This window comes from Roseivirga sp. E12 (genome assembly GCF_017592825.1).
In the GTDB taxonomy this organism is placed as follows: domain Bacteria; phylum Bacteroidota; class Bacteroidia; order Cytophagales; family Cyclobacteriaceae; genus Roseivirga.
In genome coordinates, this window is sequence record NZ_JAGFMD010000006.1 from 173,015 (window position 1) to 230,685 (window position 57,671).

Genomic DNA, 57,671 nt, shown 5'->3' on the forward strand with positions numbered 1-57,671 from the left:
GAATCCGGATGTGAAACTCGTCACGATTCAGGGTGTTGCGGGTACTGGTAAAACATTGCTCACCCTGGCAGGAGCTCTTGAGCAACGTAGAGACTTCAAACAAATATATCTAGCCAGACCGATCGTTCCCTTGAGTAATAAGGACATCGGATACTTACCTGGTGATATTAAATCCAAGCTGAACCCCTATATGGAGCCCCTTTGGGATAACCTGAAGTTTATCCAAAATCAGTACAAGGAGACTGACAAAGAGTTTAAGGCCATTACCGAAATGGTGAACAAGGAGAAACTATTAATCACACCTCTGGCCTATATAAGGGGTAGAAGTTTGTCGAATATCTACTTTATAGTGGATGAAGCACAGAACTTGACTCCACATGAGATCAAGACTGTCATTACTCGAGCTGGTGAGAATACCAAGATCGTCTTTACGGGTGATGTCAATCAGATTGATACGCCTTATCTAGATTCGCAATCGAATGGACTTTCCTACTTGATAGATCGTGTAAAAGATCATCCGCTTTATGCCCATATCACGCTAGAGAAAGGTGAGCGTTCAGAATTAGCCAACTTGGCTAATGAGATGCTATAATAGATAGAGGTAGCTTACTTCTAAGACCCTTCGTTCCTCAGGGAAAGAAGAGTATTCAACATAGTTACCTCTAAAATTTCAAACTGAAGACTGTCCCTTGGGAATCGGTTGAAAGTGTAATATCTCCCTTATGAGCCTTCATTATTTGTTTTGAAAGGCTCAAGCCAATGCCGTTACCTTGCTTTTTTGTAGTAAAGAAGGGCACAAAAATCTCGTTGATAATTTCGTCAGGTATTCCAGGACCATTATCCGCCACCTGTATGTAAGTGTTCCCTCCTTCTTGTTCTGTAGTGATATCTATCTGAGCATCCGGTTGACCTTCCATTGCTTCGGCCGCATTCTTTATCAGATTAATTAGTACCTGACTGATAAGCTTCTCATCTGCTTGTACAAAGGCATCTTCTAGAAGATGCGGTAAAAGATTAAGCTTGACCGAACCAAGTTCCGATTTAGAAATTTGGACGGTGTCATGTATCAGGGAGAAGAGGTTAACTCTGGAAATTTCTGGCACCGGTGGTTTTGTATAGTCACGATACGCCTGAACGAATCCAAGAAGCCCTCGCCCTCTCTTTTCTATAGCCACTATGCTCTTGAAGACATCTTCAAGGTCATCTTTCTCAAACTGATCTGCCTTTAGCCTACCCTCATCATCTTGCATAATCATCTTTATGGCAGTAGTGAGGGATACAACAGGCGTAACTGAGTTCATGATTTCATGGGTCAGCACCCTGATCAACTTTTGCCATGCGTCCATTTCACGCTCTTCCAATTCTGCTGAAATATCTTGAAGTGAGATGAGCGTGTAATCTTCTTCTGCCAGCTTAAACGATCGGCTAACTACGGCCAGCTTTGATTTTGACGCATTGGGTGAAAGTACCATGCTATCTCCTGCTTTAAGGGCCTTCAATTTATCCCAAGTACCCTCATCATGATTCGCTAATTGATCAATCTTTCCTAAAGCCGGCACTCCAAGCAAATCTTGTGCAGCAGAGTTCATCAGGTCGACTCTACCATCAGCCTTGAAGCTGATCAACCCAACTGAGACATGCTCATTGACCATTTGCAAGTACTGATACTGCTCTTCTCGTTCTAGTGTAAGCTTTTTGAAAGTTCTCAAAACATTATTGAAAGCTACCTTGAGCTCATCTTTACTCTGGCCCCAGGCAAACTCGTTGTAGACTTTATTGAAGTCACGGTTGTCAAAGGACTTAAAGAAGACTAGTAGTTCATCTCTCGTTCTGTTAATGTAGTAGAACAGCATGACCATTTGAGCAATGGTGAGCAACCCAAAACCGAGTGGAGACATAATGATTTCTGTCTGAAAGAATGACCAAATCGCGGCAAACATTGTGACAGCAATCAGCAAGAGCCGAACAGCAACTTGGATTGTAAACCTATTGAAGACCATACTTTTCAAGTTTTCTGTAAAGTGTAGTTCGTCCAATACCAAGTTCTTGAGCCACCTTGCTCATATTACCTTCATTTTTCTTGATCACTTTTTCGATGGTAATCCGTTCAAGTTCTTCCAGATTTGTAGTAGTCATGAAACCATCTGACTTCATCTGCTTTCTCAGGTTAAAGTCGTCAGGGATCAACTTAACACCATCACTAAGAATAACTGCCCGTTCCACTGCATGCTCCAGCTCCCTGATATTTCCTGGCCAGTGGTACTTCTTTAACTTATCAAGTGTTTCATTGGCCATCTTTGGTTGATCTTGAGCATATTTCTTACAGAACTTCGCAATGAAGTGTTCCACCATTGGGCCTATATCTGTCAAACGATCCCTTAATGGCGGAAGGTCCAATTCTATGGTGTTCAGTCTAAAGAAAAGGTCTTCTCGAAACTCACCACTTTCAATCATTTCCTCCAACTTAGCATTTGTGGCAGCAATAATTCGGACATCAAACTGTCTCGATTTGTTTTCCCCTACTCTAGTCAGTTCTCTATTCTGAATAATCGTCAATAGCTTTGACTGCATTTGTGGTGTGAGGTTCCCGATCTCATCTAGAAAAATAGTCCCGCCATCAGCAGCCTCAAATCGACCCATTCGATCTTCTCTCGCGTCAGTAAAGGCTCCTTTCTGATGCCCAAAGAGCTCCGACTCGAATAAGGACTCGGTGATCGAGCCCAAATCTACAGACATGAAGACTTCATCCGCTCGAGGCGACATTTCGTGAATAAGCTTTGCCATCAGGCCTTTACCCGTACCATTTTCACCAAGCAATAACACATTGGCATCGGTACGGCTCACTTTCTCAGCCATCTTCAAAACTTGCTGCATTTCAGTTGACTCTGCGATAACCTGATCTGATTTGGCTACCAAGTGCTGCTTTAGGCCTTGCTGTTTTGTCTCCAGCCTTTGAATCTCCTTCTCCGATCTGGCAAGCTTGAGCGCATTACTTACTGAAACCTGAATCTTTTCATACTCCCAAGGCTTGGTCACAAAATCAATGGCACCTCGCTTCATTGCTTCCACGGCCAGTGTGACCTCTCCATAAGCGGTAATAATGATAATCTTCACTTCAGGGTGAGCACTGTTCAGTTTTGTAATCCATTCCAGACCTTCTTTTCCATCATTGGCACCGGGTGAATAGTTCATATCCAATAGAAGAACTTCTACTTCGCCTGACTTTAAAATCTCGCCTGCTTTCTTTGGGTGGTCAACACAAGAGACTTTGCTGAACCTTTGCTTTAAGACGATCTCTCCAGTCAGCAAGACATCAGAGTCATCATCAATGATAAGGATATGGGCGTTTTCCTTCTGCTTCATGATCTCAAGTTTAAAAAATGTTCCTGAGCGGAACAGAAATCTGTTTCATATCGGAACAACATTTAGGGAAGTTAGTTTATGAAAAATCTTAACTAATTGATTAAAAGACATTTACATCGATGGCACATGAATTGGAAAAAGAGGTGGAAGGGTCAGTATACCTATTTAAAACATTATTCACAGTTAACGATTAAATTGATATCGCCATGAACAAGATATTCTTCAAAACGGCTTTTAGAAACCTGCTCAGAAACAGAGCAAATACAGGAATCAACCTCCTAAGTCTTACGATCGGTATGACTGTGAGCATAGTGATCTTTACGTTGATCAAGTATCAGTATACTTTTGACCACTACCATACAAATGCTGATCGAGTCTATCGGGTGAACTTTGTTGAAAAAACACAATGGGGTGCCAACTATGGTAGCCAAACTCCAGAGCCTCTTCATAAAGTACTAAGAACAGATTACCCTCAAATTGAAGCTGTTTCGCGCACCATTGGTCCTATTGAAACAAGAGTCTTCATTGAGGAGGAAAAGTTCGATGAAAGCAAAGCACTCTTTGTTGATGAGAATTATTTCCAAATGTTCGACCAAGAGTGGCTTAGAGGTAATCCTGAGGAAGCATTTTCTGACCCTCAAGCAGTGATACTAACTGAGAGCACTGCCAAAAGGTATTTCGGAGATGAAGATCCGATGGGTCAAACCATAGATTTCGCAAGAAGAGCTAAGGGTGTTGTAAGAGGTATAATTGTCGACCCTAGGTTGAACACCAACTTGCCCTATACCATGCTGGCCAATGTAGCCATGATGCCTAAGGTGCAAGAGTTTTATGTTAGAAATACTTGGAGCATTACGAGTATGGGCACCACATGGGTTCTATTGCCAGAAAATGTTGACCCAGTAAACTTAGCCAGTCAATTCAATGACATTGTTGTTAACAACCTAGGTGATGAAGCTGCTGAAACAATTTCTTTTGAACTGGGAGCATTGAAGTCTTTGCACACAGACGATCGATATAGCGGCCTCAACTATACCATCCCCAATGATACCATTTATGGTTTACTCATTATCGCGTTTATCGTTTTAGCTACTTGCACCATCAACTTTGTGAACCTATCCACTGCTCAGGTTTTAAAAAGAAGTCAGGAGGTCGGGATTAAGAAAATCATTGGTTGTGCGAAAAGCCAATTGGCCAACCAGTTCTTTCTAGAACTATCGATTGTTACTTCAATAGCCACATTCTTTTCCATTTGGATAGCTGAGGTTCTTTTGAATGAAATCAATGAAGCAATGTCTGTGATTAGCATTGACTTGAAATTGGAAATGGCATCAATTCTATTTGCGATAGGCCTTGGTCTTATCCTCACATTCTTAGCGGGCCTCTATCCTGTGGGAATGCTCGTGAACTTCAAACCACTCGAAGTAATACGAAGCAAGTTCACGCAAGTAAGAGGTCGCAAGGCGGTAGTGCGGAACACACTCTTAACTGTACAGTTTGTTGTCGCTCAAATCCTCGTAATCTCCGTTCTGATATTCAATAGTCAATTTTCCTTCATCAAAAACAAGGATTTGGGTTATGACACAAAGAACATCATTGGCATGGGCAACTTTGTTCCAGGTGGATATAGAGTAGATGCAGCACTTCTAAATAGTGCTAAAAGTCAATTAATGGAGAGTCCATTTATCGAGAACGTGACTTTTGGGACAGGAGGCCCCAATGCTATTAACCCTTGGAATACGACCCTAGTCGATCCTGAAAGCACTGAAAGAATCGAGGTAAATTGTGACTTCAAACATGTTGATGTCAACTATGCCGAACTCTTCAATTTAAAAGTGATTGCAGGTAAATGGTTCTCTGCGGCCAACTACCAAAGTGAGAATAGAGAGATTGTTGTAACAGAATTGGCACTTCAGAAGCTTGGTTGGGACGATCCTCAAAGTGCCATTGGACGAAGAGTCAACATCAATGGTTACTCGGATAATGCTACTATTGTCGGTGTGCTAGCCGATTTCCATACGGATAACCTGCGAAACGAAATTAAGCCTTCTGTTTTCGAAGGGGATTATTCGGGTTACAATCAAGCTTTTGTGAAGGTAAAGGAGGGTTATTACTCGGAAGTAGCCAAGCATATTGATAAAGTGTCGGCTTCCATGAACCCAGACTTTGTAGCTAACTACAAAAGTTTCACTGATGAAATAGCGATTGACTATGAAATTGACCGAACGCTTTTTGGTTTTATCAACGCTACAGCCATCTTGGCAATTGCAATAGGATGTCTTGGGCTCTATAGCCTGATCGCTTTCGTGGTACAGCAAAAGACCAAGGAACTAGGCATTCGTAAAGTTGTAGGTGCCAATACAAACAGCCTTGTACTCTTACTTTCGAGCAAATACATTTGGTTGATAGCCATTGCCACAGTGATTGCGGTACCCTTTGGCTTCTATGGTACACGAGAATGGCTCAATTCCTTTGTGTATCAGGTTGAAGTAAGTCCGCTTGTCTTTGTAAGTGCTTTCTTGCTCACTATTCTGATTGCACTCCTATCAATTGGCTACAGAGCATTCAAAGCAGCAACGGCCAACCCAGTAAAAGCGCTTCGTTACGAGTAAAAGTGTTCTAAAACTAGGCAAGAGGTGTACGAAAATCGTACACCTTTTTTTGTACATAATCGGTCACCTTATTTTATTATACTGATTGTCAGTTAGTTATAGTTTTTGGCACAGGCATTGAATATAGAATGGCAGGTCAGTTAAATAAGGTCATAACTCAAAACAACAACAAAATGAAAAGCCCGAAAGTCAATACAAAAAACAACAACAGCCCAAAGGTTAGAAACTTAAGCGCTATTATCGCTATCATGCTTGCAGTGGTCACTTTATTTCAGGCAGGTACGGTCAAGTCAAATGATCTGAATCGCGAAGTTTCAGTTATGGAAGCTCAACTTATTGCTGAAATTGAGCAGTTCTTAGAAGAGGAAGAAGAAATGGGGATCGAAGAAGAGATCTACATGGAAATGGAAACAGAAGCAATCGAAGACGTAAATGTTTTTGACAGCAACGATAACCTAATCGCTTCTGGAAACCCAGCTAATGACAAAGAATTAAGAAAGTTAGTAAACCAAGCAGATTACTTAAGCAGCTTGGGTAGCAACAAATACTACAGACTTTCTAAGTAAGAAAAAACTATAGTACATAGTTAGGGTTAATTTTGGTTGTAAAGCCGGTCACACGATCGGCTTTCTTTTTTGCCTAGTCTGAAACCTCGAAAAGGTCTTGCGATGGCCATGACCTGACCCTTTTGATTCCCTCCCTAATCGCCCATCGGCTTGTACCAGGAAAGCTTCCTCTGCGAGGAGTTGTATTTGAAATAACGACCCAAGAATAGCCATTCAGATCGCGCGTCAACAAAGCGGAAGTTCCAGAAAGTGTTCCAGTCCTCCACCAGTGCTGTCCTTTGACACTTCTCCAACCTAAGGGCCTTTGCACTCCACCTACTCCCTTGACCATCTTGTTGATCAGGTCTGTACTCAAAATGTCTTCGTATCTTTTTGAATAGCCATCGACCAATACCAAAACGCGCATGAGGTCAACACCTGTGGCTAGCCAACCACCAGCTGGACCTAGCATTTCTATATCGTCCGCGCCATAAGGTTTATAAACTTTCTTCCCAGAACCGTTGAAGGCCAACTGCTCATTATCGGCACTATAGTCATAGTACTTTACCTCATTTTTGACCCTGTCTTTCTCGAAACTCCCCGCGATCCTCATTTTATGAATGTCATTAGGCTCTAAAATCTCATTCTGAACCCAATCTTCATAATCGTCACCCGTGACCTCCTCTACCACTCTACCAAGCAAGCTATAACCGAAATTGGAGTAGTTGAACCTTGTACCTGGTCTATAGGGCAAATGTCTTTTGAGCACAAACTTGATCACATCGTCAAATTCGATAGGGTAGCTCACCTTGTCCATATTATGGATTTTATGAGGAATGAACATGGGGTCACCATAAGTGATTAAACTCCACCCTGCCGTATGGTTCAATAAATGCTTAACCTTAATCCGATAAACATTCCTATTAGAAATGTTGCTATAGGTTCTTCCCTTTAAAATTCCATTTTCTCCAAAAACATAATCATCCAAGCCGATTTTACCATCATCCACCAACTTTAAAACAGCAATAGCGGTAATAAGCTTAGAAACAGATCCAATGCGAAACAAGTGATATGGTTGTACTTCCTCCTTTTTCTCTTTATCAGCATAGCCAAAGCCTTTGGCATATACAAGCTTCTCATTTTTTACTATAGCTACACTAGCCCCTGTAAGTCGAAGACTTCGCATGGCACGATTAATCATGGAGTCGATGGGCTGGAAATCAGCCAAGTCAGACATTTTATTGATCAGAGGCTGTCTATCGACAGTAGCCTCTTCGATCCTTAACTCCTCATTAATCGCTTCACCCTTATCTATTCCGGTAAAAGAAATGAGAATTACTAAGAAGCATAAGACCGCGAATGGTCTTGTCCGAATCTGCATTGTAATATTTTGACCTTATAATTGAGATTACAATTATAAGAAATAGATAACAAAAAGCCGTCCCAATAATTGGGACGGCTTTTGGGGTTTATTTACACTCTACTATTTAACGTCATTCAAATTCCAGTCATAGCTTGCAAAACGCACTTTTGCCTTTTCTTCAATTTGAACCTCTGAGTATTTGTTCAAAAATTGGATCAGAGACTGGCCTTTTTTGAAATCTCCTCCAAACCATGAAAAGATTTTCGACACCTCAACTCGTTGTGGTGTGATTTTGTTTCGAGAGGTATCATTTAAAAATTTTCTAGCTTGCTCATCTAATTGAGCATCTAATTTTTCGGCAGTGTAGGCCTCATTTCTAAGTACAGGGCAAGATATTGATGCACAATTGACGGCAAAATGAATCCTTGGCTCTTCGAAGTCTTTTCTTAGAATCTTGTGTTCAATACGATCGAGGCTAAAGTCTTCTCCACCAATTTGAAACCATTCCTTTGTCCAAATGCTACGTACCGTGGGAATGGAGAGTCTAGGATTGAGGTCCTTAATACTTTCAACCGGGTAGTTATCAACGATTAGCTTAACTGTAAAGACATTATAGGCATTAATCCAGTAAGCAATCTTTTCATTATCCGACCAATTCTCTGCAGGAGGATTTTCACTCAAAAAGTCAGCATAGGCATTGAGATCTGACTTATCAGCGATAAACCCCTTGTAATCGACAAGTCCATTTGATCGCACATGCTTTGCTAATAGCTTAGTCCAATTGTCATGGCTAGGGGCATCAGTTACACTACCTGCAAAAGTATTTTTGGAGTTAGAGCAGCCGAATACCAACAACATGGCAAGGACAACTATACTATTTATTCTTGTTCTCATGGTTTCAACGTTTGCTCCAAGTAAACTTCGGCATGGTAGAAAAAGTTGCAATGGAATATTAGGCTACACCTCAAAGGTCGGCTCGTTGACTTAGTTTTAGTCTGGCAATAAGTCTTGAAACCAATATGTGACACTATCATAATCATTTTGTGATAGACTGTACGACTTGGCCACCACTTCACCTCTTTTAAAATCAATAGGTTGCTTAAAAATAGGTCCATCAAACACGAAGGTGTGAAATTCTCCATTCTCTCCACATGGGTCAATCCCTTGCGGTAAGTCTGCCACAAAGTCATCGGTCAACTCTCTACCAACAAAAGATTTATCAAGCTTACTCCCATCTACAGCCACAACGATTGTTCTAAAACCAAGGCTTAGAAATTCTCCAATCAACTCTTTGGTGTTTCTTTTCCAAAGTGGAAAAATGGCTTTCAGGCCCACCTCCGATAGTCTTTCCTCACGGTACTTCTTTAGGTCTTCTAGGAAAATGTCTCCAAAGACCGAATACTCGATACCGCTTTCTAAAACACCTTCCAACTTCGACCTCATTAATTGATCATATTCAGCCATTGAGGGTGCCTTCGGCAACTCAAGTAAATTAAGCGGCAGACCGACCGCTTCGGCCTGCCGCTCAAGCATATCTAACCGAACACCATGCATTGATATTCGGTTGGTATGGGTATTTACACTCGTCAGCAGTTGTTTAACTTCAAACTCAGAACTATTCAAGATATGATAGAGCGCCAATGCGCTGTCTTTACCTCCGCTCCAATTGAAAACTGCCTTATTCATAAAATGACTAGAAGTCGAAGTTTAACCCTATGGTGTAGTTTCTACCCATGGTAGTAAAGCCCACGACACCTACAAACTCCTCATCAAAAATATTGTTTATAGCGCCATAGGCAGTCAACTTTTTAGACAAGAACTGCTTCCGCAAAGCGATATCAACCAAACTATAGCTATCCAACAGATTGTCTGAAAAAGGTGACACTCGTCTTTCTCCAGTATAGTTATACCTGATATTAACAGAAGATGCCTCAATCGGTGTGAAAAGTAACCCCACACCATATTTCTCCTTTGGTATTCTTGAGAACAAGGCGTCATTGTTGGTTGCAAGTTTGGAGTAGTTGGCGGTCAAGGTCACCTTGGAGTTAATCTCCCAGGTTACATCTGTTTCAATACCTTGAACCTCTCTTCGTGAATCGAGATTGATATAATTACCTCCAATAAAGTTACCCCCGTTGTCAAAAATTGATAGAAAGTCAATTGCATTGTCTTCATCGCGTCTGAAGAAAGCAAAGTTGTATGTCAAGCCACTTTTAGCATAAAGTGCCGTACCAAACTCATAGCTGTTCGTACTTTCTGGTGATAGATCACTATTTCCGAAAAATGGAGAGTTGATCTGAAATAACGAAGGCGTATTGTAGGCATTGGAAATAGACATGAATGGTTTTATCGAAATGTCATTGCTGACATCTATTAACCAAGAGGGGTTGACTGTTGTCATCAATTGGTTATCGTAATCGCTATGGGTGTTTAGCCTTAATCCAAAGTGAAAATTCAAACCATGATCGCTCTCCAAAACGATCGAGGCATACGGATCTACAATGGTAAAATCACCTTCCTGGTTCTCAGAATTATTCTTTAACCTTTGCACATTAACTCCAAAAAGAGCTTTAGCATACTCTGAAATCTCAAACTCGTTGGTTTGATCAAGCTGAAAATTCACTCCTTCGAAAGTTGACGGAAAGGCGTTTTGAAAAATACGCTCATTGTTTATGTAGCTGATATTTAAAGCTGATCTACCATTTTTGAAGCTCAACCGAGGTCTAATACCAAACCTAAATTGTTGATAATCCGCAAAAGCATTTAGTTCGTCAGTAAAGGAAAAGGCATCGATATCGGCCTTGAAATCATCATAAGCTACAGTGAAATCAATATCAAACTGATCGCTTGCCTGATATCCTCCTTTGAACAGAACATTAGTTTTTTCGAAACCATCGTCATCAAAACTAGCAGTTGGATCATTTTGGGCTGCGGCACTAAATCCATCGAAAGAAGTTCTATTGAATGAAACACCATAGTTGAAATCATTTCGTGTCCCATTCACATTGGCATTGATACCGAGAGCACCAAAAGAACCTCCATTGACATCAACACTCCCTCGAATTGGTTCTTGGGCATTATCTCTCAACGTAATATTTATAACCCCAGCAGCGGCATTGCTACCATAAAGCGCACTTAGTCCACCTTTTAAAATCTCAATGGATTCGACTTGGTTCGCGGGCAAATATCTTAGATCATAGAATAAGCTAATACCGGTAGGATCATTCATAGGTACACCATCGATAAGCACTAAGGTGTACTTGCTACGAGCGCCTCTCACATAATACTCTATGTTAGTACCCGGTGTGCCGAAGTTTCCATCGGTTTGCACTGCTGGAACTTCATTGAGTAAATCGGCCACAGTTTTACCAGGTGACTTATCAATGAAAGCTCGTGTCAACTTGTAGATCGTCTTTCCTGACTTTTCTACCGGAGTCCTGAACCGTGTTCCTGTTACTACAAACTCACCTAAGTCAGTTGTGTCATTTCTTTCTTGTGCATAAGAAAGAAACCCCATACTCAACAACACTAAAAGTATTGCTCCCCTCATTCTAATTTTCGTCATTTTGTTTTAAGTAGTTAATAAGTTGTGAAAGTGAATTAAATGTTTTGTCCGTGCCTGAAATATGCCAAAGGGGGGCGTCTCGGCCACCCGTTATTTCTATTTTAATTTCCTCATTATTCGAGACCTGACTTCGCTCTAGCGCCTGTCTTGTCCATTTTGTCAGTATAGGATCGCCCGCGATTTCTAAACTTAGGTTGGTATGCTCATCACTTTTACCAAATCGACCTTTGAGATAATCGAAGGTCAATTCTTCAGAGCCGAAAGCCGATTCTAGCGAACCGTTTAGTACCAATTCTTCTGGAATTCCCGTCTCTATATGTTTGCCAGGCATGACCAACCACATGCTGTCACAGTTTTCAATTGCCATGTCTATTTCGTGCGTTGAAATAAGAATAGTCTTATTCGTTTTTTGGGTGAGTTCCTTGAGCAAGTGGAAGATCTCAATTCGGTTGGGTGAATCTAAGTGAGCCGTGGGCTCATCTAGGATTATGATGTCCGTGTCTTGAACCAAGGCTCTGGCTATCATTACCTTTTGCTTTTCGCCATCACTAAGCTCACCAACATGGCGATCGGCAAAGTGTAATGTTCCAGTAACTTCTAGTGCCCATTGAATAAGTTCCTTATCCTTACCATTCAACGAGCCCATCCAACTGGTGTATGGAAATCTGCCCAGTGACACCAAAGCGAATACCGTCAGATTACCTGGCGTTACACGATCGGTGAGGACGAGGCTCAAGGTCTTCGCCATTTCCTTAGGAGTAATCTCAGAAAGTGACCTTTCCTGAATAAGTACCTTACCTGACAATGGCTTTTGTATACCCGTTATGGATCTGATAAGGGTTGACTTTCCGGAACCGTTAGGCCCGAGTAGACAAGTCAATTCACCTTCGTTCAGAACCAGATTGAGTCCTGACAGAACTTCCTTTTCCTTATAGCCAACTGCTAGATCAATAGCCCTCAATATGGTTTTTCCATTACCCATCAAAATGAGGACTTAAGATTTCTACGTTTAACAATAATCCATATCACAATTGGAGAACCAATCATTGCAGTGATGGCATTCACTGGTAAAACAGTGTTACTGCCTGGTACTTGAGAAATGATGTCACACACCAACATGAGGATGGCACCCACCAAAACACAACTCGGAATGAGCACCTTATGGTCGGAGGTGTTGAGCAAGCTGCGGGTTAAATGCGGCACAGCAATTCCTACAAATCCTATGGGTCCACAGAATCCTGTGATAGCTCCTGCTAGAATACTTGTCACTCCAATTATGGCAATTCGGGATTTTCGAATATTCAGTCCCATGCTCTGCGCATAGTCTTCACCGAGTAATAACACATTCAATGTTTTACTCAGGGCAAAAGTCATAATGACTCCAAAACCAACAATTAATCCTAAGACTTGCAGCTGACTTGTGGTTACTCCTCCCAAGCTTCCGAAGGTCCACAGGATGTATTCTTGAATTTGCTCTGGATTGCTGAAATATTGCCAAATACTGACAATGGCTATGGTAATGTTTGCTACCATAATGCCCACGATGAGCATAACAACATTGTCTCTAATCCGATAAGAGATAGCGAGAATAGCCAATAACACCAGTGCCGCACCAATGGATGCTGCAATTACGATTAACCAACTACCTCCTAATCCTAGTGAACGGATGGTGAAGGCAGTGGTGGCACTGCCAGCGGCCAACATAACTGCTGCTACACCCAAGCTTGCTCCTGCTGTGATTCCTAATACAGATGGTCCTGCCAATGGATTCCTAAAGAGTGTCTGCATTTGAAGGCCGCCAACAGACAAAGCTGCACCTGCCAACACTGCGGTGATCGTTCTTGGTAGTCTGATCTTTAAGACAATCGCTTGCCATGCCTCATTTTCGACTGCACTTCCAGTAAGGATTTTTGCTACTTCCGTGATGGGTATGCGAACTGAACCTAGGCCTAAATCGAGCAAAATCAATAGAATGACTGCCACGATCAGAATGACCATGAGCCTCAAATTCGTCAAGCCTTTGCCTGATTGATTCAATATAGTCTGGGAACTGGACAAGGGTTTATTTCAATCGGTTATAGTAAACCAACTCATGATTGGGCAATAACTCAGGATGAAAGACCTTGATGTTGTCTTTGAGCACCAAATGCGGATTGACCACTGCTGATTCGTAGTAATCGTTGCCTCCACCTTCGGTATACCTACCATAGATATTATAGATATTTCTACTTTTAAAGGACTTGAAATCCGCGTATCGGCTATCGGCTTGAATAATCTCGTCCAATGTCTTCGCAGTACTCGGTACCATCCAAAAATCGGCTTTTAGTCCTTCGGCATAAACAGTCTCAAAATCGAGTCTAAGACTTCCGGTATTCTCGCTGTTCTTCCAGGGGTATTCTACCTTGGCCAAATCGAGAATGTAATAGGCAAAGCTTTTGCCCCCGGCTACAAACCAGGCATCTCCCTGGGCGATACCCGTAATAGTAGATGGCCCTTTCTTTACACTTGCCTCTACTAGTTGCAACACTTCATTGAACTCCTTTTCAATAGCCCCAAACCGCTCATTGACGAGTTCTTCTTTATTGACAAGGGCTGCCAATAATTTCATCCACTCGGCTCTACCTAAAAGTGTTTTCTCCTGCCAATCGGCATTGAGAAGGACGGGTATCCCAGCATTTTCTAATTCTTGATAGCTGTCGTTTTGTGAATTGGGATATCCAACACCCAGCAATAGCTCTATACCCTCATTCACCGCCAACTCCGTGTTCAGGGTTCCGGAAGGCTCTAATTCCGTGATTTTTCCTTCCTCCACCAAAGCTCTTACATTCGGACTCGAAACGTATTCTGCTCGTTCAATACCTTTCAGTACATCCAAAGCATCTAGTTTCTCAAACATGCCTAAGTGGGTGGTTGACATCGAGGCCAAACGCTGTGAAGGAATTGTAACAATTCGGTTTTCGGAGAACCCATCGGGAGAGGGAGTTCCTCTTTGCACCAGAGCAAACCTTACTGTATCTACAAAATCATTATAGTGCCTAAAAAGCTGGACTTCTTTCCAGTTTTTATGATAGATCAGATCAAAGCCGATGGCATGATCGATTGACGTTTTCTCTGAGAAATAGTCTTTGCTCGGGTCGAAACCTTCGTCAACAGCGTTTTTATTTTTGGAATCTTGACACCCCAGAAGAAGGGCGATCAGTAATGCGGGAAACCATGTCAGGGTGTAATCCGCCCTGCGATGGGTAATATTGTTTCTCAGTCTTTTCATACCAGTAGCTTTTCCTCAGAAAGCGTCATAGTGATCAAAAACAAAGGCAGGTCTTCTGACTTTCCCGGTTTTACTGAGCCTTCCCATCCCGACATAATTCGGGGCAGTGGCAAAATTCAGCAAACCTAAAAATGGGTTTACAGCAGCTGGGACTGTTCAGGATTTACACCTGATTCCCTATTAATCTCAGGGTTTTTACACCAAGAGAACCTTTGAACTGCCGGTAAAGGTATGAAAAGTTTGTGGATTGCATGCAGCCTCCCGACCTGATCGGCTTGGTTATGCCTAATAACTTATGGTTGCTCCGAGTGCATAAACCAGAGAGGTTATTCCTCTTTCTTTCCGGGGTACCCAGTCTCCATAACTGCCAAACCTAATAAATTGTACTCTTTTCAACCCTGACGGCTTACTTTGTCTAGCGTAGATCGTGAAGTTATTTGATTTACTTTTCAAGCTCACATCTAAAAACTCAATTGAAATAAAAAAATCACCTTCAATCATTACACCCTGATCCTGAAGATCAATTTTTACAAAACCAGTTTTCCGACCTATGTTTTCAACAACATTTCTTTTAAGTAGCTCTTCTCCCGGTTCTCCACTCCTTTCGTTTATATCAAAGACTCTGACCCTAACGAACAAAGAATCTACATCATTTATGTAGATACCTATCTGTACACTTGCCAAAGCAGCAGGATAATCTTTCAAGCTAATTCTCCTCGCAATTTGTGCTCCTTTATAGAACTTTGGCGTATGCATCCTTATGTTAGTTTTTTTTCGATCACCATAAGTTTTGTATTTCCGTTTTCCGTCAGCCATCACAACGAAATCATCCAGTTGAATAACTTCTTGAGAAAGTCTCACCTCTAGTTCTTCATCGAAACTAATATCACTTATACTCAACCCTTCTTCCAGATAGCCTACTGAGGAAAAGAACAGGGTGTCACTTCTAAGGCTCGAGGGTACAGTCAGCTTGAAAAAACCGTTCCGGTCTGAGACTGTCCCAATGTTCTTACCTTTTAATCCAATATTGACATAGGACAATGGTTCTTCACTGGAATCATCGAATACACGCCCCATAATTAATATATCCTGAGCTTGACTCAGATGACAGACAAAGAATAGAGAAAATGTTGTGAGCATTCGAAAAGTATGGCTGATTGAAATTGACATACTTCCACAACGTATAACTTCCGCATCACATCTGCCTGCCAAAAAAATTCACATATTCATGTGATGACGTCACTTTAAGTTCCTTAGAAACGCATTAATGGCATTCCAATACTCTTCACCACCTTCTTGACCTTCCCATAAGGCTCGTGAGCCATGGTATCCATCTCCTTTTGGCACAAATTGGCTTTGTGCATTGGAGAGTTTACCTGCATCAACTAGTCCAGCTAACACTTCGGCCTCTTCCTTGGAAGACGTTACTAAGAATGGCTTTCTTAATGACTTAAATACCGTTGAGAGTGACGGTTTCCTTTCTCCGAAGTAATCACCAGGGCTGAATGAAATGATAGCACTGACTTTGTCACTTTTGTCTCCAATGAATAACGCTAGGCTAGATGAATAGGAGCTGCCCCAAAGGATCACTTCTCTACCATACTTCTCGTAAAGAAAATCAACTGCCGCCTGAATGTCTTGTTCGGCATCCAAGAATCCGGTTTCGAGACCATCGGCTTTTGCTCTTTCGAAAGTGGCGTTATTTTGGCCTCCAAAACTACCTCCAGATCGCTGGTCCAAAGCCATGACATTGAAGCCCATTTCATTCAATTTAGGAGCTATATCGGCATACTCATATTTATTATACCCTGCCTGATGACAAAGTAATATCACGGGTCTATCAGAGCCTACGTCATACAGATTAGCATCAATTTCCAAGCCGTCATTAGCTTTGAAGCCCACTTGTTTGTAAGTGTACTTTTCTGCGAGTGGGCCAGGAGTCGGTGTCTGCTTTTGTCGGGCAAGGGCGGCTTGAGCTTCGGCCTGTTCTCTTAAGAGGTTATCTATTAATTCAAGTTTAGTGATCTTACCTTCCTGATCAAAAAGTAACTTAGATGAGCGATCACCGAGGCCATCAAAATTATATTTGACGCTTGCCTCTCCCTCTTTTTGACTTACAATGTCCAGACTATTGAGTTTAGGTAGATTATTAAATACCTGACCCAAAATCTGAATTGTAACACCTGCCGGATATGTTCCAAAAGACAGGCTTTCGCTTACATAAGGCTTTATTGCTTCGCTATTCTTAGCACCAAAACTAAGTTTCAATGCTTCAACTTGTTTTGAATAATCTACCTGAGCATAACTCGCCACAATTGACATGCAAATGATAGCTACTGAGTATATGGTTTTCATTATGTATTTCATATCAAGTAATTTTTGTCCTTTTTCTCCAATGGATAATTTTCTTTGTGAGAATCATTACTATACCAACCATCGTGACTATATCTCCCACAAGCGGATAGTTTGTAAATGATATCTGTCCAACAAATGAGAGTGTAATACCTATATAGCAAATACCTCTTTCCGTTCCAGCGTTCCACATAATTCTACTGTTTATATGGTTAGTGGAGAAGAGACATGCAGAATTACACTTTGGATCAAATAATTTCGGAATCCTCAGTCTCCATCGCTTCTAGCTCATTCAAACGATCGTCAAGGGCTTTGACAAAGCGTCCGAATTTTCTGTTCATCATAAATTTTGCTAAGTAGTAAAATCCATATACCAAAGCCACTGCGGCCAACAGAAGGTAAAGGAGTCTCAAATCGAAAGCAAATGGCTCCTTATTATAAACCTGGACAGCGATAATTAAGATCATCACCAGTGGTGTTACAATTGTATCGCTCAATACACCCGCACCGATTATTTTTTGAAAAATACCTCGCGTTTGGGTCAGCGATGCCTTCAAAGGTTGTGCTGCTTCGACCAGTTGTCGCACTTGTCTGTGCCTAATTCTTGTATGTATGGAAATCACTCCTACAGCTACTCCCATTATGATAAGGGTAATTCCATAGGCCAAACCAGTTGGCACAAAGTCTCCCAGATCTAAATCTGCTGGCGGTTTAAATACAATGAAACACCCCATCACAAGTCCAAAAACACTGAAGATCGTAGTCATCAATATTTTGTTCTTGAGCTCCTTCTGAACATCAGCTATGGCCGCATGCGATTTCTTTTTGAGCATTGTCCTCAAATCTTCATCGCTCACCCAATAACCCGATTTCTCTCGGTCACTGGCCTTTTTCCATATGGCTTTTAGGTCGTTGACTTCCATCCTATTGAGTGTTTAAGATCCTTTTGAGTTTTTCTTTGCTCCGGTTCATTCTAACTCGGACATAATTCTGAGATATCCCTATAATCTCAGCAATCTCTTCATTGTCCCTATCTTCCAGATAGAGCATAATTATCGCCTTTTCGATATCATTTAGTTGGCTAATGGCTGCATAGAGCTGCTTTAAGTCCTCTTCGTAATTATCATCCTGTATGGTATCAGAAAGATTCTTTACCTCATCGGAGAGGTGCGTTTGACTTGGCTTTTTGCGCTCCTTCCTTACATACTGCAAAGCAACGTTCAGACTTACACGATACATCCAAGTAGAAAACTTCGCCTTTCCTTGAAAGGATCCAAATGACTTCCAAAGTTGAATCAGGATCTCTTGAAAAAGATCTTTACGGTGCTCTCTATCATCACAATAGATATTGCACACCTTGTGAATGATTCCCTGAGATTCAGTAACCATTTCAACAAACCTACCTTCGGTATTTGCTTCGATCAAAGACTTAGAACTATCAAATTTGTACTTCAATGTAGTTAGTTACAATCAGTTGTCAAGAATTACACTTTTGCGTATAAAACTTCAGTCTAGGATTACTAATTTCAGATTCCTATGCGGTTATTCATCTCTAGTATTGCCTTTGTAGCGCTGATAATATCGGGCTCTAACACTGTTCTTGCACAAAAAGTGACTGAACGGCATGAAAATGGTAACAAGAAATATCAAGGTAAAACCAAGGATGGAATCAAAGTCGGCAAGCATATTTTCTGGTTCGAAAATGGAGAAAAACAGCGCGAGGAGACTTATAATGACAAGGGCATTCATGTAAGATTAAAGGTTTGGGACGAAACCGGAAACCTAACCGAAGATTCCAACCCAGAAGAAGCATTCGAAAAACTAAGAAACCAGCAATTCAAAGACTTTAAATGGGTCAACGGACAGAGTGGTATTCGCTATATGAAACTCAAGGGTCGTTCAGACCTTTATCAGCCTTTGATAGGCCGAACAGAGATGACTCTGCATTATGCTACATACCTCTTTAACGGCAAAGAATTAGACAGCTCGTTTCGGAGGAAGAAACCAATTAAGCTAAATCTCTTCCGCAACAACTTCATCGATGGATTTATTAAAGGTTTGGGCTTTTTTGAAAAGGGAGACAATGGTTACATCATTATTCCATCCTACCTAGCTTATGGTGAAGAAGGAGGCAGAAATGTTCCTCCCAACTCGGTCTTGGTTTTCCAAGTAATGGTGCTTGATGTCAAATAGGCTAATTAGCGACTCTACTTCTTGATCACCTTAAACCGATCAACCTTTTCTTCAGTAGTAATCAACAGAATGTAAATGCCATCAGCGGAAGATTTCAACCGCTGTCTTACCCAGTCGACTCCATCTTCAATACTCAACACCTCCTGATATGTATTGCGCCCTCTTGCATCAATAATTTGGAAAAGGTACTTCCCAAATCGATCAACAGAAGGGTCAATTAGTGTTAATTCGAAATCGTCACCATTGGTAGGGTTGGGAAAGAATTTCCAACTTGGGGTTCGAAGTTTTGGGGCACGGTCGACAGCTACGGAGATAATAGGGCTGTACTCGAAACTTCCGGAAAAATCCACCTGTTTCAGTCGGTAAAACAAGTTGCCAGCCATGTCCGGTACTTGATCATCCACAAACGAGTAGTTGATCAATACGTCAGAATCTCCATTACCCGCAACAAAGTCTAAATCGGTGAAATCTGCTCCATTAATTGATCTTTGGACTACAAAATGATTGTTATCTGTCTCTGCAGCAGTCTGCCAATTTAGCTCTACATTCCTTGAATTATTCAGCTCTCCGGTAAAAGAAACCAGGGTGACTGGCAAAGGAGAAATGTTATTAGTTACCGCCATGTAAACACGACTAGTCCCTGTAAGGGTGATTGTTCTTTCTCTGAAGTAAGGATCACTACCGCTTTTAGTGGCAATGTTACTTCCAACATCCCAGAAACGATCCATTGATGGTAGGTTGGTATCATAAATACTGATCCCAACATCATCTCCAAGTGTATCGTCCTCATCGGTGCCATCCCAAGTAATTCTTACAGTCACAGTTACAGGCGCAGTACCCGACCTCAACCTAATGCGCCATTGGCTTCTAACCACATCATCAGTGATTAAGCCGGAAGAGGTTGTAGGATTCGTATAAGGACCACTTCTTGCCCTCAAAGTATATCTAGCCCCAGAACAACCTGAGGAGCAACTTACTACAACAGGTCTATATGGGTTATAACCTAAGGGAATCGTGAGTGGGTCATTACCGGTTAAGAAAAAATCAACCCCAATTTCATCATCTGTATCGTTATCATTTAAATCTAGGTCTGTATCGATGTAGCTTGTAGCACTGCCTCCGACAATATTAATTGCACTTCCATCAAAACCGAGTGTTACGGTTGTGCTTGCCGCTATTCTGATGAATCCTTCAGTGAGTGTTAGGTTATCTCTAATGGTAAAGTTCTCTTCAAAGTCCACTGTTCCAGAGGCAGTTCTATTGATCGTGAAGTCGCCTAGAGTTTCTCCACCAGTAGTAAAGTCTATAGTTCCTAAAGCGCCTGTTCCACCTACTGAGATATCGGAGGTACTGCTACCAGTGATCGTTCCGGCCCCGGTAATCGTTCCATTCAAGGTGAGTAAGTTTGAGCCAATAGATAGGTCACCTGCGGATATATTCAAAATTCCTCCAACCGTAAGAGCGCCATCCATTGATTTAGTTCCGCTACCACCGACTCCCATATTATTATAGTCCGTTCTAGCCGTTACTGTCTGCGCCCCTGCTGCGTCATATGTAATGCTAGATGCCGCACCAATTGTGACACTACTTAGTGTATTGGCAAAAGCAGTTGCCGCACCACCAGATAATCCATTGGCATTGGACGTGGTCAAGGATCCATTAATCACAGCACTACCCGTTCCGCTTATGACGCTTGCATTCATGTCCAAAGTATTAGAAGCATCCTGTGTTAGCGTACCATTGACTGTAATGTTATTCTGTACAACCACTGTGGCAGACGTATTGGAAATGGTCAGGTTGTTAAAAGTGCTTGAGCCTGAAGAAGTGATAATATTTTGTGCACCTGTTCCACTTATAATGAAAGTTCCGTTAGTGGCGTTGAAGGTTGCCCCTGTATTGTTGAAGTCTCCCCTTAAATTGGTGGTAGTATTATTTGTTTGATTGACTGTGCCAGCCGATAAATCCCAGTCACCGGTTATATCCAAATCCACATTTGCGAGATTCTTGGCACTCGTTCCGGTGAAAATCAATGCACTAAAACCGTCAGGGGTATTAATCAATGTCCCATCATTAGTATCACCTGTATAATTAACTGTTCCGGTAAACCCAGAGATGTCAGCTGATGGAAAGCTAAAGTTATTACTTGCTGTTGCTTCCAGCGTGAGCTCTCCCGATCCGGTAATATCTCCGAAGGTATGACTGAGTGTAGAAACTAGATTTAAGGTGCCCTCAAGGACAAGCGCAAATGTACTTCTGGAGTTAGCCGTAATGGTAACTTCATGCCCTGACCTTATAGTCACGTTATTTCCCGCGGGCGCTGTAGAGGGTAATGGAGCACTGTCGGTTCCATCACTATTAAAAGTCCATGTACCCGCGGTTTCCCAATTGCCTCCTCCAGAGCCTGCTGTGGCGTTTCTGCTATAGTAGGTTTGAGGTGTTCCGAATTCTGCGGTTTCTCCGGCAGTAAAATCACCCGTCACAAAGCTGACTCCCGTATAGGTAATTGTATTATTAGTGTCATTGACTCGTCTAGTAATACCAACATCAAATTCATCTCCGCCATTAGGTGTCCATGCGCCACCTACCACACGACCAGCAAAATAAGAGCCTTCAGCTCCTTGTACATCAGTCTCGACATAGTTAAATATGAGTGTAGAGGTCACTCCAGAAAGGCCCGTACTACTCAGTCGATAGTAATATAGCAGCTCAGTCGCACCAGCATCTGTGGTCAATGGATGGGCTTCATTAAACAAAGCGAGAGTCACCGATCCGGTGGCAGAATTTGCAGTTAAATTGACGGTTACCGGTGTATAATCGGTGCTTATGCCTACCGGAAATGTGAAGTTGCTAGCACTGGCCGGATAGTTCTTAGTGATGTTATTATTAGATGACGTGCGGATCATTTTGGTTCCTGAAAAACCTGAACCCGTAATGGTATTAGCATCTCCGAAAGTGAGCGCATTACTACCTATACTATAAACTACCGATCCATTGAAATCAAGATCTCCATTGATTGTAGTAGCACTACCTACTGTAATGGTTCTACTAGTACCATTTAACGTAATATTTCCAAAGGGGCCAGTACCGGTTAAGTTGTGGTCTGCATCTGTAAAGGAAATCCCCCCGGTACCGACAGTTCCACTTGTGTGTGTTGCGTTATTCGTTACATTCCCAGTAATAGTCAAAGTACGCCCCCCATCTTCCATGGTGCCACTTGTCAATGTTAAGTCTCCGGCTATTGTGGCATCGTTTGTGCCACCAAGAGTAAGTGTCCCTGAGCTCTTGTTGACAACGAAATTGTTGAAGGCGGTGGTCGTATTGAAAGTTGCAGCCTGAGCACCGGTACCATTGAAAGTGGTGGTATTCGATCCTGTTGTATAGGTTCCTGAATTAGTGAGATCTCCACCTATTGTGACATCAAGTCCATTGGTGTCAAATACACTATTGGCTTCTGATAGGGTTAACGCGCCATTCAACGTAATACCAAAAATATCCAAGTCCAGAGTGGCGGTATTGCTTCCTCCATTACCGGTGATAGTAAGATTATTCAGAGTGACATTAGCATCCATTGTATAAGCTTGGTTACCCGCGGTACCTGGAGCAAATACGATGGCACCCCCAGACACCGTAGAGGAACCTGGCCTCAAGTGCAAGTCATCAAAGGTGGTACCTCCACCTCTAACAATATTCAAAGTGCTGCTACCCGACATATTGAATACACCGCTATTGGCTACTTCCAGTTTAGCTCTTGTCGCTAAATTGGATCTACCATTTATGGTAACGGTTCCTCCAGACTGGGTATAAGTTAATGATCCATTGGTATTCACTGCACTCCTTCTAATCTGTCCATTAACGAAGAGGGTTCCTCCTTGGACGTCAATCGTAGGCGTCCCTATGCTGGCATATTCGATATCATTGTTATTGGCATTTGTAGAGGTTCCAATGTTAACTGTCCCTGTAATGATCTCCAATTCTCCATTTAAAGTCAGGTCATTCGCATTGCTTGCTCCTGTGGCAATATTGATTGTTCCTCCATTGGCAGACAAAGCCGCTGTGGAAGGAATAGTGAGAGTGGTGGAAGATGCTGTAATTGTGGTTGCTGTGGTTAATCGGAAAGTCCCGTTAGTCAATGTCAAACCGGGATCTCTTGCGATAGCAAAATTACTCGAAGTTACCTCTAGAATTGAGGTGGCCGAAGTACCCTTATCTACTTCAATACTTGCGAATTCGGTAGTCCCTCCTGTACCTGAAATACTGGTGTTGGCAGCCGAAGTGAATACTGTTCTAATAAATGCATCTGTGTTTGACAAATCCAGTGAACCATTGTTAACCACATTTCCATGAATAGTCATTGTCAGCCCAGTAGAGACAGCGGTATTATTCATTCGAATATCACCTTCCACAGAGAGGTCTCCCATAATGATAATGTTCCTGGTTATTGCCGTGGCCCCTTCTCTTATTCTAAGAAAGCCTCCTGATTGAACAGTGAGATCTCCATTGATTGTAATGTCTCCGCCAGAAGCATTTTGTGAAGTTTGAACTCTATTGAGATCTGTACCACTGCCTATTGTCATATCATTGAAGACAGTGATTGACTGGTCGGGTGTGGTTATTCTGTTCTGTCCACCTGTGTTAATCGTCAAGTTGTAAAATGTTGCAGGGGAAATATCTGGAATTGTATATGCCTCATCAGCAGTGCCAGTATTGAAATATTCAACCGTACCACCAGAGGCTCCCAAAAAACTTGTAAAGTCACCACTCGGAAAACTAGCTCCCGCGATACGCAAGGTTCCAGTTCCATCCGTAGTTGAAAAAATATGGCCGGTCGTTTCAGCCAGATTTAAAGTGGAGCCTGAGGCTATGGTCAAAGCAGCGGCTTCTTTGATGTTGGCCTCCGCTGTAACGGTGTAGTTGTTGGATCCTCCATCTCCAATTAAAACAACATCCTGAGCTCCAGGCACACCTGTGGCAGCAGCTCCTCCATGTCCGACTGTAGACCAAGTAGTTGTTGTTCCCCAGTCGCCATTCGCTCTAGCATAATAGGTAAGTGGATCAGAAAATGCATCCGCAGCCGTGAATTCCCCCTCAAAGTAAGAGACATTAGTGACAGTGAACTGATCGCTTCCTTCAATCACCTGACCCGGAGTTCCTGAATCTCCTAAGTCTGTCCAACTTGATCCAAGATATCGGCCCGCCCTATAACTGGCGTCACTTCCATTGGTCGGGTAGTCATAGGTGTGTGTAACTGTGGCGGATGTCCAACCACTTTCTGATACGACCCAATAGGCACCAACACCGGTATTGCTCATTCCCAGTATAGGGTGGTCTATGGAAAGAGGCTTGACTGTGATACTTCCAAAGCCACTGGCGGTGAAAGTATAGGTAGCTGGTAGGTAATCTGTACTTGTGCCAACTGGTAGTACGTAAGCCGTGGCGTTACCTGAGAAAGTTTTTGTGATTCCTCCATCCGAGGCATTACCAGCGGTTTGAATGTATCGAGCAGAAGTCTGCCCGCTTGTCACTCCTGAAGTTCCTAGTGCCAAGTTATTCGTTCCAATATTAAAAAGTTTGTCATTGGAAAAAGTAAGTGTCCCATTGATCGTCATGTTAGCTGAAGTAGAAACCGGAGCAGCAGCAGCGTTAGTATTGAACAATGTCAGGTTTTGAAAGATACCGGAGCCGTCTCCCGAGACAGTCTGGGTATTCGCACCATTTAACTGAATACTTCCCGAACCGCTGTGTGTCGCACTATTTACGACATTGCCTGCCACAGCTATGGTCTTGCCATTGTCATCAAAGGTTCCGCTCGTCAAAGTCAGTTGATCTATTACCGTAATAGTCGCTGGAGAAGATGCTGATAGACTGAAAGTCCCTGTGCTTTTGTTGACTGTGAAATCATCGAAACCCGTAGTCACAGTCCCTTCAATGGTCAAAGTCTGCGTTCCCGATCCGTTGAATGTGGTAGTGTTGGTTCCTGGAGTATATGTCGTTCCTGAATTGATGGTAAAATTGCCCCCTACAGTTAGGTTGTCATTATCCATATTGAGAACAACATTTTGGTCCAAAACCAAGTCATTTTGAACCTCTAGATTCGTTAAATCGATGCCATCATTCATAGGACGAACATCTGCTGTGGCTCCATCTAGGTCTTCCCTTACCGTTAGATTATATAATGGCCCAGGAACTGTTATTCCAAAATTATTTGCATCAGTAACTTCCGCGATTATCGTTCCACCGGTAACGGAAAAATCCTGCGCTCTAGTTTGGATGCTTATACCACCTGTTGCCGAATTTGCATCACTTACAATCAACGTTCCATTGGTCATGGTAAATGAGCTCTGGGCTTCAGATAAGTTGGTCGATTCCATGTCAAACCTAGCTACATTTCCGTTGTTTCTTCCATCATTATTAAAAGTAACCGTGCCTCCGGTTTGCGTATAAGAGGCTTTATTATTCGTAGATCCTGAGTTAGCACGCCTAAACTGTGCAAGTGTCATAGTTCCTCCCTCAATCAATATTTCGGCATTACCTCTATAGTTAATTCCCGGACCATCTCCCCCAGTAACAGTACCACTAGTCAATCGGAAAAGTCCGTAAATGGCAATTCCCTGATTACCTCCATTGCTCCCAGTATCTTCGGATAACGCAACTGTAGCTCCATCTATCCAAAGACCGCCATTGCTCGGTACATAAAAGTGTTTGGTGCCTTCGGTTAGAGAAAATATCTCAATGTTAGTATTTAGTTTGAGCGTCCCTGTTCTTATCCAAAGGGCTTTGGTCACATTATTCGGATTCTCGGTGTTTTCATTATTATCATTGGTGGTTCCATACAGTTCAAAATTTCCTGTAGCATTGGCGCTGACCGTAAGCAAGAAAGTCTTATCTGTTCCTTTATTGACAATAAGCCTGTAGAAGTCTGTTGTACCATTACAGACAAGTACGTTATCAGCAGCACCGGTGAATGTCACTATAGCAACACCTACAGAGGGATCAACCGTGTAGCTAGGTGTTACCTGTGCGGTGAACCGTACTGATCCACTGTTCGTAAAGTCAGCACCCACCTCAATATTATGCTCCGTTAATGCAACACCGGTCCTTATTATAATGCTTGAGGTTGCATCCACAGTAACATTTCCTGACCATGTGATATTTCGTACGGTGGCGTCATCACCTATAGTAATGTCACTATCATTTTCGAGTGTAAATGTCCCATTAACTGTCAGGTCAAGGCCTAAGGTCAAATCGGAGTTATCAAAAATTAGATTGTTATAGGTTGTTTGATCGCTAGTAGTCAGGGTGGCAGTTCCTGCATTGTAGTATTCAAAAGTACCTCCAGAGGTTGTAACAAAGTCATTAGTAGTACTGCCTGGAAACTCCGCAGTGCTACGCATTAATCCAGTACCCGAAATTGTCGTAAACGTATGTCCATTGGTTGCACCAAGATCTAGGGTACCATTGGCATTGACATCCATTGAATTGACATCAAAGTCATTCTCTGAAATTGTCACTGTTCTATTGGCCAAAATTACTACATCATCAACTGGGCTAGGAACTGCCGAGTTGACTAAAGTCACTCCTGATGAATTAGTCGTCCAGGTACCAGGGCTTTCTGCATTGCCATTTTGGAAACTGTAATAGGTCTGAGCCGCTGTGGTTGCCGTACTTGTAGTCGGAACTGAGGTTAGCAGATAGTCAGGATCGTTGGGAGAGCCACCGGTGTTGAATTCATAGGCAGCAAAGTGGTATGTGGTACTGGCACTCAATCCACGAATAGTAGTGGAGGTTCCGGTTCCAATATATACCACATAATTACCTGTACCTATCTGAGTTCCTAGACTAAATCGGTCGGCCGTGTAGGTAGTATTATCTGATGGGTTCGCATCTACGGCAGAACCAGATTTTGCCAAGATAATGATGTTCCCCCCATTGCCCCGGGTCCAGGAAAGTGTAAGGGTTCCTGACCCAACATCTGCTGTTGACAAACCAGATGCCTGGGTAGTAGGTTCCTGTGCTACTCCCATAAATGGAACTAGCAAAAGCACACTGAATAGTATGGTTTTAATCCTGAGCAATTAGTCTCAAATGTTTAGGTATTGACATATGCCAATACAAGAGACTGGAAATCGCTATAGAATTAACTTTTATGAATAGCCCCTATCCAGCCCGAGCTTATATTGATACACGTTAAGCGTATTTCTCCCTATTAATATTGCCCTTTAAGCAGCATAAATGGGAACCTGAAAAATTCAGGTCATTAAACAATTAATGATCAAGTTGAGAATCGAATTGAAATATTCTCACCAAAAGTACAAAAAAATCTGATTCTAATGATTAAAAAAGCTGATAATCAATCTTCCGATAGATATTGAAATGCCGTAATTGAAGAAAGTAGCCTCGCTAGGAATTTTTTGATTCCTGACAATCAGTGACTTGCTTAATTAGCATAAAACAATGTGAGTAACACATTAGTAATTTGGAACAATCAGCTTACTCAAAAGGAACCCACAGAACTTGGGCTGAAGGAACTAGGGTTACATCTCCTTTTTGTATTTAGCACTGCCTTATTGAATGCCCGTGAGAACGTATAGAGCGATGGTCGAACGCTAATTCAACAACCTGCCTCTTTGATTCAGAAAACTTCTCTATTTTAAGCCCTTTTAGTATCTTTATTATAATCTACCAAAATGGTAGTCCCATGAGACGGTGTATCATCCGATGAGATCCGGTGCCCTGCTAGTCTAGCAAGGTAAATCTCAATAAAGAGACATGTTTATATACTTAGAACTGGGAATGCCTGAAGCAATTGTTATTGCGGCTGTCATTACCGGTTTGTTCAATTTACTTAGTGCATTGGTCCGTGAGGAGAGAACGGAAAGGGAATAGACTCCCATTGAAAGGCTGCCATAAGGTGGCTTTTCCTTTTCTTCCGACTCTTCAATTGGCAATTCTTTATAGGCTAATATTATGAAAGCACAATCTTGGCAAACGTTAGTGAGAACACATAGAACGAACGATAGCCGAACCAAAAAGCGAAGACTCTTATTAAACAACCAGGGTTCTTTGATAAAGGCGTGAGTAAGGAATAACTAGTTGATGATAATAAGTGACCTCGCTAGAGGTTTTTAACAAACTAATTTTCAGTTGCTTATAACATTGCTATAAACAATTTAGATAACGGATAATAGTATTACCCTCAATTCATCAAGTTTGCAATAAGTTTACTTGAATCAACACTCTTTGTTCATACAATTTAGTCTTGAGTAAAATTAAAAATACCCAGAAGTAGGTATTGAAATAGCGCTAATAAAACTAGAGCATTATATTGCTTAAAGTACTTATCCAAAATGAAAATTGATCCGGAGCAAACATATTTCATTCAAGAATATTGGCAAGGATTAATTGCAGTGTTAGCATTGGTGCTGTCAATGATATCTTTATGGATCCAACGAACACATAACAGAAATTCTGTTCGCCCAATAATCAATTTGTCCAGGTACAAGGAAAAAGGCAGATACAAGGTTAAAATCGAGAACAAAGGTCTTGGGCCAGCTTTAATTAGCAACATTCAGTACAAAAAGTATGGAGAATCATTAGACCATGACGCTTTTTGTTATAGAATTACAAAGATTCGTCAAAAACCATCCAATTGGAACTTCTCGGCAGGATTCACAGCAGCTGTAGAGCCAGGAGCTCATATGCTTGCTTTAAATTTAGATTTAGATAAGCACAAGAACCTTGATTCAAACATTGAAGGTTGGGATTTGCACATTGAGTATAAAGACTTATATGGAAAACCCTTCACTAGAGTTGGATCTCTTTAGAATCAAATAAGTGACCTCGCTAGGAATCGAACCTAGATCTAAAGTTTAGGAAACTTCTATTCTATCCATTGAACTACGAGGCCAGAAAATGCCGTGAGGGGCTACAAATGTAATTAATAATAAGAATCCTTCAGGTAGTTCGGGAAGATGGTAAAGTGCCTTTTCTTGACTTTTTCCATTAAAACCGACCTGAATTCTTCAATATTCTTTTTCTCAACTGCAGATATAAAAACGGAGGTATTCGCACCTTTAGCTATATAGGTGTTCTTTAATTCTTCGAGTGTCAGAGGTGGTTCCTCCATCTCCTCAGCCAATTCAGGATCAATATGATTGAATTGATCAATCTTATTGAAGACCAGAATGGTAGGCTTGTCCTTCACCCCAATATCGGCCAATGTCTCATCCACCGTCTTCATTTGATCCTCAAAGTAGGGATGAGAAACATCCACCACATGGAGCAGCACATCCGCCTCTACAACTTCAGCTAAAGTAGATTTAAATGATTCAATTAAGTGTGTTGGAAGCTTTCTAATAAAACCCACAGTATCCGAAAGTAGGAATGGAATGTTTTCAAAAACGACCTTTCTTACTGTAGAGTCAACTGTTGCAAATAACTTGTCTTCGGCCAGAACGTCTGCCTTTGTCAACAATCGCATAATCGTTGACTTACCTACATTGGTATAACCAACAAGTGCAACCCTAACTACGTTATGCCGAGACTTTCTTTGTACAGCGTTTTGCTTTTCAATCTTTTCAAGTCGCTTCTTCAAAACTGTAATGGTGTTTCGAATCGCCCTTCTATCTGTTTCAATTTCTTTTTCACCAGCACCACCACGTGTACTTGTACCCCCTCTTTGTCTTTCAAGGTGGGTCCACATACGGGTTAGTCTAGGTAATAAATATGTTGATCTGGCTAACTCAACTTGGGTCTTTGCTTGAGCCGTCTGAGCGCGTTGCAGGAATATATCAAGAATAAGTAAACTACGGTCGTAGATTTTAACCTTGAGTTCTTTCTCCAGATTTCTCAGCTGAGATGGTGTAAGGTCATCATCAAAAATGATAGTCGTGATTTCTTCAGCAGTGATATAAGTCTTTATCTCCTCGAGTTTACCTTTTCCAACAAAACTCCTAGTGTCGGGCTTCTCAAGCCTTTGTGTAAAAGACTTCGCAACCTCAACCCCTAAAGTCTCTGATAAGAAAGCCAATTCATCGAGGTACTCGACAACCTTCTGCTCGGATTGTTCCTGTGTGATTAAGGCCACTAAAACAGCAGTCTCCTTTGTATATGATCTAGTCTCGTATCCCCCCATAAAATAGGGCGTAAAGCTACAATTAATCGTAGGTAAATGGAAATTCAACGTAATTATCGGTAGGTTGACCTAAAGGCTGTGACATTCCTAAAAAAAGTCACAATCTTTGGATCTTTAAGAAAGTGGAATGAAAATAATTGAAACAGGTTTTGAGGGGCTCTATGAACTCGAACCCAATGTTTTTGGGGATGAAAGAGGTTACTTTTTTGAATCTTATCGTAGAAATACCTTTAGGGAATTAGGGATTAAGGAAGACTTTGTTCAAGACAACGAGTCCTTTTCAGTAAAAGGGACTTTGCGCGGCTTACACTATCAGACAGGACAATATGCTCAAGCAAAGCTTGTAAGGGTTTCAAAAGGCAGGGTACTAGACGTAGCATTAGACATTAGAAAAGACTCTGTTACTTTTGGTAAACATCACACAGTGTTGCTTGAGGCAAGCAGACATAATCTGTTTTTAATTCCAGCTGGCTTTGCTCACGGATTTTTAGCCTTAGAAGACAGTATTTTCAATTATAAATGCTCCAACTATTACGATAAAGAGTCAGAAGGAGGGATAATGTATAATGACCCCGAACTGGCAATTGATTGGCAGGTTTCGAACCCTATAGTATCTGACAAAGACCAAGTTTTACCTACCTTTGCAGTATACAAGGAGGCACCAGCATTTTGAGCATTTTCTCATTTCTAAAAAACACAAAAACTTCGGCACCCGATATAGGTCATTTAAAGACTGATGTCCATTCTCACCTGATTCCAGGCATCGATGATGGCGTTCAATCTCTTGAAGAAAGTCTTGACATATTAAGGGAAATGGAAGCTCTGGGCTATGAGAAAGTTATTACCACCCCTCACACCATGTCTGGCTCTTATGATAATACACCTGAGATAATTAATGCTGGTCTAGACAAAGTAAGAAAGGGTATTACTTCAGAAGGGCTTAACATAAAACTTGAGGCCGCCACAGAGTATTTTCTTGACGAAACATTCATGGAAAGACTTGAAAAGGATGAACAGCTAATGACTTTTGGTCAGAACCATGTCCTAGTCGAAACATCTTTCATCAGTCCTCCGCCACAGCTAAAAGAGGCTTCATTTCAATTAACAATGAAAGGTTATAAAATGATCTTTGCACACCCAGAAAGATACATCTACCTCCTAGAAGATAAGTTGTTACTGGAAGAGCTGATTGACCGGGATATAATATTTCAATTGAATGCAGTCTCTTTAACGGGCTGTTACTCAAAACCAGTAAAGAAGTTCGCAGAAAGGCTAATAGATATGAAAATACCCCGTTTGGTAGGTACTGACTGTCACAATATGGGACACATTAATTTGCTCAAAGAAGCGACTCAAACCAAATACTGGAAAAAACTGTTGGACCTAGACTTGCTCAATAATTCACTATAAATGAAAGTATTTATTACCGGTGCCACAGGTTTGGTTGGCAGCTTTGTTTGTCGGCAGCTTTTAGAAAACGGACATCAGGTTCGTGCAGTAAAGCGGAACTCTAGCAAGATGACTTTGCTGGAAGACATTGAAAAACGAATCGAATGGGTTATTGGAGACATGAACGATACAGATTTCTTAGAGGAATCACTCAAGAACATCGATGCCGTAATTCATGCTGCAGCCATCATTTCCTTTGACAAACGTTGGGAACAGAAAATGTATAAGACCAATGTTTTGGGGACAGCAGATCTCGTTAATTCATGCCTAAAACTTGGCGTTAAGAAATTCTTACATGTAAGCTCGGTGGCTGCCATTGGCAGAAAGGCCGGGCAAATAGAATTAAGAGAAACCGATCGTTGGGAAGGTACAGAGTTTGATTCCATTTACGCCCGTTCAAAATACCTCCAGGAACTCGAAGTTTGGCGCGGAGCCCAAGAAGGACTTGAGGTCAAAATTGTGAACCCTTCGGTAATATTAGGTCCCGGACTTTGGGGACAAGGTGGCAGTACGTCTGTTTTCAAATATGCCTATGACGAGAAGTCATTTCACCCGGAAGGGACTGTCAATTATGTAGATGTCAGAGACGTTTCCAAAGCAATAGTTCAGCTTCTGGAATCAGATATCACCGGTGAGCGATTCATTCTCAATGCCGGAACACTTTCTTACAAAGAGTTCTTTGGAAAAATTGCCAACGCATTCGATAAAGAGGGACCTCAGAAGGTAGTCAAACCTTGGATGCTGAAAATCGCAGTTGCTTTTGAGTATATCCGATCTAGGATTACTGGCAATGAGGCAATGATTACCAAAGACACAGCTATTCTTTCTAGGTCGAACTTCCATTTTCAAAATGACAAGGTGAAAGAAAACCTCAATTTTGAATTTAGACCGTTGGATGAAAGCATAGCATGGTCTGTCAACGAATTAAAACAAATGCATTCTCTCTAAAGAGAGTTAACTATTTCTTTTTCAAGGCACTACACTATCAGAGTCTAGGATCTTTGGTAATTTCGCGTCTCAGAGTGGTTTTAGAAATAGGTTTTGAGTACTTTAAATAAACCAATTGACATCAATGCAGGAAGATTATCCGAGTAGAGAAGAGGAACGTGGGCTGGTCAATAGATTCGAGGAACAACTCAAGAACAATACATTCAATTTTTTCGATGTTACGGAATACGAGACGATCATTCAGTACTATCTGGATCATCTGAAGTATGGAAAAGGACTAAAAGCCGCTTTACTAGCATTGGAACAATACCCGTTCAGCATGGAAATCAGTATGCTGGCTGCTCAGTGCTATTTAGGAAAAGAACAGTTTGACGAGGCTCTGAAAGTCATCGAAAATGCAGAAAACCTTCACCCCAACGATGCAGAGTTACTGTTGGTTAAGGGAAATATTCTGTCAATCATCGGAGAGTTTGACAAAGCCATCGAGGTGCTGCTCAGTACCCTTGATCTGGCGGAAGATAAATCTGAAGTATTTTATAATGTTGGTTTGACCTACCAAACTAACGGCAAATTCCTGGAAGCAATAGACTATTATAAACAAGCAATAGAAGCTAACTTGAATCATGAGAGTGCTCTCTATGAATTGGCCTACTGTCTTGATGTCACAGGAAAGCTTGAAGACAGTGTTTCCTACTATAAAGCATTTATTGATCGCGACCCATACTCATCATATGCATGGTATAATCTGGGTATCGTTTATAATAAGCTTGAAAAGTTCGAAGAGGCTGTAAAAGCCTATGACTATGCGCTCGTAATTGACGATACCTTTGCATCGGCCTGGTTCAACTTAGGTAACTCCTATATGAACCTTGAGCAATTCAAAGATGCTCTGGAAGCATATAAAAACACACTTTCCAATGAGGGACCTTCTTCGGAAGTATATTGTTGTATTGCGGCATCATACGAAAAACAAGAGGCCTACGAATATGCCATAAAGTACTATCGAAAAGCCTCCAAACTCGATCAATTCTATGAAGATGCTTGGTATGGTATAGGTTGCTGCCTTGCAGCACAAGACAAATACTATGAGGCAATCCATTTCTTGAACAAAGCCTTGAAACTCGATCCGGAAAATGCCAACTACTGGATGGCCGTTGCTGATGCAGAGTTTCACATTGACAATATCGTTTCTGCGGCCGAGGCCTATCAAGAAGCTGCCATGCTAGAGCCCAATAATTCGGATATCTGGTTAGATTGGTCATTTATTTATCATGATCAAGGTGAACATCAGAAGTCCATTGAGTTGATGGAAAGAGCCCTAGAAGAGTCTCCAGACGATTCTGACCTTCTTTATAGAATGGTGGTTTATCAAATCAGCGCAGGTCTATACAAAGAAGCATTTACATATCTGGAAAATGCGTTAATTTTGGACTTTGAAAATCACGAGGTGCTCTTTGAGTTCTTTCCTAAACTGGAAACCCAGAAGGCACTTTACAAGATCATTGATCAGTACAGAGAAAAAAATTAGATGCACTATTTTTTGAAAGATGTGCCCGAAAGGACACAGAAGCCTAGAGACAAGGGATTCACCATGGCCATGGACAAAGGCCTCAGCGTTAGACAAGCCGAAGACTTTTTAAGCGTTTCGAGTGAATATGTTGATATTGTGAAGTTGGGTTGGGCAACCTCTTATGTTACTCCTAATCTTGATGAAAAACTGAATGTTTATCGGGAAGCCGGAATTCCATTCTATTTTGGCGGAACTCTATTTGAAGCTTTCATCGCAAGAAACCAGTTCGATGACTATCGAAAGCTTTTAGATAAATATGATGTCCCATTTGCCGAAGTATCTGATGGATCTTTGGAAATGGATCATGATGAAAAGTGTCAATACATCACTCAGCTTAAAGAACAGGTGACCGTTTTGTCTGAGGTAGGTTCAAAAGATGAGGAGAAGATTATCCCTCCTTACAAATGGATTGAATTGATGCAAAAAGAATTAGATGCCGGAGCATGGAAAGTAATTGGTGAAGCGAGAGAAAGTGGCAACGTTGGTCTTTTCCGTTCTACTGGAGAAGTTCGTTCTGGTCTTGTACAGGAAATATTGACTCAAATACCGTTTGAGAAAATCATCTGGGAGGCACCTCAAAAGTCTCAACAGGTCTTTTTCATAAAGCTTATGGGTGCCAACGTTAACCTAGGGAACATCGCACCTTCAGATGTGATTCCATTGGAGACCATCCGTTTGGGCTTAAGGGGAGATACTTTTAGTCATTTCCTTAATCTGAAAGATTAGGATGAATCATATTATCAAGCCTCTGCTATTATTCCTTAAAGGTGTAGCCATGGGTAGCGCAGATGTGGTTCCAGGGGTATCGGGAGGAACCATCGCCTTTATTACCGGTATTTACGAAACACTGTTGAATTCTATCAAAAGTGTGGACTTGCAAGCTCTTAATTATCTTAAGAAGTTTGAAATTAAGGCCCTGTGGGAGCACGTTAATGGGAATTTTCTGATTGTCCTTTTTGCGGGTATTGTCACGAGCTTTCTGTCGCTGTCCAAAGTAATCACCTACCTACTTGATGCCTACCCTATCCAACTATGGTCATTCTTTTTTGGCCTTATTGTGATTTCAGCTTTAATGGTCCTTAGAGAAATCAAAAAGTGGAATGTTGGGGTTTTCATCGCTATTATTTTAGGTGGACTGATAGCATACTTTATCACTTCAGCGGTTCCTTCTGAAACTCCAGACGAGCCTTGGTTCTTATTCATCGCAGGTGCGGTGGCTATTTGTGCCATGATATTGCCAGGTATTTCTGGTTCATTTATCGTTTTGCTTTTCGGCAAATACGAATACATGATGGCTGCGCTAAACGAACGAAGGATAGTTGACATCCTAGTGTTTGCAGCTGGTTGCCTTGTTGGTATTTTAAGCTTTGCCAGAGTCATCAGTTGGCTATTCAAAAAGTATCACAACATCACTGTTGGGGTGCTGAGCGGTTTTATGATTGGTGCCTTGAATAAAGTTTGGCCATGGAAAGAGACCATTGAAACTTATGTCGATCGCCATGGTGAGGTCAAACCTTTATATGAGGTCAATGTACTACCCAATGAGTATCTAGCAAAGACAGGAATTGAGCCGCATTTTATCGAGGCCATTGGTTACGCAGCTGCCGGCTTTTTGATTGTACTATTTATTGATCGACTGTCTGTTTGGTTAAAAAAGGACTAACATGAGAAAGTTTGGACTCATCGGTTACCCTTTAAGTCACTCCTTTTCAAAAAAGTATTTCACAAATAAGTTTGAAAAGGAAGAGATAAACGATACCCAGTACGAGCTCTTTCCACTTACATCAATTAGCGAATTACCCAAGTTACTTTCCGATAATCCTGATTTGGTTGGCCTAAATGTTACCATCCCTTACAAGGAACAAGTCATTCCTTATTTGGATACTATTGACCCTAAGGCAGAAGCTATCGGGGCGGTAAACACAATAAAAATAGAAGGTGGAAAATTAACAGGTTACAATACAGACTATCATGGCTTCAAAGATTCGTTAACGAAATTCATCGGCCCCAACCCAACTCCCAAAAAAGCCCTGATTCTTGGAACTGGTGGTGCTTCAAAAGCTGTAAAAGCTGCATTGGAAGATCTGTCGATTGAGTACCAATTGGTTTCTCGAGAACCAGTAGAAGGTGAGCTCTCTTATGAAAGCATTGCCTCTTCACCGAATCACCTCCTCAGCTCTTTACTGATTGTCAACACTACTCCGCTGGGCATGTCTCCGAATGAAGACTCTTTACCTGCCCTGCCTTATGAGCAGCTAACTACCGATCACCTCCTTTATGATCTAGTGTACAATCCTACGAAAACCACATTTATGCAAAAAGGGATTGACGCTAAATGCTGGGTAAAGAATGGTCTGGAAATGCTCCATGGCCAGGCGGAAAAATCTTGGGAGATTTGGAATAAATAAGTCGGAAAACCATCCGCTAATCTTTCCGTACTAACTTCTTCCTATTAGCTTTAAATCATGGAATTCAAACTCACTTCGGAATTTGAGCCCACGGGCGATCAACCTAAAGCCATAGAAGGATTGGTGAAAGGAGTGGAAGCTGGTGAAGAGGCACAAGTCCTCCTAGGGGCTACAGGTTCGGGAAAGACTTTTAGCATTGCCAATGTGATTCAACAGACCCAGCGACCAGCTCTGATCTTAAGTCATAATAAGACACTGGCTGCCCAATTGTATGGTGAGTTCAAGCAATTCTTTCCAGAAAATGCCATAGAGTATTTTATCTCCTACTACGATTACTATCAACCTGAAGCCTTTATCCCAAATAGCAACCTCTATATTGAGAAAGACTTATCAATCAATGAAGAGATTGAAAAGCTAAGGCTAAGTGCTACTTCTTCCCTCCTGACTGGTAGACGTGATGTCATCGTGATTGCTTCAGTTTCTTGTATCTACGGTATAGGAAACCCAGATGAATTTGGGAAAAATGTGGTCCGCCTTCAGGTTGGGGACACGGTACCAAGAAATCAATTGCTTTTTGCATTGGTTGATATACTTTATAGCCGATCGGAGGTTGAGTTTAAGCGAGGTAATTTCAGAGTTAAGGGTGATACGGTGGACATCTATATTGCCTATGGTGATTTCGCTTATCGCATCTACTTCTGGGGAGATGAAATCGAGTCGATCCAAATGATCGATCCATCCTCAGGCAAGAAAATATCAGAAGAAAAAATCATTACCATATTCCCAGCAAACCTTTTCGTGACAGGAAAGGATGTACTCCAACAAGCCATCGCTGAAATCCAAGATGACCTTGTGGAAAGAGTTGATCAGTACGAACAAGACCGAAGATTTCTAGAAGCCAAACGTCTGAAAGAAAGGACTGAATTCGACCTAGAGATGATGCGTGAACTGGGCTATTGTTCGGGCGTGGAGAACTACTCTAGATACTTTGATAGGAGACAAAAAGGTCAGCGCCCCTTCTGTCTCTTAGACTACTTCCCAGAAGACTATTTACTTATCATTGACGAAAGCCATGTTACGCTTCCGCAGGTCCGTGCAATGTGGGGTGGCGACAGGTCAAGAAAAGAAAACCTTGTCGAATATGGTTTTAGATTACCTTCAGCGCTAGACAATAGACCTTTGAAATTCGATGAGTTCGAGGGTTTAACGAATCAAGTAATCTATGTAAGTGCTACCCCTGCAGACTATGAACTGACAAAAACCGAGGGAGAGGTGGTGGAGCAAATTATTCGACCTACCGGTCTCTTAGACCCAATTATTGATGTTAGACCATCACTTAATCAGATTGACGATTTACTCGAGGAAATTGACATAAGAGTAAAGAAAGAAGAACGGGTACTGGTCACTACTTTAACGAAACGTATGGCCGAAGAACTGACAAAGTATCTGGAACGTGCAGGCGTTAGAGTAAGGTATATCCATTCGGAAGTCAGCTCGCTGGACCGGGTGGAGATACTCCGAGAACTTAGGCTGGGTATTTTCGATGTCCTAGTTGGTGTAAATCTGCTTAGAGAAGGACTCGATCTTCCTGAAGTTTCCCTCGTGGCAATCTTAGATGCTGACAAAGAAGGCTTCCTAAGAAACCAGAGATCATTGATCCAAACGATAGGTAGAGCTGCAAGAAACGAGAACGGTCGTGTGATTATGTATGCTGATGTGACCACTGATTCAATGCGCGATGCAATCGATGAGACTAATAGACGTAGAAGCATTCAGATTGCCTATAACGAAGAACATGGCATTACCCCGACTACCGTCAAAAAGTCGAAAGAGGCCATCATGGGACAAACGAGTATCGCTGACTCCAAGAAAGGTCACAAGTCATACTATGTCGAAAGCGAAGAACATTCTATTGCAGCAGATCCGGTAGTCGCTTATATGGACAAGAAAGCACTAGAAAAAATGATTCAGAAGACTCAAAAATCTATGGAAAAGGCTGCCAGAGAACTCGACTTTATCGAAGCTGCTAAGATGCGGGATGAATTAAATGAACTCAAGGAACTTTTGAAGAGTAAGTCATAAGCGATTAGACTCATTTCAATCGATTTCACTGAATTCGAATTAAATGGAATAATTTTTAATCCAATATTTCTCTATTTTATGTAACCAATCATTTTTTCAGGTCAATTTTTAACCTGATTCACATCGAATTACATAAAATGAGAAAACAATGGATCCCAGGGTTTGCACTATTAATTATTGTAGCCCTTGTTAGCCTCCTCGATATGCCAACTGGCGAGGAGTTTTTAGCCGACCCTAACATCAGCGGAGCAGACACAGCTTGGATGTTAGCCGCAACAGCCTTGGTATTATTAATGACGCCTGGCCTTTCATTCTTCTATGGTGGAATGGTAAGCCGTAAAAACGTCATATCTACAATGCTCCAAAGTTTTATCTGCATGGGTGTAATTACACTTGTATGGGTAGTTGGAGGCTTCAGTTTGGCCTTTGGAGATTCTATTGGAGGTTTTATTGGCGACCCAAGGACATTCTCCTTTTTTAAAGGAGTCGGTGCCGCTACCCAAGCAGACCTGGCTCCTACCATTCCTTTCATTCTGTTCGCATTGTTTCAGATGAAGTTTGCCATTATAACTCCAGCACTGATTACTGGTAGTTTTGCTGAACGGGTCAGGTTCTCAAGCTTTATTCTTTTCATCATTCTTTTCAGCATAGTTGTCTACAGCCCATTGGCGCATATGACCTGGCATCCAGAGGGGTTCTTAAGAAAGTGGGGCGTACTTGACTTTGCAGGAGGAACCGTTGTTCACATGTCAGCAGGTTTTGCGGCAATTGCTGCAGCCATCATCCTAGGTAAAAGAAAGAATCATGGGGCTGTACATAAACCAGCGAATGTCCCATTTGTTTTACTAGGGACAGGTCTGCTCTGGTTTGGTTGGTTCGGCTTTAATGCTGGCTCAGCACTCGGAGCCAATGGAGATGCTGCAATGGCTTTTGCTACCACAACAGTGGCCTCAGCAGCGGCTATGTTGGCTTGGGTATTCTATGATGCTTTGATGGGTAGAAAAATCTCTGGTCTAGGCGCCTCCATCGGAGCGGTTGTTGGCCTGGTAGCCATCACCCCAGCTGCTGGATTTGTCACGATTGGACAAAGCGTTTTCATCGGTGTGGCCAGTGCCATAGTTTCCAACATAGTGGTTTACTATAAGAACAAAACAGGCATCGATGATACGCTAGATGTTTTCCCTTGTCATGGTGTAGGTGGTATTACAGGAATGATTTTAACGGGAGTATTCGCAAAAGATGTGGGTCTCATTTACGGAGATCCAACTACATTTCTAAGACATATGGCGGCAATCTTCCTTGTAGGCGGATTCACTTTCGGGGCATCTTACCTTCTTTTCAAGGTTACCAACTTGATCATTCCGATGAGGGTCAACGAAGTTTCTGAGGAAGTTGGCCTGGATATTAGTCAGCATGGAGAAAGCCTTTCAAAGAGTCGGACTCCCCAAGAAATTGCAGAAATGATGAAGAAGGCTTCTTAGTTCATAGTTAGCAAAAAATAGGCCCGCTTATATAACATGAGCAGGCCTATTTTATACGGGTTAAACGAATAGAATCAAGTAGCCCCAACCAATACAATCTTGGCTTTGTCCGCCTTCACCACCTTTCGAATAAAATCACGATAGTTATTATAATCCTCTGCTGAGTACTTTCCTTCCCTCATCTTTATAGTTCTGACATACTCTAACGTATTTGAATCCGGGTTAAAATTATAGGTAACCTTATATTCTCCAAAGTCTGATTTCAACTCAACATCCTCCAAATCAAACTCCAGACGATAGCCTTCTGGCATTTTGATATTCACATGATCGGTATCGAAGTATGAGGTTTTCAAGACTACGGGAGATTTCCTTTCATCTTCCTTCGGAGGCTTAGCATTCATTCTGTTTAAGAAATTAGGCGTCACGAATATTCTTTTACCACTCTTGGATGCATATTTTCTCGCCTTTATAGTGATCCGTTCAGTGACAAAAGGGTCTTCGGTAGTTCGATCCTCTTTAAGAGAAAACTCCCCAAGATCAAATGCTGGAAGGTCAATTGCATTCAAAAAATACTTACGCTGCTCATCAGTTCCTCTATCAACTAGACGATAAATCCAATCATACTGCAAACCCTTGTAGATTGTCTCTACATCAGCCACTACATTTCCTTCCTTGTCTATTTCTACATCTATTCTCCTTTCTTGGGTATTTTGATTTAGCTCATATTTGGGCGTTTTCACAAGAGACCCTTTCCCATCATCATCAATTAACAAAGCATGCCGATCGTCAGTAAATGAACCTAAAAAGTTGAAGGGAGTGGTCTGACTAGTACACTCTAACCAAACCGTATCTTTTTCCATTGGCACAGCCAAAATCACGTGATTAAACTGAGAACTAGGAAAATCAGTTATAATGTCCTCTTCGCCATCACCAGCATTAATCACTACATAGTTTGAATCAACACCTGCGTATTTGAGCAAGCTGTACATGTAATTAGTCAGGGCCTTACAGTCTCCATATCCATTTTTGATTACATCCATCGCTTCAAAAGGCTGAAATCCTCCAATACCGAGCTGGACACTAACATACCTTGTTGAGGACTGCATGTATTTATAGATCAACCTACTCTTTTCTCTGGGATCTTCTACACCTTCAATTAAGGCATCTATTTCAGCCTTGACTTCATCACTAATTTCGTCACGGCCTTCCTTAAGTTTACCCACCCATTCGCCAAAGCTGCTCCAGTCTGACATATTTCCTGAGTATCCTTCCATAGCAAAGTCCGAAGGTTGAATCAGTACATATGGCGCTAAATCCCTAGAGGGCAAGCCACGATACTCCGTATCCACAGGAGCCATACTTGACATTTTCCACTGATACGAATCCTTTTCTCCATGGGTCAATTCTGGGTCTTCTGCTCCATTGACGCCCCTATATCTTAAATTATAGCCTTTTGGCACAATAGCGGTGTATTGGGCATCTTGTATACCCAGCTTATCAGAATAGATTGGCCTAAAAGCTGGCATCCCCACCATTGTGCGATAATCATACTCGTACTCATACGCTATTGTAAATGGGTAATCGTATTCTTCAGGTTCGTAATACTTAAGGCGGACATCATCAAAAAGAGTACCCGAAGAGTTAACATTATAATCTTCAATATCACTTTTTTTGACTCGCTTCAGCAATTCTCCATCAGCATCAAAATAACTCAGCTTAATGCCACTAATCTTCATAAGCTTAGTATAGCTCGGATTAAAAACCGCCTCTCCAAAAGCATCAGAGTTAAGAATTGTCACAACTTTCTTGATATTATAAGTGCCCTGTGAGTAGTCAATCATTTCAAAAGTTTGATGACTGGATCTAACGACTGCATTAGCTCCTTTTCTAACCTCTGTTGGAATATCTGATACCGGATAATTCTGGGCCATCATAGTCAATCCCATGAAGCCCGAAATCATGATTATTAAATATCTCATTCGTTAGTCTTCTCTTTTAATACAATTTGCTCTTGCTGTTTTGCAACGACTTGATTGAAGAGTTCCTTTAATGCAGGGTAAGATTCTGGAGTATACTGTGTTTTTGATAAACTAAGCCTAATCATTATCTGAATGGTATCATCCTGTTGACCGGCTATAAACATGTATTTACCTCCGGCATTTGGGAGCACCATGTTTTGAGATTTCGGTAGCTCTTCAACCTCATACCCTTCTGGAATCTTAATTTTAAAAATATACGTATCGGCTATCGGTGCCGGGATTTCCACAGGGAATAGCCTATTTTCTAGTTTAAAGGGATTTTCATCCACATACTTCATCAAAACGGGTGAAAGAAAAATCTTATCCCCCATCGCATTGATATCACCCTCAGTTTTGAAGTCATATTGTACTTTTAATGTTTTGTCAATCTCATCCACATTAATGACCTCCAAATTCTCTACCTCACCAGTTTTATAGTCATCCAAGCCTTCTTCCTCTTCATCATCCGTTGTCTCTTCCTCCTCCTCTACATCATTCTCGACCTTTTCTCTTTCTTCAAATATGCTTGACCTCAAACTACTAGCGGCCATTCCATTGAAATCAATCTGCATCTTCCCTTCCAAACCATCGAGGTCTTCATTAAAGCCAAACTCTCCAGAAACAGTCTTGGAATCCATTTCACCATTCTCACGCAAATCAATCCAAACCGGCCCAGCTTCTGTGACCATAAGTCCTTCTCCGTTCATGGCCCGGGCTGGCAAAACATTATATGGCCTAAATTTCTCCGTAGCATCCAATAGGACCTTCTTATCGTCAATTATCGCACAAACGACCATATAGTTGAACTGTTTGACCAGTGGAACAAACTTCTTCAAATACCCATGTCTTCGTGTACTGAGCACAACAGGATATACCTGAATGCCCGCTTGTTTTAAGAACTGAGCCAGAGTCACATTAATGTCCGCGTTATCACCTTCTCCTTCTTCCCAAAGCTTTTTGGATCGATCAACAACAGCATAAGCATATCTCTCATTCCATTCAAAATGGTCTCTAACGTAATTATATATGTCAATAAGGCTCTCCGTATTGTTAGTCCAATTCTTATCAGTGGGATAAATCTTTTTGAGTTGTTTGGTATCGTTGATTACTTCACCGAGCGTCTCAGACTCCCATAATTCTTTGTTAATCGCCTCCCAGTTTTCCATGAAAGTCTCCGAATAGTTTGGAGCTCTGACAGCCTTTATTTCAAATCCAATTCTGGACCTATAGTTCTCTAATGTAGATATGTATGGTTCCTTCTTTAATGAAGGAACATCTTCCATTATGATGTGGTAGTACTTCTTGGTAATATCTTGCTTGGTAGCAGGGTGGTATCCCTGGATACTTGGTTGATAAACACCATAATGCGGGATTTGCAACCAATATTCTGAATACCGAACAGGAATTGATGACTGAAAGCTCCATCCCGGAAGATTTCCAAGATTGCCTGTGGTTTGTTCGTATGTATACTCAATAATAGAACCAACTTTGACATCAGGAAAGGACAAGGTTTTCGACCTTGTGTTATCACTAACCTTTTCGTCTACCCATTCTTTTCGCCCAACCTTTTTGGTCACTTTCTTTCCATTCTCAATGTTATGTGTAGCGGCCGAAATCTTTGAAGGGGCATTTCCTTTTGCGTACCTCAAGGTAATATCTGCTCTACTTAAACCGCTTTCTTTTAAAATCTTGAGTCTCACATGAATAGTAGATTTCATACCCATGTTGTATTCTGTAAAAACTGCTTCTCCTTGATCAAGGAGGTAGACAGCCTCTGCACCTGAATCTAGAGGGTAAGCAGTCATTTCAAGATCTTCAATTGAAACATCTCCAAACTTAAACTCCTTAACCTGCGCTTGAAGAGAGACTATAAAGAATAGGGTCAGAAAACTAATGGTAAATTTTTTCATCTGTGTTATTAAGGTTGAACCAATAAGATAAACAGCCAGAATAAAGACCGCAATTAAAATGCAAAAAAATGTAAATATAATTAAGGCAAAAAAGCCACCCCGATATGTCGGGGTGGCTTTTCATTTGACTTAGAAATACGGTTTATTTTCCTTCTGAGTACCTTCTGCTCACTTCATCCCAGTTAATGACATTAAAGAAAGCATTGATATAGTCAGGTCTTCTGTTCTGATAGTTCAGGTAATAAGCATGTTCCCAAACGTCAAGACCTAAAATCGGTGTTCCTCCACAGCCAATGTTTGGCATTAGCGAATTGTCTTGGTTTGCAGTTGAGCAAACTTCCACTTTGCCACCTGCATGTACGCAAAGCCAAGCCCAGCCAGAACCGAAACGCGTTGCAGCCGCTTTTGCAAAAGCATCTTTAAAAGCATCAAATGATCCAAATGCCTCATTGATGGCATTGGACAAATCGCCAGTAGGTTCTCCACCACCATTCGGAGACATTACAGACCAGAAAAGGCTGTGGTTGTAAAACCCCCCACCATTATTTCTGACAGCTCCGTTGTCGGTATGATTAGCCAAAAGGTCTTCAATACTCTTGCCTTCCATCTCTGTTCCGGCAATTGCGTTATTCAAATTATTAGTATACCCAGCATGGTGTTTCCCATGGTGGATCTCCATAGTTCTTGTGTCAATATGTGGTTCCAAAGCATCGTGTGCGTATGGAAGTTGAGGTAGTTCGAATGCCATAATTGAATTATTTAATATTTATACAAAAATTGTGATTCTATCTAAGCTTAGCAAAAAACTGTTTCATCAGCATTTCACTTTCTTCTTTTAACAATCCAGAAGCTATTTCTGTTCTTGGATGAAGTAGATTTTTCTTATTTAAGCTATATCCCCGCTTCATGTCACTTGCCCCGTAAACCAACTTACCCAATTGTGCCCAGTACAAAGCACCCGCACACATCACACAAGGTTCAAGCGTTACAAAAAGTGTGCACTCATTTAAATATTTAGAGCCTATAGCATTAAACGCTGAAGTAATGGCCAGCATTTCTGCATGAGCTGTTACATCCGTTAATTGCTCCGTCTGGTTGTGAGCACGTGCTATAATTCGTTTATCAGCCACTACAACGGCCCCAACAGGAACCTCGCCTGCCTCGAAAGCAAGTTCTGCCTGCCTCAAGGCTTGTTCCATAAAATATTCGTCTTTGTAGACACTGAGCTCCATTTTACCCTCGGTTTTCATTGTAATATTAAACCCAATTGCTAAAACTATTACTAAATTTGCCACTCATTTTTAAAAGGTGCAGAGATGCTAAGATCACATACTTGCGGAGAGTTAAGAATTGAACATGTAGGAACGGAAGTGACCCTTTCTGGTTGGGTGCAACGTATACGTGATAAAGGCGGCCTTATGTGGATCGATTTGCGTGATCGCTATGGAGTAACTCAACTCACCTTTGAAGAAGGCAAAAGCGATGCTACTGTTGTCGATCAAGCTCGAAACCTTGGGAGAGAGTTTGTGATTCAGGTTAAGGGAAAAGTTGTTGAGCGCTATTCCAAGAATGACAAAATCCCTACGGGTCAAATTGAGATTGAAACCATAGAACTCAATGTGCTCAATGCCTCGCAAACGCCTCCTTTCATCATTGAAGATGATACTGATGGAGGCGAAGATCTAAGAATGAAATATCGCTACCTCGACCTTCGAAGAAATGAGGTTAGAGAAAAACTGGCCCTAAGAAGTAAACTGGCAATAGCCGTTAGAAACTATTTGGCAGAAATCGACTTCTTGGAAGTTGAAACTCCAGTATTGATTAAATCAACACCAGAGGGAGCTAGAGATTTTGTGGTGCCTTCACGAATCAACCCAGGAGAGTTTTATGCACTACCTCAGTCTCCACAGACTTTTAAACAATTGTTGATGGTATCTGGCTTCGATCGATACTTCCAGATTGTTAAATGCTTTAGAGACGAAGACCTAAGGGCAGATAGACAACCGGAATTCACCCAGATTGACTGTGAAATGTCATTCGTTGATAGAGATGACGTCCTAGGTGTATTCGAAGGAATGACTCAGCACCTGTTCAAAAACATCATGAATGTTGATCTAGGAGAGTTTCCACATATGACTTATGCGGAAGCCATGGAAAAGTATGGCAGCGACAAACCAGATATTCGTTTTGCTATGGAGTTCGTCAATTTGAATGAGGTAGCACAAAACAAAGGTTTTAATGTTTTCGATCAAGCCGAACTGGTAGTGGGTATTTGTGCCAAAGGATGCGCTGAGTATACCAGAAAACAATTAGATGCACTGACCGATTTTGTGAGAAAACCTCAAATTGGTGCAAAAGGTCTCGTTTATGTAAAATGTAACCCCGATGGCTCCTTTAAATCTTCAGTTGATAAGTTTTACTCTCAAGAAGATCTTAAAGCTTGGGCCGAGCAATCAGGTGCAGAACCTGGCGATTTAATACTGGTGTTATCAGGTGCTACAAATACGGTCCGCAAACAAATGAATGAATTGCGTTTGCACATGGGCACTGAACTTGGGCTTAGAAAAAGTGATGAATATCAACCGCTATGGGTAGTTGACTTTCCATTGCTAGAATGGGATGAAGAAACAGAACGTTATCACGCGATGCACCATCCATTCACCTCTCCTTTAAACGATGATATAGCAAAACTTGACTCTGCACCAGGCGAAGTCAGAGCAAATGCTTATGATTTGGTGATCAATGGAGTCGAAATCGGGGGTGGATCAATAAGAATTCATGATCGCGAGATGCAAAAAACCATGTTCAAGCATTTGGGCTTCACCGATGAAGAAGCGAAAGCTCAATTCGGCTTCCTAATGGATGCTTTTGAATATGGTGCTCCTCCTCATGGAGGTATTGCCTTCGGCTTCGATAGGCTCTGCGCAATGTTCGGTGGAACTGAAACTATTAGGGATTACATCGCCTTTCCAAAAAACACTTCAGGGCGAGATGTTATGATAGATTCTCCGTCACCAGTAGCAAATGACCAGTTAAAAGAGCTTGGAATCAAGCTATCATAGACAATGAGATTGTGAAACTCTTCGTTTCATAGCATCAACCAATAGCTTATTTTGTAGTTTCGGATTAGTTTATGCCTTTGAAAGTCCAGTTTACACCGAAGTTCTACATACGTGCGAGTATCACAATGGCCATAATTATATGGGTCATTGCCACGTCTATTCGGATATTGGAGATCCTGGCAACTAAAAGTGGATTAGACTTAGAGATATCAAGGTACCTACCAATACTCTTACAAGACCTGTTCTATGTATTCATTCTGGTCTACTACAGGTTCAAAATTCGAGCGGTCGAAAGCGGCAACTTCGTGGACTTACTCTGGAAAGTCTTTGCAACAGGCCTTGTAACAACTGTTATTTCATTATCAATTAGACTTTTCTATGACTCTATAGCCGACACCATGTTGGCAGAGAATGAGTTTTTGGATACTTTCCTTTATAGCCTTAACAGAGCACTCATTTCTGTATTTCTGATCTCCACGCTCACCGTTTGGAAAAAGTTGATTCTTTACCAGAAATCAAGAAAGCTCATTGTTTATTGGAATGTATTTGAGGTAGCCCTATTCGCTTCCATATTCTTTAACCTCACAGGTTTTACATTACAGGAGCACTTAATCTTTGAGATTCTGTTTGCGATTCTGGCTATCATGGCCATCATTCTCTCAGCCAATCTCAAATGGGTGGCATATCTGAATTTCAAACAGAAATGGAAGAGTGTCTTGATCATCGTGCTCATTACCATATACATCTTCTACTTTTTCACCTACCTATACATTTCACCAGAAGAGGCCATTACAAACTTCAACGCTATAGATGATTTGTTCATCATTGTTGTCTTTACATTTCTACTCTTTTACAGCATTTTTTCACTACTCGTTATCCTTTTCAACCTACCAACCTCATCAGTTTTTGAAAAGAAAATGGAGGAGGCAATCAATTTTCAGCGCTTAAGTCAGTCTATTCAGCAGGGTGAAAATGAAGATCAAATCTTTGATGTATTGCTTAATTCATCGATGAATGCAGTATATGCAGATGCCGGCTGGATAGAGGTAACCCTTGAACAAGACGAGGCCAAGATTTTATCGAAGCATATTAGCCGTGAGAATATCAATCTGGTTAAGGAGCAGATAATGACCAGTAAAAATAGGTCTGTCATTAAGAATCCTCTGGCTACCAATACAGATTCAGATAGGGTCTTAGTAGGATTGAAAAAGTCCAATTATCGATCAGTATTTGTAGTGCCTCTTACAATTCAAAACCAAGTTAAGGGGTTTATGTACCTCCTTAATGAAGTATCGGATAGCTTCAATAAGGAGATGATTAGCATCATTAACACTTTTGCAAGCCAAGCCAGCGTATCTATTGAGAATTTTAGGTTAATGGGTGAAGCACTTCTCAATGAACGCTACAAAGAAGAGTTGAACATTGCCAAAAGTGTTCAAAGGGCTCTTTTACCCAAAGAGTTAGATCATAACTCTTCTTTCTCCATTCATGCATTTACAGAAGCCGCAGCGGAAGTTGGAGGTGATTACTATGATACTTTTCAACTAAGCGAACACCGATTTGCAATAGTAATAGGTGATGTATCTGGAAAAGGAACCTCTGCGGCCTTCCATATGTCGCAAATGAAAGGAATATTTCAAAGTCTAGTCCAGTTAGACCTGTCTGCCGAGGAGTTCTTGATCAATGCTAACACTGCTTTGAGCAAGTGCCTTGAAAGAACATCTTTCATTACTTTGACCTATTTCATTATCGATACAGAAGAAAAAACACTAGAGTTTTCACGTGCAGGGCACTGCCCAACACTTTATTACGACAAAAAGAAAAAAGAAACAAAATACTTTCAGGACAAGGGTTTAGGCCTGGGTATAATCAGAAATTCGACCTACAAGAATTTTATTCAAGTGAATAAAATGTCCTTTGACAAGGATGATATTCTGGTCCTATATACAGATGGCATTTCTGAAGCTTCCAATGAAGAGCATGATGAGTTTGGTTATGACCGAATGAAGAACCTTCTGCAGCAGAATGCGCATTATGATCCTATGATGATCCAGAAAGTATTCATAAGTAAACTGTATGAGTTTTGTGGAGGCAAAGACCTTGACGATGATTACACAATGTTGGTGATCAAGTTTAATTAATTGCCGTAGAAAAGAGTAGACTATGATAGAAATAAAGAAAGAAACTGAGAACAATTACCTGAACATTGTCGTAAATGGAGAAGCTGATGCAAGTTCTTCCATTCACTTAGACAAAGCGATCAAGGAAGCAATGGAGGAAGGCCATCAGCACATTCTTATTGACTGTACCAATCTCAACTACATTTCTTCTGCAGGGCTTGGAGTTTTCATGTCTTACATCGAAGAGATATCCGAAAAATCCATCGACTTTATCCTATTCGGATTGTCCGAAAAGGTCTTAAAGGTTTTTGGGATTCTCGGATTGGACCAATTATTGACTATTAAAGAAAATAAAGAAGCAGCAATAGCAGCAATCCGTGAAGTATAGTTTCGACATACCAAGTAGCAAAAATAAGCTTCGTTTGATGCGTAAGTTCGTAACTGACGTATTGAAAGATCATGATGTCTCTGATATTGAGATCAATATGATGGTGCTAGCTGTTGACGAAGTTTGTGCAAACATTATTATTCACGGTCACCCGTCAGATGACATGAGCGAAGTAAAGCTCGGAATTAGCTTCAAAAACGAAGGCGTTTGGTTCGAAATCATTGATCAAGGCAATGCTTTTGATATTGTAAGTTACCAAGAACCAGTCATCGAAGATTTGGTGAGAAATAAAAACAAAGGAGGAATTGGGATTATGCTCGTGAAAAAAATCATGGACGACATCCAGTTCAAGTCTTCTCCATCTAAAAACACGCTTACTCTTTACAAAAAGGTGGAATACACCAAATAAAACCTAATATGAAAGGTGTTTGCACTTTACTGATTGGATTGCTGTGCTCTTCGACAGTTTTGGCGTACCAGTCAGAGCAAATCATTGTGGCCCAAATCAACGATTACGAAGTCAGCTCTTCTGAGCTTCTCTATGGTTACCAGAAAAATCGTGATGATCAAGGCAAGCTACATATTGATTCTTTGAAGAAATACCTCGAGAACTACATCAATTTCAAACTGAAAGTTCAGGCGGCAGTGAAACAAGGCTATGATACCACAGCCGGTTTCAAGCAAGAGCTAGCCGGTTACCTCAGCCAAATAAGGAAGCCGTACTTGGACAACCCCGAAGCAGAGGAAAAGCTCATTTCAGAAATACACAGAAGGAAACAGATAGAGATTGACGCATCACATTTGTTAATCAAAGTGGCTCCCAATGCATCTCCTTCGGACACTTTGAGAGCATACCAACTTGTCGATAGTCTTCGCCAAACTGTTAAGTCAAAAGAGGAGTTTGAAGCGTTGGCCAAAAGGTTTTCTCAAGACGGATCTGCTCAAAATGGAGGTAAATTGGGATGGTTCAGTGCCATGGATATGGTAGGCCCTTTTGAGAATGCTGCCTACCATACGGAAGAAAATCAGGTGTCCGAAGTGGTGAAGACGCAATTTGGATATCACATACTATATATCAATCAGGTCAGACCTTCCCGGGGTAGCTTGAAAAGTTCACACATTTTCTTTAGCACTCAAGGACGTAGTCGAGATGCGACTCAAAGGATAGCAGAGGCTATATATGACTCTTTAAAAAATGGTGCAGATTGGAACACCATGACCCGGAGATACTCCAATGACAATAGAACTAAGATGAATGGAGGTCAGTTACCATGGGCTAGAATAAAGCAGCTTCCTGATGAATTTTATGATATAGCATATGGAGTTAAGGAGATAAATGGAATTTCCAAACCTCAAAGAACTCAGTTCGGCTGGCATATTGTAAAGTTGGATGACGAAAGGCCTATTGGACCTTTATCCGAAGAACGCTCTGCAATTGAACAACAGTTGAAACGGTCCGGAAGAAATGTGCTTAACAATGACCAGTTAATCAACAAGCTCAAAACAGAAAATAATTTTCAGCAGAATAAGACACAGCTTAATGCTCAATTAAGTGCATTGAGTGAAGGAAGTCTGAATGAAATCATCAAAAGAGAAACCATCTTCAGAATCGGGCAAAGACAATTTCAGTTGAGTGACTTCATCAAAACTCTGCCTTCTCAAAAAATAGTACTCAATAACAACATCATCAGATCTCTCTATTTGGAGTTTGAACGTAAAAGCATAATAGCCTATGAAGATTCGATTGCACCCATCAAGTATCCTGAATACGGCTTTTTGAGACAGGAGTACAAGGAGGGTCTTTTGCTATTCGAGATAATGCAAAAAGAAGTATGGAATAAAGCGATTGAGGATTCAGTCGGGTCCAAAGTATATTATGAAAACCACCTTGATCAATACAAAGCTGAAAAGCGTCTTGAAGTAACGATAATAAGCAGTGAAGAAGTTTCATTGGTCGAAAGACTTATGAAATCAGAAGTAAAAGCTCAATCGATCGAAGAATTGGCCAAGTCAATCTTCACAAACAAAGAGCAATCGCTGTTAAAAATTGTAAAAAGAACTATTAAGGCATCCGAAATGAATAAATTTGACCCAACAGAATTAAAATCAGGCAGTTGGGCAAAAGATTCTGACACACCAGAATACTACTATTTGAATAAAATTATTCCCTCGGGTTACTTTTCATATGAGGAGATCAAAGGTCAAGTACTTTCCGGTTACCAAGATTTTTTAGAACAGCAATGGATAAGACAACTAAGGGCTCAGAACAGTATTAAAATTTATGATAGTGCTTTAAAGGAGATAGTGAAAAATTGAAACTGAAATACATATCCATATTAACCATCCTATTGAGTTCTCTTTCTTGTGATTACTTGGGTACCTCAGACCAGTCAAGTGTCAACAATAGTAAGGAGCTTGTGGCTAGTGTAGGCAGCTCTTTCCTATTTGAGTCTGACATTGCAAATCTAGTGTCGGTACAAACAAATAAGGAGGACAGTACCTTGATAGTAGAGCGATATGTGAGGAATTGGATAAAAAAAGAGCTTCTTGTTAAAGAGGCCAATAGCAGTATCAAGGTCAATCAATCTGAAATTGAGAAGAAGGTCTCAGACTATCGATACACGCTGCTCTCCTATGAGTATCAAAAACAAATGATTCAGCAACTCCTCGACACAGCCGTGTCCTATGAGGAAATCAGAAGCTATTACGAAGATAACCGAGAGAATTTTTCACTACGCCAAAACATCTTTAGAGGGCGTTACTTGAAAATCTCCAACGATGCTCCAAAGAAGAATGACATAAGGCGATGGATAAAATCAAGTCGGCCTCAAGATCTGGAATCTCTCAAGTCTTATGCATTTCAGTTTGCAGACAATTATTCTTTAGAAGATTCAACATGGATCAAATTTGATGACATTATCAAGAACTCACCCTTATCGACAGTTTCAAACAAAGTCCAATTTCTTCGAAGAAACAGATATGTAGAAGAAGTGGATTCTGTCTATCTTTACCTCCTCAAAATTCAGGAATACAAAATTTCAGAAGAAGCTTCACCGTTAGAGTTTGTGCAAGAGGAGATTCGAAACATAATTCTTAACAAAAGAAAAGTGGCGTTGGCGAAAGGTTTGGAGAATGATATTTATGAACGTGCGAAGGAAAATGAAGACTACAAAATATATTATTAAGGCAATTCTGGTATTATCCATCTTGATACCCACAGTTGCTTCCGCTCAGGAAGGACAGGTGGTTGATAAGATCATCGCCAAGGTTGATGACAAAATCATTCTAAAGAGTGAGTTAGAGTCTGCCTACATACAATTTCTAACAAGTCCTCAGGCCCAAAGTTTTCAAGGTGATGCAAAATGCGTATTACTCCAAAGCTTCGTTGAAAGTAAAGTGATGCTGATTATGTCTGAGATAGACTCTGTAGAAGTTGGAGAATCCAGATTAGATTATGAAATCAGAAGTAGAGGCCAGCAAATAATTCAGCGCTTTGGCTCTGAAGAGGCAATTCAACAGGCATATGGCAAGTCATTAGATCAAATAATGAACGAGCTCAGACCCTCAATAGAAGAGCAAATTAGGATTGAGGAACAAGAGAATAACATACTGGCCGATATCACTGTAACACCGAAAGAAGTTAGAAAATTCTATAACCGCTTTCCGCAAGACAGTTTGCCGCTTTATTCAATGGAATACGAAATAGGTGTAATCGTAAAGGAGCCAGACGTGAGTGATGCTGAGAAAGAAAGAGTAAAAAAAGTACTTCTTGATATAAGAGAGAGAGCACTTAATGGAGAGAGTTTTGAAATTTTAGCAACCTTCAATTCTGAAGGTCCTTCCGCTAAAGATGGCGGAAACCTAGGTTTTGCTTCTAGAGGAACAATGGACCCTGCATATGAAGCAGGCGCTTTGTCTCTAAAGCCTGGGGAAATCTCTATGCCAGTTGAGTCTTCTTTTGGTATTCACTTAATCCAGTTAGTTGAAAAAAGAGGAAATGAATATCAGACAAGGCATATTATAATGTCTCCAAAACCAAACGAAGATGATTTGGCTAAGGCATCTTCCATTCTGGAGGACCTTAGAAACAAAATTTTGACCGACAGCATAAGTTTCGAGCAAGCTGCGCAACTTGTATCAGACGATGAGAGTACAAAGGTAAATGGTGGCTTCTATGCTGATCAATTCGGTTCACTTAGAATTCCTGCGAATTCATTAGAACCTGAGTTGTTTTTTGAAATTGATAAAATGAAGGAGGGGGATATATCCATGCCTCAGTTAATCGAAGTAGGAACTGATGCAAAAGTTGCTAGAATCATTTATTACAAGAAAAAACTACCTCCTCATAGAGCAAACCTGACGGATGACTATGAGAAGTTAAAGGCCGCTACTACCCAAATGAAAAAGTCACTGAAACGTGCAGAATACATAAAGGAGAAAATGCAAGAAGTTTATCTTGAGATCGATCCAGTATTTAACCGTTGCGGCATTATCAAGAATCAATAAGTATGAGTGAAAACACATCTGATGTCGCTTTAGCCGACAAATTCTTTGAAGATTTTAAGAGACTTAAAGCTGAAATTTCAAAAGTAATTATTGGTCAAGATGAAGTAGTCAACCTTCTCTTGACCTCCATCTTTTGTAAAGGGCATAGTCTACTCGTGGGTGTTCCTGGTCTTGCCAAAACACTCTTGATACAAACTATTTCATCAGCCTTGGACTTAAGCTTCAAAAGAATTCAGTTCACTCCTGACTTAATGCCTTCAGATATTCTCGGAGCTGAGACAATAGACAAAGACAGAAACTTTAAATTTATCAAAGGACCCATCTTCGCCAACATTGTTTTGGCAGATGAGATTAACCGGACGCCTCCTAAGACGCAGGCGGCCCTGCTAGAATCAATGCAAGAATATTCGGTGACTGTTGCGGGTCAGCACTTCGATCTGGACAAGCCATTCTTTGTCTTGGCCACTCAAAATCCAATTGAGCAGGAAGGCACATATCCACTCCCTGAAGCTCAGCTTGACAGGTTTCTCTTTAATATCACATTAGATTACCCTTCGTTCCAGTCAGAGGTAGATATTGTAAAAAATACAACTTCAGATGTTGAAAATATAGTTGGCCATGTTCTAGACGGGGAAGCTGTAATGAATTACCAGCATTTAGTAAGAAGAGTGCCTATTGCAGATAATGTGGTTGAATATGCCGTTAAGCTGGTTCATAAAACTAGGATAGCAAGCGAAATGGCGCCATCCACGACTCAAGAATATATTGAATGGGGTGCAGGACCAAGAGCTTCTCAAAACTTAGTAATCGCAGCTAAGTGTAATGCCCTTGTTAATGGTAAGTACTCTCCAGATATTGAAGATGTTCAGGCGGTTGCCAAACCTATTCTAAGACATAGAATCATTCGGAATTTCAAAGCTGAGGCTGAGGGGATTACAATAGATAAATTGATCGAAGATCTTCTCTAATCAGTCATAGGTATAAAAACCTTTTCCAGATTTTCTTCCGTGATGGCCGGCATCGACCTTTTGCTGCTGAATTCGTGATGGACGAAATTTGGCGTCTTGATGAAAAGCATTGAACATAGATTCGGTGACCGAATAGTTAGTATCTACACCAATCAAATCCATCAATCTAAACGGACCCATTCTAAAACCGGAAGATTCAACTAATCTGTCAATCCCATTCACATCGCTTACCCCCTCTTCCAGAGCCTTTAAACCCTCAACATAAAAATGCCGAGCAACTCGGTTTACAATAAAACCGGGAGCATCTGCAGCCATTACTGGGGTTTTACCCAGTTTCCGAGCCAGTTCTGCTGTAGTATCAGCCACATCTTGGTCCGTAGCCACTCCAGATATGACCTCAACGAGCTTCATTATATGAGCCGGATTGAAGAAATGCATACCAACAAACCGTTCTGGATGTTTCAAACCTGCAGCAATTCTTGTAATAGGAATTGACGAAGTATTAGACGCCAGGATAGCATTCGGGCTATTAATCTGCTCTAACTTTTGAAACAGCGACTTTTTCACATCAAGCTTCTCAACGACTGCTTCAATTATAAAATCAGCTACCAATGAATTCTCGGCATCCGAAAAACTTATTCTTTCAAGAGTGGTTTGTTTATCTTCTTTCGTCAACTTACCTCTATCAACTCCCTTATCCAAATTCTTTGAGATAATAGACTCAGCCTTGATCAAAGCTTCTTGTTTGAGGTCATAAAGAAGCACTTCATATCCAGCCAAGCCACAGATTTGGGCAATACCCTGTCCCATGGTACCCGCACCTATTACTGCAATCTTAGATATTTCATGAATTTTCATCAAAGCGAATTAAACTGTTTTAGGAACCGGACGTCATTCTCAGTAAAAAGCCTGAGATCTTTTATTCCGTACCTCAACATTGTGATTCTTTCTATACCCATACCAAAAGCAAAACCGGAATACTCATTCGGGTCAATACCGCAGTTCTCCAGAACATTAGGATCTACCATACCTGAACCTCCTATCTCTACCCAACCTGTGTATTTACAGATATTACAACCATCCCCATGACAAATCTGGCATGATATATCTATTTCCGCGCTAGGTTCAGTAAATGGGAAGTATGATGGTCTGAATCTTATTTGAGTGTCTTTTGTAAACATCTCCTTTACAAAATGATAAAGCGTTTGCTTTAAATCTGCAAAAGAAACATTCTTATCTATATACAAACCTTCCATTTGGTGGAAAACGCAATGCGCCCTAGCAGAAATCGCTTCATTTCTAAATACACGTCCCGGAGATAATGTTCTAATTGGAGGTTTCTCGTTTTCCATCACTCTTATCTGAACACTTGAAGTATGTGTTCTAAGGGCGATATCTGGATCCTTTTCTATAAAGAAAGTGTCTTGCATTTCACGAGCAGGATGGTTCTCTGGGAAGTTTAAAGCAGTGAAATTATGCCAATCATCCTCTATCTCTGGTCCTGAAGACACATTAAAACCAATACGTTCAAAAATCTGGATGAATCGTTGCCTTGTGGCCGTCAAAGGATGAATAGAACCAAAGTCTTCTTCAGTAGGGGGTAAAGTTAGATCAGGGTAATCTTCTGAATCAGTTCCCCCAGAACTCAAACTGTCAATTAATGACTGAAACTTCTCTTGTGCTAGATTCTTTAGTTCGTTTACAGATTGTCCAAAAACCTTCTTTTCTTCATTCGGAACATCCTTCATTTGTGTAAAAAGCTCTCCTATGACATTCTTTCTACTAATAAACTTTAATCTGAACTGTTCAAGCTCATCAGCATTCGATGCCTTAAAAACCTTGATCTCCTCAGCTATTTCCTTGAATCTATCGGACATATGGGTATTCCTAAATCTTTGAGAAGACAAAAATAACAGTACTTCACGATTAAATGAGTTGATACTCCTATTTTTGAAATAATATGAAGAACATTCTGGTAACTGGAGGTGCTGGTTATATTGGTTCGCATGTAATTGTTAGACTACATGAAGAAGGGTATAACGCAATCATTCTCGATGATTTTTCGAATTCGAACAAATCGGTACTCAAAGGCTTGCACAAAATAACTGGCAAAGACTTCAGAGTTTACGAAGGTGACATTTTAGACATATCCCTTTTCGAAAAAATATTTCACGAAAACCAAATTGAAGGTGTTATTCACTTTGCAGCCAAAAAAGCTGTTGGAGAATCAGTGGACAATCCTTTGTTGTATTACAAGAATAATGTCACTGGTTTGATTACACTTCTTGAATCAATGACAGAAAATAAGATCAAGAACTTGGTGTTCTCTTCTTCTTGTACTGTCTATGGACAGCCAGACTCATTACCTG

Annotated in this window: 45 protein-coding genes, 1 tRNA gene and 1 riboswitch (2 of these 47 running past the window's edge); of the genes, 23 read left to right on the forward strand and 23 right to left on the reverse strand. The window is 41.1% G+C overall.

Features of this window, described 5'->3' with window-relative positions; genetic code table 11:
* On the forward strand, window positions 1–592 hold the 3' portion of the coding sequence (locus J4E76_RS14500; RefSeq protein ID WP_208505359.1) for a PhoH family protein. Its footprint begins 758 nt before the window's first position; 592 of the gene's 1,350 nt are visible here — the last part of the coding sequence; its start codon lies off the left edge, out of view; the stop codon is at window positions 590–592.
* A gap of 70 nt (window positions 593–662) precedes the next feature.
* Here J4E76_RS14500 and J4E76_RS14505 read toward each other — a convergent pair whose 3' ends face one another.
* A complete protein-coding gene (locus J4E76_RS14505) occupies window positions 663–2,000 on the reverse strand; it encodes a PAS domain-containing sensor histidine kinase (RefSeq protein ID WP_208505360.1) in 1,338 nt (445 codons plus the stop codon).
* A complete protein-coding gene (locus J4E76_RS14510; RefSeq protein ID WP_208505362.1) occupies window positions 1,987–3,363 on the reverse strand; it encodes a sigma-54 dependent transcriptional regulator in 1,377 nt (458 codons plus the stop codon). Before J4E76_RS14510 ends, J4E76_RS14505 begins: the two co-directional genes overlap by 14 nt.
* 206 nt (window positions 3,364–3,569) lie before the next feature.
* Between J4E76_RS14510 and J4E76_RS14515 the strand changes: the two genes are divergently transcribed.
* Together J4E76_RS14515 and J4E76_RS14520 are read left to right on the forward strand one after the other, a co-directional pair.
* On the forward strand, window positions 3,570–5,975 hold the full coding sequence (locus tag J4E76_RS14515; protein ID WP_208505364.1) for an ABC transporter permease: 2,406 nt from the start codon (window positions 3,570–3,572) through the stop codon (window positions 5,973–5,975).
* 173 nt (window positions 5,976–6,148) lie between these two features.
* The gene (locus J4E76_RS14520) at window positions 6,149–6,541 is read left to right on the forward strand and encodes a hypothetical protein (protein ID WP_208505366.1); all 393 of its coding nucleotides are present in this window, start codon (window positions 6,149–6,151) and stop codon (window positions 6,539–6,541) included.
* Window positions 6,542–6,614: 73 nt separating this feature from the next.
* Here the strand turns inward: J4E76_RS14520 and J4E76_RS14525 are convergent, their stop codons facing one another.
* From J4E76_RS14525 to J4E76_RS14580, 12 genes are all read right to left on the reverse strand, one after another.
* Window positions 6,615–7,901, reverse strand: coding sequence for a serine hydrolase (locus tag J4E76_RS14525; protein ID WP_208505367.1), 1,287 nt, complete (start codon window positions 7,899–7,901; stop codon window positions 6,615–6,617).
* 102 nt (window positions 7,902–8,003) lie between these two features.
* Window positions 8,004–8,777 carry a DUF547 domain-containing protein gene (locus tag J4E76_RS14530; RefSeq protein ID WP_208505369.1) on the reverse strand — a complete coding sequence of 258 codons (774 nt, stop codon included), beginning with the start codon at window positions 8,775–8,777 and terminating at the stop codon, window positions 8,004–8,006.
* A gap of 96 nt (window positions 8,778–8,873) precedes the next feature.
* Window positions 8,874–9,569 carry a diphthine--ammonia ligase gene (locus J4E76_RS14535; RefSeq protein WP_208505371.1) on the reverse strand — a complete coding sequence of 232 codons (696 nt, stop codon included), beginning with the start codon at window positions 9,567–9,569 and terminating at the stop codon, window positions 8,874–8,876.
* Between the two features lie 7 nt (window positions 9,570–9,576).
* On the reverse strand, window positions 9,577–11,448 hold the full coding sequence (locus J4E76_RS14540; RefSeq protein ID WP_208505372.1) for a TonB-dependent siderophore receptor: 1,872 nt from the start codon (window positions 11,446–11,448) through the stop codon (window positions 9,577–9,579).
* A complete protein-coding gene (locus tag J4E76_RS14545) occupies window positions 11,435–12,430 on the reverse strand; it encodes an ABC transporter ATP-binding protein (protein ID WP_208505375.1) in 996 nt (331 codons plus the stop codon). The genes J4E76_RS14540 and J4E76_RS14545 overlap by 14 nt, the downstream gene beginning before the upstream one ends.
* Window positions 12,430–13,446: an iron ABC transporter permease gene (locus J4E76_RS14550; RefSeq protein ID WP_208505377.1), complete on the reverse strand. Its 1,017-nt coding sequence runs from the start codon at window positions 13,444–13,446 to the stop codon at window positions 12,430–12,432. The genes J4E76_RS14545 and J4E76_RS14550 overlap by 1 nt, the downstream gene beginning before the upstream one ends.
* A 64-nt stretch (window positions 13,447–13,510) precedes the next feature.
* Window positions 13,511–14,716, reverse strand: a complete 1,206-nt coding sequence (locus J4E76_RS14555; protein ID WP_208505379.1) for an ABC transporter substrate-binding protein — start codon at window positions 14,714–14,716, stop codon at window positions 13,511–13,513.
* Between the two features lie 27 nt (window positions 14,717–14,743).
* Window positions 14,744–14,945, reverse strand: a riboswitch (cobalamin riboswitch).
* Between the two features lie 56 nt (window positions 14,946–15,001).
* On the reverse strand, window positions 15,002–15,856 hold the full coding sequence (locus J4E76_RS14560) for a carboxypeptidase-like regulatory domain-containing protein (RefSeq protein ID WP_208505381.1): 855 nt from the start codon (window positions 15,854–15,856) through the stop codon (window positions 15,002–15,004).
* Between the two features lie 99 nt (window positions 15,857–15,955).
* A complete protein-coding gene (locus J4E76_RS14565) occupies window positions 15,956–17,083 on the reverse strand; it encodes an alpha/beta hydrolase (RefSeq protein WP_208505383.1) in 1,128 nt (375 codons plus the stop codon).
* A gap of 1 nt (window position 17,084) precedes the next feature.
* Window positions 17,085–17,261, reverse strand: a complete 177-nt coding sequence (locus J4E76_RS14570; RefSeq protein WP_208505385.1) for a hypothetical protein — start codon at window positions 17,259–17,261, stop codon at window positions 17,085–17,087.
* A gap of 55 nt (window positions 17,262–17,316) precedes the next feature.
* Window positions 17,317–17,991 carry a hypothetical protein gene (locus J4E76_RS14575; protein WP_208505386.1) on the reverse strand — a complete coding sequence of 225 codons (675 nt, stop codon included), beginning with the start codon at window positions 17,989–17,991 and terminating at the stop codon, window positions 17,317–17,319.
* A 1-nt stretch (window position 17,992) separates the two neighbouring features.
* The gene (locus J4E76_RS14580) at window positions 17,993–18,523 is read right to left on the reverse strand and encodes an RNA polymerase sigma factor (protein WP_236017478.1); all 531 of its coding nucleotides are present in this window, start codon (window positions 18,521–18,523) and stop codon (window positions 17,993–17,995) included.
* A gap of 81 nt (window positions 18,524–18,604) precedes the next feature.
* On the opposite strand from J4E76_RS14580, the gene J4E76_RS14585 reads away from it, so the two are divergent.
* Window positions 18,605–19,261, forward strand: a complete 657-nt coding sequence (locus J4E76_RS14585) for an FKBP-type peptidyl-prolyl cis-trans isomerase (protein WP_208505388.1) — start codon at window positions 18,605–18,607, stop codon at window positions 19,259–19,261.
* Between the two features lie 14 nt (window positions 19,262–19,275).
* Here J4E76_RS14585 and J4E76_RS14590 read toward each other — a convergent pair whose 3' ends face one another.
* Window positions 19,276–27,333, reverse strand: coding sequence for a T9SS type A sorting domain-containing protein (locus J4E76_RS14590; RefSeq protein ID WP_208505390.1), 8,058 nt, complete (start codon window positions 27,331–27,333; stop codon window positions 19,276–19,278).
* Window positions 27,334–28,605: 1,272 nt separating this feature from the next.
* On the opposite strand from J4E76_RS14590, the gene J4E76_RS14595 reads away from it, so the two are divergent.
* Window positions 28,606–29,082 (forward strand): hypothetical protein, encoded by a 477-nt coding sequence (locus tag J4E76_RS14595; protein WP_208505392.1) that lies wholly within the window; start codon window positions 28,606–28,608, stop codon window positions 29,080–29,082.
* Between the two features lie 11 nt (window positions 29,083–29,093).
* Here the strand turns inward: J4E76_RS14595 and J4E76_RS14600 are convergent.
* Together J4E76_RS14600 and hflX are read right to left on the reverse strand one after the other, a co-directional pair.
* Window positions 29,094–29,165 (reverse strand) — tRNA-Arg (locus J4E76_RS14600).
* A 30-nt stretch (window positions 29,166–29,195) separates the two neighbouring features.
* Complete coding sequence (gene hflX / locus J4E76_RS14605) at window positions 29,196–30,392, reverse strand: GTPase HflX (RefSeq protein ID WP_208505394.1); 1,197 nt, start codon at window positions 30,390–30,392, stop codon at window positions 29,196–29,198.
* A gap of 127 nt (window positions 30,393–30,519) precedes the next feature.
* Here hflX and rfbC point away from each other — a divergent pair, with 127 nt between their 5' ends.
* The 9 genes from rfbC to J4E76_RS14650 all read left to right on the forward strand — a co-directional run bounded on the left by rfbC (window position 30,520) and on the right by J4E76_RS14650 (window position 40,330).
* The gene (gene rfbC, locus J4E76_RS14610) at window positions 30,520–31,065 is read left to right on the forward strand and encodes a dTDP-4-dehydrorhamnose 3,5-epimerase (protein ID WP_208505396.1); all 546 of its coding nucleotides are present in this window, start codon (window positions 30,520–30,522) and stop codon (window positions 31,063–31,065) included.
* Window positions 31,062–31,802: a tyrosine-protein phosphatase gene (locus J4E76_RS14615; protein ID WP_236017479.1), complete on the forward strand. Its 741-nt coding sequence runs from the start codon at window positions 31,062–31,064 to the stop codon at window positions 31,800–31,802. The genes rfbC and J4E76_RS14615 overlap by 4 nt, the downstream gene beginning before the upstream one ends.
* A complete protein-coding gene (locus J4E76_RS14620) occupies window positions 31,803–32,789 on the forward strand; it encodes an SDR family NAD(P)-dependent oxidoreductase (protein WP_208505398.1) in 987 nt (328 codons plus the stop codon).
* 124 nt (window positions 32,790–32,913) lie between these two features.
* Entirely contained in the window at window positions 32,914–34,317 is a 1,404-nt protein-coding gene (locus J4E76_RS14625) for a tetratricopeptide repeat protein (RefSeq protein WP_208505400.1), read from the forward strand.
* Window positions 34,318–35,085: a phosphosulfolactate synthase gene (locus J4E76_RS14630; RefSeq protein ID WP_208505403.1), complete on the forward strand. Its 768-nt coding sequence runs from the start codon at window positions 34,318–34,320 to the stop codon at window positions 35,083–35,085. It abuts the gene before it with no gap.
* Window position 35,086: 1 nt separating this feature from the next.
* A complete protein-coding gene (locus tag J4E76_RS14635; RefSeq protein WP_208505405.1) occupies window positions 35,087–36,022 on the forward strand; it encodes a DUF368 domain-containing protein in 936 nt (311 codons plus the stop codon).
* A 1-nt stretch (window position 36,023) separates the two neighbouring features.
* Window positions 36,024–36,767, forward strand: coding sequence for a shikimate dehydrogenase (locus J4E76_RS14640; protein WP_208505407.1), 744 nt, complete (start codon window positions 36,024–36,026; stop codon window positions 36,765–36,767).
* 57 nt (window positions 36,768–36,824) lie between these two features.
* Window positions 36,825–38,849, forward strand: a complete 2,025-nt coding sequence (gene uvrB, locus J4E76_RS14645; RefSeq protein WP_208505409.1) for an excinuclease ABC subunit UvrB — start codon at window positions 36,825–36,827, stop codon at window positions 38,847–38,849.
* Between the two features lie 137 nt (window positions 38,850–38,986).
* Window positions 38,987–40,330: an ammonium transporter gene (locus tag J4E76_RS14650; RefSeq protein WP_208505411.1), complete on the forward strand. Its 1,344-nt coding sequence runs from the start codon at window positions 38,987–38,989 to the stop codon at window positions 40,328–40,330.
* A 74-nt stretch (window positions 40,331–40,404) separates the two neighbouring features.
* Here the strand turns inward: J4E76_RS14650 and J4E76_RS14655 are convergent, their stop codons facing one another.
* The 4 genes from J4E76_RS14655 to J4E76_RS14670 all read right to left on the reverse strand — a co-directional run bounded on the left by J4E76_RS14655 (window position 40,405) and on the right by J4E76_RS14670 (window position 45,508).
* Window positions 40,405–42,309, reverse strand: a complete 1,905-nt coding sequence (locus J4E76_RS14655; RefSeq protein ID WP_208505413.1) for a DUF3857 domain-containing protein — start codon at window positions 42,307–42,309, stop codon at window positions 40,405–40,407.
* Window positions 42,306–44,258, reverse strand: a complete 1,953-nt coding sequence (locus J4E76_RS14660) for a DUF3857 domain-containing protein (protein ID WP_208505415.1) — start codon at window positions 44,256–44,258, stop codon at window positions 42,306–42,308. Before J4E76_RS14660 ends, J4E76_RS14655 begins: the two co-directional genes overlap by 4 nt.
* A 142-nt stretch (window positions 44,259–44,400) precedes the next feature.
* Window positions 44,401–45,006 (reverse strand): superoxide dismutase, encoded by a 606-nt coding sequence (locus J4E76_RS14665; RefSeq protein WP_208505417.1) that lies wholly within the window; start codon window positions 45,004–45,006, stop codon window positions 44,401–44,403.
* Between the two features lie 37 nt (window positions 45,007–45,043).
* A complete protein-coding gene (locus J4E76_RS14670) occupies window positions 45,044–45,508 on the reverse strand; it encodes a nucleoside deaminase (protein ID WP_236017480.1) in 465 nt (154 codons plus the stop codon).
* A 66-nt stretch (window positions 45,509–45,574) separates the two neighbouring features.
* Here J4E76_RS14670 and aspS point away from each other — a divergent pair, with 66 nt between their 5' ends.
* The 8 genes from aspS (at window position 45,575) to J4E76_RS14710 (ending at window position 55,302) form a co-directional block, all read left to right on the forward strand.
* Window positions 45,575–47,320 (forward strand): aspartate--tRNA ligase, encoded by a 1,746-nt coding sequence (gene aspS / locus J4E76_RS14675; protein ID WP_208505419.1) that lies wholly within the window; start codon window positions 45,575–45,577, stop codon window positions 47,318–47,320.
* 71 nt (window positions 47,321–47,391) lie between these two features.
* On the forward strand, window positions 47,392–49,461 hold the full coding sequence (locus J4E76_RS14680; protein ID WP_208505421.1) for a GAF domain-containing SpoIIE family protein phosphatase: 2,070 nt from the start codon (window positions 47,392–47,394) through the stop codon (window positions 49,459–49,461).
* 22 nt (window positions 49,462–49,483) lie between these two features.
* Window positions 49,484–49,828 (forward strand): STAS domain-containing protein, encoded by a 345-nt coding sequence (locus tag J4E76_RS14685; RefSeq protein WP_208505423.1) that lies wholly within the window; start codon window positions 49,484–49,486, stop codon window positions 49,826–49,828.
* Window positions 49,818–50,237, forward strand: coding sequence for an ATP-binding protein (locus tag J4E76_RS14690; protein WP_370592811.1), 420 nt, complete (start codon window positions 49,818–49,820; stop codon window positions 50,235–50,237). Before J4E76_RS14685 ends, J4E76_RS14690 begins: the two co-directional genes overlap by 11 nt.
* A gap of 8 nt (window positions 50,238–50,245) precedes the next feature.
* Window positions 50,246–52,144, forward strand: a complete 1,899-nt coding sequence (locus J4E76_RS14695; protein ID WP_208505427.1) for a peptidylprolyl isomerase — start codon at window positions 50,246–50,248, stop codon at window positions 52,142–52,144.
* The gene (locus tag J4E76_RS14700) at window positions 52,141–53,013 is read left to right on the forward strand and encodes a peptidyl-prolyl cis-trans isomerase (protein WP_208505429.1); all 873 of its coding nucleotides are present in this window, start codon (window positions 52,141–52,143) and stop codon (window positions 53,011–53,013) included. The genes J4E76_RS14695 and J4E76_RS14700 overlap by 4 nt, the downstream gene beginning before the upstream one ends.
* Complete coding sequence (locus tag J4E76_RS14705; RefSeq protein WP_208505431.1) at window positions 52,988–54,334, forward strand: peptidylprolyl isomerase; 1,347 nt, start codon at window positions 52,988–52,990, stop codon at window positions 54,332–54,334. The genes J4E76_RS14700 and J4E76_RS14705 overlap by 26 nt, the downstream gene beginning before the upstream one ends.
* 2 nt (window positions 54,335–54,336) lie before the next feature.
* Window positions 54,337–55,302, forward strand: coding sequence for a MoxR family ATPase (locus J4E76_RS14710; protein WP_208505433.1), 966 nt, complete (start codon window positions 54,337–54,339; stop codon window positions 55,300–55,302).
* On the opposite strand, the gene J4E76_RS14715 is transcribed toward J4E76_RS14710, so the two are convergent.
* Both J4E76_RS14715 and pheS read right to left on the reverse strand, forming a co-directional pair.
* Window positions 55,303–56,160: a 3-hydroxyacyl-CoA dehydrogenase NAD-binding domain-containing protein gene (locus tag J4E76_RS14715; RefSeq protein ID WP_208505435.1), complete on the reverse strand. Its 858-nt coding sequence runs from the start codon at window positions 56,158–56,160 to the stop codon at window positions 55,303–55,305.
* Window positions 56,160–57,179 (reverse strand): phenylalanine--tRNA ligase subunit alpha, encoded by a 1,020-nt coding sequence (gene pheS / locus J4E76_RS14720; RefSeq protein WP_208505437.1) that lies wholly within the window; start codon window positions 57,177–57,179, stop codon window positions 56,160–56,162. Before pheS ends, J4E76_RS14715 begins: the two co-directional genes overlap by 1 nt.
* 83 nt (window positions 57,180–57,262) lie before the next feature.
* Between pheS and galE the strand changes: the two genes are divergently transcribed.
* Window positions 57,263–57,671: the 5' end (the start) of a UDP-glucose 4-epimerase GalE gene (galE, locus tag J4E76_RS14725; RefSeq protein WP_208505439.1), read on the forward strand. It continues 611 nt past the right edge of the window; 409 of the gene's 1,020 nt are visible here — the first part of the coding sequence; the start codon lies at window positions 57,263–57,265; the stop codon falls past the right edge of the window.

Coding starts and splice junctions, on each gene's coding strand:
- J4E76_RS14585 (WP_208505388.1), top strand. CDS start 18,605: ATGCGGTTATTCATCTCTAGTATTGCCTTTGTAGCGCTGATAATATCG.
- J4E76_RS14660 (WP_208505415.1), bottom strand. CDS start 44,258: ATGAAAAAATTTACCATTAGTTTTCTGACCCTATTCTTTATAGTCTCT.
- uvrB (WP_208505409.1), top strand. CDS start 36,825: ATGGAATTCAAACTCACTTCGGAATTTGAGCCCACGGGCGATCAACCT.
- J4E76_RS14550 (WP_208505377.1), bottom strand. CDS start 13,446: ATGGTCATTCTGATCGTGGCAGTCATTCTATTGATTTTGCTCGATTTA.
- J4E76_RS14575 (WP_208505386.1), bottom strand. CDS start 17,991: ATGGAAGTCAACGACCTAAAAGCCATATGGAAAAAGGCCAGTGACCGA.
- J4E76_RS14525 (WP_208505367.1), bottom strand. CDS start 7,901: ATGCAGATTCGGACAAGACCATTCGCGGTCTTATGCTTCTTAGTAATT.
- J4E76_RS14705 (WP_208505431.1), top strand. CDS start 52,988: ATGAAGACTACAAAATATATTATTAAGGCAATTCTGGTATTATCCATC.
- aspS (WP_208505419.1), top strand. CDS start 45,575: ATGCTAAGATCACATACTTGCGGAGAGTTAAGAATTGAACATGTAGGA.
- J4E76_RS14545 (WP_208505375.1), bottom strand. CDS start 12,430: ATGGGTAATGGAAAAACCATATTGAGGGCTATTGATCTAGCAGTTGGC.
- J4E76_RS14620 (WP_208505398.1), top strand. CDS start 31,803: ATGAAAGTATTTATTACCGGTGCCACAGGTTTGGTTGGCAGCTTTGTT.
- J4E76_RS14535 (WP_208505371.1), bottom strand. CDS start 9,569: ATGAATAAGGCAGTTTTCAATTGGAGCGGAGGTAAAGACAGCGCATTG.
- J4E76_RS14715 (WP_208505435.1), bottom strand. CDS start 56,160: ATGAAAATTCATGAAATATCTAAGATTGCAGTAATAGGTGCGGGTACC.
- J4E76_RS14710 (WP_208505433.1), top strand. CDS start 54,337: ATGAGTGAAAACACATCTGATGTCGCTTTAGCCGACAAATTCTTTGAA.
- J4E76_RS14640 (WP_208505407.1), top strand. CDS start 36,024: ATGAGAAAGTTTGGACTCATCGGTTACCCTTTAAGTCACTCCTTTTCA.
- hflX (WP_208505394.1), bottom strand. CDS start 30,392: ATGGGGGGATACGAGACTAGATCATATACAAAGGAGACTGCTGTTTTA.
- J4E76_RS14655 (WP_208505413.1), bottom strand. CDS start 42,309: ATGAGATATTTAATAATCATGATTTCGGGCTTCATGGGATTGACTATG.
- J4E76_RS14625 (WP_208505400.1), top strand. CDS start 32,914: ATGCAGGAAGATTATCCGAGTAGAGAAGAGGAACGTGGGCTGGTCAAT.
- J4E76_RS14680 (WP_208505421.1), top strand. CDS start 47,392: ATGCCTTTGAAAGTCCAGTTTACACCGAAGTTCTACATACGTGCGAGT.
- J4E76_RS14515 (WP_208505364.1), top strand. CDS start 3,570: ATGAACAAGATATTCTTCAAAACGGCTTTTAGAAACCTGCTCAGAAAC.
- J4E76_RS14565 (WP_208505383.1), bottom strand. CDS start 17,083: ATGAAATACATAATGAAAACCATATACTCAGTAGCTATCATTTGCATG.
- J4E76_RS14635 (WP_208505405.1), top strand. CDS start 35,087: ATGAATCATATTATCAAGCCTCTGCTATTATTCCTTAAAGGTGTAGCC.
- J4E76_RS14650 (WP_208505411.1), top strand. CDS start 38,987: ATGAGAAAACAATGGATCCCAGGGTTTGCACTATTAATTATTGTAGCC.
- J4E76_RS14505 (WP_208505360.1), bottom strand. CDS start 2,000: ATGGTCTTCAATAGGTTTACAATCCAAGTTGCTGTTCGGCTCTTGCTG.
- J4E76_RS14695 (WP_208505427.1), top strand. CDS start 50,246: ATGAAAGGTGTTTGCACTTTACTGATTGGATTGCTGTGCTCTTCGACA.
- J4E76_RS14665 (WP_208505417.1), bottom strand. CDS start 45,006: ATGGCATTCGAACTACCTCAACTTCCATACGCACACGATGCTTTGGAA.
- J4E76_RS14555 (WP_208505379.1), bottom strand. CDS start 14,716: ATGAAAAGACTGAGAAACAATATTACCCATCGCAGGGCGGATTACACC.
- J4E76_RS14670 (WP_236017480.1), bottom strand. CDS start 45,508: ATGAAAACCGAGGGTAAAATGGAGCTCAGTGTCTACAAAGACGAATAT.
- J4E76_RS14560 (WP_208505381.1), bottom strand. CDS start 15,856: ATGCTCACAACATTTTCTCTATTCTTTGTCTGTCATCTGAGTCAAGCT.
- J4E76_RS14510 (WP_208505362.1), bottom strand. CDS start 3,363: ATGAAGCAGAAGGAAAACGCCCATATCCTTATCATTGATGATGACTCT.
- J4E76_RS14540 (WP_208505372.1), bottom strand. CDS start 11,448: ATGACGAAAATTAGAATGAGGGGAGCAATACTTTTAGTGTTGTTGAGT.
- J4E76_RS14530 (WP_208505369.1), bottom strand. CDS start 8,777: ATGAGAACAAGAATAAATAGTATAGTTGTCCTTGCCATGTTGTTGGTA.
- rfbC (WP_208505396.1), top strand. CDS start 30,520: ATGAAAATAATTGAAACAGGTTTTGAGGGGCTCTATGAACTCGAACCC.
- J4E76_RS14685 (WP_208505423.1), top strand. CDS start 49,484: ATGATAGAAATAAAGAAAGAAACTGAGAACAATTACCTGAACATTGTC.
- J4E76_RS14630 (WP_208505403.1), top strand. CDS start 34,318: ATGCACTATTTTTTGAAAGATGTGCCCGAAAGGACACAGAAGCCTAGA.
- J4E76_RS14595 (WP_208505392.1), top strand. CDS start 28,606: ATGAAAATTGATCCGGAGCAAACATATTTCATTCAAGAATATTGGCAA.
- pheS (WP_208505437.1), bottom strand. CDS start 57,179: ATGTCCGATAGATTCAAGGAAATAGCTGAGGAGATCAAGGTTTTTAAG.
- J4E76_RS14570 (WP_208505385.1), bottom strand. CDS start 17,261: ATGTGGAACGCTGGAACGGAAAGAGGTATTTGCTATATAGGTATTACA.
- J4E76_RS14520 (WP_208505366.1), top strand. CDS start 6,149: ATGAAAAGCCCGAAAGTCAATACAAAAAACAACAACAGCCCAAAGGTT.